Raw genomic sequence first — 55,565 nt, 5'->3', positions numbered from 1 at the left:
TCGCGAGACCGGCGCGGCCGTAGGGGCCGAGCTGGGCCGGACCCGGCCAGTCAGCGGTGACCAGCACCGCCAGGAGGGCGAAGGTCGGGATCGCGCGGCCGATGTTGGAGACGTTGACCGCGAGGAAGCCGCCGCGGCCGATGTGGCCGAGCCAGAGCGCGAGCGGCAGCCCGACGCCCATGCCGAGGAGCAGGGCGGTCACCGTGAGCAGCAGCTGCTCGACCAGCCGGTCCAGCAGGCCGCCGTTGCCGGTCCAGCTGCCCGCCGTCGTGAGGTAGTCCCAGGTGAGCTCGAGGAGCGTCATCGCGCCCCCGCCCTCGCCCAGGGCGTCAACAGCCGTTGCGCGACGACCAGGACGATGTCGAGCAGCAGCGCGAGCACCACGCACAGCACCGCGGCCGTGACCAGCTCGGCCCGGAAGTTGCGCTGCACCCCGTGCGCGATCAGGTCCCCGAGGCCGCCGTACGACACCAGGGTGCCGACCGTCGTCAACGCCACCGTGGAGACCGTGGCCACCCGCAGCGCCGCCACCAGCACCGGCAGGGCGAGCGGCAGCTGCACCTTGAAGAGCAGCCGGGTCGTGCCGTAGCCGAGGCCGACCGCGGACTCCACGACGTCGTCGGGCACCGACCGGAAGCCGTCGAGGAAGCCGCGCACCAGGATCGTGAGCGCGTAGACGCCGAGGCCGATGACGACCGTCGTCGCGGTGAGGCCGGTGAACGGGACGAGCAGCGGGAACAGTGCGAGCGACGGGACCGTGTAGAGGCCGGTGCTCACGCCGAGGATCGTCGTCTCCAGCCGCGGCAGCCGGCGGGCGAGGAGGGCCAGCGGGAACGCGATCAGCAGCCCGAGGAGGACAGCGGCGACGGTGATCTGCAGGTGCTCGGTGGTCGCGGCGACGATGTCGTCGCGACGGTCCTCGACGTACTGGGCGCACCACCACTCGTTGACCAGCGCGCTGTAGCAGCTCGGCTCCGCTGCAGCCGGCGCCGCTCCCAGTAGGGTCACGGCATGGAAGGTACCGCGGCGCCGGTGGTCGACCCGCGCAACGGCGAGTCGATGATCCGGCTGACCGGGGTCAGCAAGACGTACGACGACGGCACGGTCGCGGTGCGCGAGCTCGACCTCGAGGTCCGGCGCGGTGAGCTGGTCTGCCTGGTCGGTCCGTCCGGCTGCGGCAAGTCGACGACGCTGAAGATGATCAACCGGCTGGTCGAGCCGACCACCGGCCTGATCGAGATCGACGGCCGCGACGTCACCCACGGGGACCCGGTGGAGCTGCGCCGCGGCATCGGTTACGTGATCCAGCAGGTCGGACTGTTCCCGCACCAACGGATCACCGCCAACGTGATGACGGTGCCGCTGCTCTACGGCGAGTCGAAGGCGACCGCCCGCGCCCGCGCCCACGAGCTGATGTCACTGGTCGGCCTCGACCCCGAGCAGTACGGCGACCGCTATCCCCACCAGCTCTCCGGCGGCCAGCGGCAGCGGGTCGGCGTCGCCCGGGCGCTGGCGGCGAACCCGCCGGTGCTGCTGATGGACGAGCCGTTCGGCGCGGTGGACCCGGTGATCCGCGGCCGGCTGCAGGAGGAGTTCCGCCGGCTGCAGCGGGAGCTGGAGAAGACCGTGGTGCTGGTGACCCACGACATCGACGAGGCGGTGCTGCTCGGCGACCGGGTGGCGGTGTTCGCCGAGGGCGGCCGGCTGTTGCAGTACGACACCCCCGCCGCCCTGCTCGCCCACCCGGTCGACGAGGAGGTCGCGACCTTCGTCGGCGCCGAGCGCGGCCTGCGCCGGCTCGCCGTCACTCGCATCGACACCGCCCATCTCGAGCCGGTCGACCAGGTCCTGGCCTCCGAGCTCGCCTCGACCGTCCCCGTCAGCGCCACCCTGGAGGAGGCCCTGGCGGCGATGCTGCGCGACGACCGGGCGATGGTCGGCGTCACCGACGGCCCGCAGTTCGTCGGCGTGCTCACCCCTGCCGGGGTGCATCGGGCGCTGCGGGCGTCGCTGCGGGAGTAGTGCTGGCCGGGGAGACCGCGGAATACCCGGTCGGCCGGGTGTTCCGCGGGTTGTCGGCCTCTGCAATGGCTGACAACCCGTGGAATCCCCGGTCAACCGGGGATTCCTGGGACAGGTGGGACGAACCCAGCCTCAGGCGGTCTTGACCTGCTGGGCCGCGAGGGCGGCCTCGGCGGCCTCCCACTGGGCGGTCAGCAGGTCGACCTCGGCCTCGAGCTCGGCGACGCGGACGACGGCCTGGGTGGCGCGCTCGTCGGCGTCGGCGGCGCGGGCGGTGAGGTCGGCGGTGGCGCGCTCGGCGTAGGTCAGCTGCTCCTCGACGTCGACGAGGTGGCGGCGGGCCTCGGCCAGCTCCTCGGCGGTCTCGTGGAGGCGGCGCTCGAGGCGGGAGACGGTGGCGTCGCGCTTGGCGAGGCTGCCCTGCATGGTGGCGGCGAACTCGACGCCCTCGGCGGAGCGACGGCTGTCGACGTCGCGGAACGCCCGAGCCTGCTCGGCGCGGTCCCGCGCGGCGTCGACGCGGGAGGTCATCAGCTCGGTGTGGGTGATCTTGGTGGCGGCGGCGCCGAGCAGTACGGCGAGCCCGCCCGCGACGGTCACGGCCGGCCAGGAGCCGGTGACCGCAGTGCCGGCGACCGTGACGGCGGCGACCAGCAGCAGGAGCACGGCGACCACGACTCGGGTCGACCGCTGACGACGGCGGGAGCTGCCCGCGGGGGAAGTCATGTGGCTGACGTTACGCTTTGTTATCAGTGTTTCTGATGCGACACGCTCGCTCGAGGAGTAGTGCGGCCGCCACGCCGAGGGCTCCCGCGACCGCAGCCGCGAACGACGGCCACATCCGTCCGTTGTCGGTGTCGGCCCGGACCCAGCTGAGCGCGTAGCCCAGGTAGCCGCCCGCGACCAGCGCGGCGACCAGGGCACTGGCCCGCGCGAGCACCAGCCGGTTGACAGCCTGGTGCGGTTGGAGCCGCTCGCGTCGTACGTGCACGGTCCGCCAGGTGGCCCAGGCGACGTAGCCCAGGATCACCGCCAGCAGGACCAGCGCCAGCGGCTGGCCCCAGGTGACCAGGGGCGGCACGTTGCCCATCCGGTCGCTCGCGTAGTGCAGGACCCAGCCGAGCACGAGGCCCGCGAGCGCCCAGCCGGCGACCACCGTGGGCGGGGTCGGCTCCAGGGAGCCGTGCGGCTCGCCGTCCCCGGGACCCGGTTCAGGACCGTCGCCGAGTGGATCCGGCTCCGGTGAGTCCCTCACTCGTCGGACTCGAGCACCAGGTCGTCGCGGCGGTCGAGGCCGTCGGTGCCGACCTTCTCGAGCAGCACGGAGATCGGCCCCTGGTCGGGGATCTCCGCATCGGGCTCGAGGTCGAGCCACGGTCGGAGCACGAACGACCGCTCGTGGGCCAGCGGGTGCGGGAGCTTCAGCGCCTCGGTGTCGCTGCGCCGGTCGCCGACGACGATGAGGTCGACGTCGAGGGTGCGGGGCGAGTTGACCCCGTGGCTCCGGTCGCGGTCGTAGGCGTCCTCGATGGCGAGCGCGCGGTCGAGCAGGCGGTGCGCGGAGAGCGTGGTGTCCATCAGCACGACCGCGTTGAGGAACTTCGGCGAGTCGGGCGGGCACCCGACCGGCTCGGACTCGTAGACCGGCGAGATGCCGGTGATCCACACGTCCGGGGTGTCGGCGAGGGCGTCGACCGCGCCCTGCAGGTTGTCGAGGCGCTCCCCCAGGTTCGAGCCCAGACCGACGACGACCCGGCGGATCGGCCGCATCTCCCCGGTCAGGGTGTCCGCGTCGATGATGTTCGGGTTGGGCGCTTCGCTCATCGTTCGGCCTCTCCCTTTCCCTGGGCTGCTGTCGGGGGTCGGTGTCGGGTGATGGTCAGCTGCACGTCGGCGAACGTCGCCGTGATCGGCGCGTCCGGCTTGTGCACCGTCACCCTCGACCATTCAACACGAGGGTCCAAGAGGCACACGTCGGCGATCCGCTGGGCGAGAGTCTCGATCAGGTCGATCGGTTCCCCTTCGACCACCGCCGCAACCTCGTCGACGAGGCTCCCGTAGTCGACGGTGTCACGCAAGTCGTCCGAGGCCGCCGCGGGCGCGGTGTCGATGCCCAGGGTGAGGTCGACCACGAACGTCTGGCCGTCGCGTCGCTCGTGGTCGAACACGCCGTGGTGGCCCCAGCACTCGATGCCCCGCACGGTCAGCTCGTCGGGAGCGCGTCCGCTCGTCATCCTTCGGCCTCCAGCCGCTCGATCGTCGTCAGCACGTCGCGCGCTGCCCGCACGTCGTGCACCCGCACCCCCCACACGCCGGCCCGCGCCAGCGCAGCCAGCACCGCGGCGTGGGCGAGCTCGCGCTCCTCCACGGGCCGCAGCGCGCCGTCGGGCCCGGCCAGGAGCTGGCCGAGGAACCGCTTCCGGCTGGCGCCCACCAGAACGGGGAAGCCGATCTCCTGGATCTCCCCGATGCGGGCCAGCAGCGCCCAGTTCTGCGCCCCGTTCTTCGCGAACCCCAGGCCGGGGTCGAGCACGATCCGCTCGTCGGCGATGCCGGCCGCGCGGATCGCGACCACCCGCGCGCGCAGCTCCTCGGCCACGACGGCGGCCACGGGTCCGTCGTACGTCGTGAACTCCTGCATCCGGTCGCTGTGCGCGCGCCAGTGCATCGCGACGTAGGTGGTCGCGGGGCTGCCGGCGACCACGTCGAGGATGCCGGGGTCGGCGAGGCCGCCGGAGACGTCGTTGACGACCCGGGCTCCGGCCTCCAGCGCCGCCGCCGCGACCTCGGCGCGCATGGTGTCGACCGAGACGGTCGCGCCGTCGGCGGCCAGCGCCTCGATGACGGGTACGACGCGGTCGAGCTCCTCCTCGAGCAGCGGCCGGGTCGCGCCCGGCCGGGTCGACTCGCCACCGATGTCGAGGATGTCGGCACCCTCTCCGAGCAGCCGGCGGCCGTGCGCGATCGCCTGCTCGGCGTCGAGGTAGCGGCCGCCGTCGGAGAACGAGTCCGGCGTGACGTTGACGACGCCCATGACGAGCGGGCTCGCGGCCATGGGCCTCAGCGGGTCCCGTGCATGATCAGGCTCATGGCCTCGTTGCGGGTGGCGGCGTTGTGCATGCTGCCGCGGATCGCGGAGGTGATGGTGCGGGCGCCGGCCTTGCGGACCCCGCGCATCGTCATGCAGAGGTGCTCGGCCTCGATCACCACGATCACGCCGCGAGCCTCGAGGATCCGCATCAGGGCGTCGGCGACCTGCGTGGTCAGCCGCTCCTGGACCTGCGGGCGCTTGGCGTAGACGTCGACCAGCCGGGCCAGCTTGGACAGGCCGGTGATCTTGCCGCTCTCGGCCGGGATGTAGCCGACGTGCGCGACGCCCGTGAACGGGACCAGGTGGTGCTCGCACATCGACCACAGCTCGATGTCGCGGACCAGCACCATCTCGTCGTGGCCGAGGTCGAAGGTCGTCGTGAGCACGTCCTCCGGCCGTTGCCGGAGCCCGGCGGTGACCTCGGCGTAGGCACGGGCGACCCGGGCGGGGGTGTCGAGCAGTCCCTCGCGGTCGGGGTCCTCCCCGAGCGCGATCAACAGCTCTCGGACGGCCGCCTCGGCGCGTGCTTGATCGAACGGGGGTACGTCGGCGGGGTCGCGGTCCGGCGCGGAGATCGGGTCAGCCACGGACTGGAGCCTAGGACCCGGGGCTGCTGGGGGGCACCGGGCCGTCGGTGCTCGGGGCGATCGGCGGCCCGCCGTAGACGTCGCCGCCCGGTCCGGGCGGGGTGAGGACGGCGCCCGCACCCTCCTGCTCGTCCTCCTGCGGCGTGCTGCCGTTGAGGCCGCCGTTGGACTCCGCACGCTTGCGGATCTCCTCCGGGATCTCGACGGGCGGGATCTCCGAGGGGATCCGGGTCGGCGAGCCGGTCCAGGCCGGCCGCTCCGGGCGCTTCCGCAGCGGCTCGAAGATCTCGGCGACCTCGGCCTTGTCGAGCGTCTCCTTGTCGAGCAGCGCGAGGACCAGGGCGTCGAGCACGTCGCGGTTCTCGACCAGGATGTCGAAGGCCTCCTGGTGCGCGGCGGCGAGGAGCAGCTTGGTCTCCTCGTCGACGATCGCGGCGACGTCCTCGGAGTAGTTGCGCTGGTGCCCGAGGTCGCGGCCGAGGAACGGCTCGGAGTTGGACTCGCCGAGCTTGATCGCGCCGAGGCGCTCGGTCATGCCGTACTGGGTGACCATCGCCCGGGCCACGCTGGTGGCCTTCTCGATGTCGTTGCCGGCGCCGGTGGTCGGGTCGTGGAAGACCATCTCCTCCGCCGCGCGACCGCCCAGCATGTAGGCCAGCTTGTCGAGCATCTCGCTGCGGGTCTGGGAGTACTTGTCCTCGTCCGGCAGCACCATCGTGTAGCCGAGCGCGCGACCCCGCGGCAGGATCGTGATCTTGTGGACCGGGTCGGTCCCGGGGAGCGCCGCGGCGACGAGGGCGTGGCCGCCCTCGTGGTAGGCCGTGATCAGCTTCTCCTTCTCCGTCATCAACCGCGTGCGGCGTTGCGGACCGGCGATCACGCGGTCGATGGCCTCGTCCAGCGCGGTCGCGACGATCTGCTTCTGGTTGTTGCGCGCGGTCAGGAGCGCCGCCTCGTTGAGCACGTTGGCGAGGTCGGCACCGCTGAAGCCCGGCGTACGGCGGGCGACGGCCATCAGGTCCACGTCGGGAGCCAGCGGCTTGCCCCTCGCGTGCACCTCGAGGATCCGCTTGCGGCCGGACAGGTCGGGCGCGTCGACGCCGATCTGCCGGTCGAACCGGCCCGGGCGCAGCAGCGCGGGGTCGAGGACGTCGGGGCGGTTGGTCGCGGCGATGAGGATGACCCCGCCGCGGACGTCGAAGCCGTCCATCTCGACCAGCAGCTGGTTGAGGGTCTGCTCGCGCTCGTCGTGACCGCCGCCCATGCCGGCGCCGCGGTGGCGGCCGACGGCGTCGATCTCGTCGATGAAGACGATCGCCGGGGCGTTCTCCTTGGCCTGCTCGAAGAGGTCGCGCACGCGGGAGGCACCGACACCGACGAACATCTCGACGAAGTCGGAGCCGGAGATCGAGTAGAACGGCACGCCAGCCTCGCCGGCGACCGCGCGGGCGAGCAGCGTCTTGCCGGTGCCCGGAGGGCCGTAGAGCAGCACGCCCTTGGGGATCTTGGCGCCGACGGCCTGGAACTTCGCCGGCTCCTGGAGGAACTCCTTGATCTCGCCGAGCTCCTCGATCGCCTCGTCGCAGCCGGCGACGTCGGCGAAGGTCGACTTCGGCATGTCCTTGCTGATCATCTTCGCCTTGGACTTGCCGAACTGCATGACGCCGCGGCCGCCGCCCTGCACGTTGTTCATCAGGAAGATGAACAGCAGGATGATCAGCGCGAACGGGAGGAGCGTGGCGAGCAGCGATCCGAGGAGACTGGGCTGCGGGTTCTCGGAGTTGGACTTGTCGATGTCACCGGAGGCGACCTGCTCGTCCACCGCCTCGAGGATGCCCTCCTGCTGACCCTGGATGTAGTGGGTCATGACCTTGTCGCCCTCGTCGCGGGTGCCCTTGTCGAGGGTGGCCTCGATGGTCTGGTCACCGTCGATGAAGGTGATCTCCTTGACCTGGCCCTCGTCGATGTACTTGCTCATCGTCGAGGTGGAGACCTCGTCGTACCCGCCGCCGGGCGCGAGGAACTCCAGCGCGAGCAAGACGGCCAGGACCGCAACCACGATCCACAGCCAGGGACCCCTGAAAACGCGCTTCACAGACTTCTTCCGCTCCTACCGGCACGAGTTGAACTGACGACGGTACCTGTCGCCGTACCGGTTCATTGTCGCAGCCCGGTGGTAGGACGGAAGGGCCAACCGGGGCAGCCCGGGTCGACCGGCTCCCCGCGTAGTCAGAAGTGGCTACGAATAGACGTGAGGAGCGAGGGTGCCGATGTCGCGGAGGTTGCGGTAGCGCTCGCGGTAGTCGAGGCCGTAGCCGACGACGAACTCGTTGGGGATGTCCCAGCCGACGTACTTGACGTCGACCGGCATCTGCAGCGCCTCCGGCTTGCGGAGCAGCGTGAGGATCTCGACGCTGGCAGGACCGCGGGAGCTGAGGTTGGAGGTCAGCCACGACAGCGTAAGGCCGGTGTCGATGATCTCGTCGACGATGAGCACGTGCCGGCCGGAGATGTCGGAGTCGAGGTCCTTGAGGATCCGCACGACGCCGGAGGACTTGGTCCCCGAGCCGTACGACGACACCGCCATCCAGTCCATCTCGACGTGCCGGTCGAGCGCCCGGGCGAGGTCGGCCATGACCATGACCGCGCCACGGAGGACCCCGACGATCACCAGGTCCTTGCCCTCGTAGTCGCGGTCGACCTCGGCCGCGAGCTCGGCGAGCCGGTCGACGATCTGCTTCTCGGTGAACAGCACCTCGACGAGGTCGCCCTCGACTGCCCCAGCGTCCATGTCGTCAGGATGGCACAGGAGTGCGCCGGAACCGCAGGTGCCCGTCGTCCCGGTAGGCGGTGACGTGGCCGGGCAGCTGGATCTCGCCGTCGATCGCCCGGGTGGCCAGGCTGTGGAGCTGCTCGACGTGGACGTGGAACAGCTCGCTGTCGGTGGCCCCGGCCGCGACCGCGGCGAGTCGGAGGACCCGGGTGGCGATGGCGCGCGGGGTCTCGACGAGCTCGGCCACCGAAAGAGCTGTGCTGGTCGAGCCTGTCGAGAACTTCAGCCGGGCGTACGCCTCCTCCGCCAGCGCGTCGAGGGCCTCGACGTCCTGCCGCACCAGGTCGGCGGTGCGGGCCAGGGCGGCGGCGACGCCGGGGCCGAGGTTCTCCTCCAACGTCGGCAGGACCGTACGGCGCACGCGCACCCGTGCGTAGCCGGGGTCGTCGTTGTGCGGGTCCTCCCACGGCTCGAGTCCCTCGACCTGGCAGGCGGTCACGGTGTCGTCGCGGGTCACGTCGAGGAGCGGTCGGGCGTAGTGGTCGAACCCGCGCCGCATCCCGGCCAGGGAGCGGCCGCCGGAGCCGCGGGCCAGCCCGAGCAGCACCGTCTCGGCCTGGTCGTCGCGGGTGTGCCCGAGCAGCACGAGCGCGGCGTCGGTGTGCTCGCGCAGCTGCTCGAGGACGTCGTACCGGGCTCGGCGGGCGGCAGCCTCCGGCCCCTCGCTCCCGCCGACGACCTCCACGCGGACGGTGGCGGTCTCGTCGACCCCGATCGCGGCCAGCTGGGCCACCACCCGCTCGGCCTGCCCGGCGGAGCCGGGCTGCAGGCCGTGGTCGACGGTCGCGCCGACGACACGCAGTCCGAGCTTGTGGCCCTCGAAGACGGTGGCCGCGGCGAGTGCGAGCGAGTCGGCACCGCCGGAGCAGGCGACGAGCACGGTGTCGCCGGGCTCCAGCCGCGCGAGCACGCCCCGGACGCCACGCCGGCAGGCCGCGACAGAAGGGTGGAGTGCCATGCAGCTGCCCGCCCGGGCTATCCCAGCACGCGCCGGATCCACCCGTCGTGGTCGCTCAGCTCGGCCTTCGACGGCAGGTGGGCGGGCTCGGCCCAGACGGCGTTGAACTCGTCCATGCCGACCTTGTCGACGACCGCGCGGACGAAGCGGGCGCCGTCGCGGTACTGCGCCATCTTGGCCTCCAGCCCGAGCAGCCGGCGCAGCAGCCGGTCGAGGGTGCCGACGCCCTGGCGGCGCTTGGTGAACTTGGCGCGGATCTCCTTGACCGACCCGATCACCTGCGGCCCCACGTCGTCCATGACGACGTCGGCGTGGCCCTCGAGGAGCGACATCATCCCGGTGACCCGGTCGAGGATCTCGCGCTGCTCCGGCGTGCTGAACATGTCGACGAGGCTGCCCTTGCGGCTGTTGCGGACCGCCTCGGTGATCCGCTCGAGGCCACCCTCGAGGAACGAGCTCGGCTCGAGGGTGTCGCTGATCGCCTCGATCTCGGAGAACAGGTGATCGCGCATCCAGGGGACGGCGGTGAACTGCACCCGGTGGGTCTCCTCGTGGAGGCAGACCCACAGCCGGAAGTCGGTCGGGTCGACGTCGAGCTCGCGCTCGACGTGCACGATGTTGGGCGCCACGAGGAGCAGCCGGCCGGACGGCTCGTAGAACGGGTCGAACTGGCCGAGCACCTTGCCGGCGAGGAAGCCGAGCAGGCCGCCCACCTCGGCGCCGGTGACCTTGGAGCCCACGGCGTGGGCGATCCCCTTCGGCACCCGCTTGTCCGACAGCTTGCGCATCATCGGGCCGGTCGCGACCTGGAAGCCCTCGGCGTTGGCCCGCACCCAGCCCGGCCGGTCGACGACCAGCACCGGCGCGGTGTGGTCGGGTGCGGAGAGGCCGGTGAAGTCACGCACGAGCCCGGTGCTGTGGTCGGCGTCGGCGCGCAGCTCGGCAACGACCTCGTCGGCCTCGGCGCGGGTGACGACCGGGCCCTCGCCGGCCAGCTTCGACCCGATCGAGATCGCGAGCTCCCAGTCCACCATCGACGGCACGTCGCCCGGCACGTCGTTCCCGGGGTGCTCGCTCGTCATGCCGTGAAGCGTACGGGTGGGGCGGCTGGCGTCACCCTCAGCGCGCGCAGGTGCAGGCGCCGAGGGTGGAGGCCGCGTCGTCCATCGCCACCTGGGCGAGCCCGCTCCGGCTGGGCCGCACCCGGTCGGCCATCAGCGCGAAGACCAGCAGGGAGCCGTCGAGGTCGACGGCGATGCCGGCGAGCGAGGTGACTCCGGTGAGGGTGCCGGTCTTGGCCCGCACCCGGCCCGGTCCCTCGGCCGCACCGTGGTCGAACCGGTCGGCGAGCGAGCCGGTGAACCCCGCGACGGGCAGGCCGCTGAGCACCGCGCGGAGCTCCGGGTGTTCGTCGGAGGCGGCCCACCGGATCACGTCGACGAGCAGCTGTGGCGACATCAGGTTCTCGCGGGAGAGGCCGCTGCCGTCGTACAGGACCGAGCCGCGCATCTTGATGCCGTTGGCCTGGAGCACCCGCTGGACCGCGGCCTGGCCGCCGACGAACGAGCCGTCGCCCCCGTCGGCGAGGCCGATGTGGCGCAGGAGCACCTCGGACGCCTCGTTGTCGCTCACCTCGAGCACCCGTTGCACGATCTGTGCCAGCGGCGCCGAGTCGACCGCCGCGACGTCGTCGCCGCCGCGCGCGCTCGCCGGCTGCGGGGAGCCGACGACGGAGATGCCGGCGGCGACGAGCGCCTTCTCGAAGAGGACGGTCGCGGTCAGCGACGGGTCGGCCACCCGGCCGTAGCCGATCGGGTCGCGGCCCTCGTCCACCCAGAGCGCGGTGATCGGCGAGACCACGCCGTCGGGGATGTAGTCCGCCCGCCAGGCGGGATTCTCGGAAGGACCGCTGAAGAGCGAGTCGTCGTAGCCCAGGCGCACCTTGCGGACTCCGTCCGCGACCAGCGCCCGCGCCGTCCGCCGGGCCAGGGTGACCACGTCGGCCTTGGGCGGGGAGACGGTCGCCGGCGTCGAGGTGCCCCACTGCGCCTGCGGGCTGCTGAGCAGGAACGGGTCGCCGCCGCCGACCAGCACCAGCCGCGGGGCGCCCCCACCCCCGGTCAGGACGGTGCGGGTCGTGAAGACGTGGTCGGGACCGAGCAGCGACAGCGCCGCCGCGGAGGTGACCACCTTGGTGGTCGACGCGGGGATCGCGAGGTCGGCGCCGGAGCTGACGTAGTCGTAGGCGGTGCCGCCCTCGAGGGGCGCGACCGCGGCCAGCACGTGCCGCCCGAGGTCGCGGTCGGTGAGGTTCGCGGTCAGCGCGGACTCGACGGCCGCCAGGTCGAGCCGGACCCGGGTGTCGGCGGCCGGAGCGACCGGGCGCGGCTTCGCGACCGGAGGTACGTCGACGTCGGGCGGCGGCGCCACCGTGGCCGGGTCCTCGGGGCCCGGCGGAGCCGGGTCGTCGTCGAGGAAGCGGTCGAACCAACCCAACTGCCAGCCGGCGACGCCAGCGACGAGGAGCAGCGCCAGCGCGGCGGACACCCACCCGACGACGGCACCGCCGGATCCGCCGGATCCATCGGATCCACCGGAGCCACGGCCGCGTGCGTGGTCTCTGTCACGTCCGGCCACGCTCACACCCCTCTCGACTGCGCGTTCGGGCACATTGTGCGGGAGGATGGCCCCGGCAGTGGAAACGGGCCTCGCGCAGGTCCCGCGGAGCGGAGGAACAAGTGCTGGAGTTCGACGTCCTCGTTGAGATCCCCAAGGGGAGCCGGAACAAGTACGAGGTCGACCACGAGTCCGGTCGGATGCGGCTCGACCGCTTCCTCTTCACCTCGACCATGTACCCGGCCGACTACGGCTACATCGAGGACACCCTCGGCCAGGACGGTGACCCGCTGGACGCCCTCGTCCTGCTGCAGGAGCCGACCTTCCCGGGCTGCCTCATCAAGTGCCGCGCCATCGGCATGTTCCGCATGACCGACGAGAGGGGCGGGGACGACAAGGTCCTCTGCGTCCCGACCAGCGACCCGCGGATGGAGCACATCCGCGACATCAACCACGTGCCGAAGTTCGACCGCCTCGAGATCCAGCACTTCTTCGAGGTCTACAAGGACCTCGAGCCCGGCAAGTCCGTCGAGGGTGCCGACTGGGTCGGCCGCACCGAGGCCGAGCTCGAGATCGAGGCGTCGTTCAAGCGGTTCGTTCCTGGTTCGCACTGAGTACGACGGCGCGAGCGCGTCGTCGCTCCGCTCACCCGCGCTTCACCGCGCGGAAGTAGCCGATCGCCCCGCTGCGGTCCAGGACGACGTCCGCCATCCGCTGCGACTCCAGCCAGCGCACCAACTCCTCGCCGGTGCAGCCCGGCCCGAGCAGCCCGGCCGCGCGGCCGATCCGCCGCAGCGGCTCGTGGTGCAGGCCGGAGTCGTTGAGCAGCGCACTGCCCGTCAGCACCCCGCCCGGCTCGAGCACCCGCACCATCTCGACCACGGCGCGCTGCGGGTCGGGGAAGCAGTGCAGCCCGGTGAAGGAGACGACGAGGTCGAACGTGCCGTCGTCGATCGGCAGGTCGCCCACGTCCGCGATCCGCGGCTCCACCTGGTCGGCGACACCCCGTCGCTCGGCTGCGCGCACCGTGCGGTCGAGCATGGTCTGCGCGATGTCCGCGGCAACGTACTCCACCCCCTGGCCGGGCTTGAGCCCCCGCAGCGCGACGCCGCCCCCGCAGGGGATGTCGAGGACCCGCGATCCGGCCGGCTGGCGCCCGATCTCGGCCGCGGCGGCGTACAGCTTCCCCAGGTCGCTCTGGATGCCGAGCCGCCAGGCCAGGCCGCCGAGCCGGCGGTGCTCCACCGACCAGTCGTAGAAGTGCGCCCAGAGCGGGTCGTCGTCCCACCCGCCGAGGCCTGGGATCCGGCTCAGCTGCACCGTCACTCCTCGCCCCACTCCAGGAGTGCCTCCGACCGCAGCATCTCCCGGGGCACGCCGAAGGCCCGCACCAGGTCGCCGGCGACCGGGCGGAGCCGCCGGCACAGCTCGTTGACCTCGCGGGTGATCGCCTTCGAGCGCTGCGTGGTGAGGCGACCGTGCTCCATGAACCAGGCGCGGTCCGCCTCGATCACCGAGAGCGCGTGCAGGTCGCAGAGCAGGTTCAGCACCGTCTTGAGGTCACCGTCGGGCTGCGCGGCGACCGCGTCGAGGAAGGCGTCGAGGACGAGCCGCTCGACGTGGGCCCGGGCGGCCGCGACGACGTGGTCCTGGGCGCGGGAGAAGACCTCGCCCGGGTTCATGCCTGCGTCGATGCCGCGCTTGAGCCGCCGGGCGACGCTGCCGATCATGTGCTCCTCGCGGAACTCCAGCATCGCGCGGTGGTAGTCGGGGTCGAGCAGCCCGGCGTCCTGGTCCCACTTGTCGCCGCCGAAGACGTCGCGGATCCCCTCGAGCAGCTTGTGGGCGCGGGTGCGCTCGAGGACCGTCTCGACCGCGAGCCCGGCGACGAACCGGACCATCCCGAACTGGTCGAGGTCCTCGAAGTCGCTCGCGTAGTCGGTCAGCAGGCCCTTGGCGACCAGCTGGAGGAGGACGTGGTTGTCGCCCTCGAAGGTGGTGAACACGTCGGTGTCGGCCTTGAGCGCGGCGAACCGGTTCTCGGACAGGTAGCCCGCGCCGCCGCACGCCTCGCGGCACTCCTGGATGGTGCGGGTGGCGTGCCAGGTCGCCAGCGCCTTGGTGCCCGCCGCGCGGGACTCGAGCTGCCGTCGGGCGACCTCGTCGGTGGTGAGGCCGGAGAAGATGTCGTGCAGCTCACCGGTCAACACCTGCTGGCCGAAGTGCAGGGCATAGGTGCGGGCCAGCAGCGGGAACAGCCGCCGCTGGTGCAGGCCGTAGTCGAGCAGCAGCTCCTCGCGCTCCTCCTCGGTCGCCTCGAACTGCCGCCGGCGCAGGCCGTACTCGACCGCGATCGTGATCGCGACCTTGGCCGCGCTGAGACCGGCCGCGCCGACGCAGACCCGGCCCTGGACCAGGGTGCCGAGCATCGTGAAGAACCGGCGGTTCGGGTTCTCGATCTCGCTGACGTAGGTGCCGTCCTCGGTGACCTGCGCGAACTGGTCGAGCAGCGCCTCGCGCGGCACCCGCACCCCGTCGAACCGGATCCGGCCGTTGTCGACGCCGTTGAGGCCCATCTTCGGTCCGTCGTCGGTGATGGTGACGCCGGGCAGGACGGTGTCGCCGTCGCGGAGCGGTACGACGAGCGCGTGCACGCCGTGGCTCTCCCCGCCGACGACGAGCTGGGCGAACACGACGGCGAGCTGGGCGTGCCTCGCCGCGTTGCCGATGTAGTCCTTGGTGGCCGCCGGGGTCTGGGTCTGGATCACGAACTCCTGGTTCCCCGGGTCGTAGGTCGCCGTGGTGCCCAGCGCCTGCACGTTGCTGCCGTGGCCGGTCTCGGTCATCGCGAAGCAGCCGAGGATCTCGCCCTTCACCAGGCCGGCGAGGTAGGCGTCGTGGTGGCGCTTCGTGCCGAGCTGGAGGATCGCGCCGCCGAACAGCCCGAACTGCACCCCGACCTTCACCAGCACCGACAGGTCGCCGAATCCCAGCGTCTCGAACGCGGCGATCGAGGCGCCGATGTCGCCTCCGCCGCCGTACTCCTCCGGGAAGCCCATCGCCGTCTGGCCGGTGGCCGCCAGCTCGACGACGACGTCCTTGACCCGCTCGCGGAACTCGTCGCGGGTCATCGTCTCCGCGTCCTCGAGCACCGTGGCGTAGCGCACCAGCCCCTCGCGCACGGTGTCGCGGATCTCGCCGTACCGGCCGTCGAGGAGCGCGGTCAGCGCGGGGAGGTCGACGTTCAGCTCGCCGTACGGCGAACGCTCCTCCTCCTGCTGCGACTCCTCGGGCGCGGTGGGCTGCTGCGTGTCGCTGGCCATGCCCGCAACCTACTGGCTACGGCCTGGCGTAGTGCGTAGGAGGGATCCAGTAGTACATGGACTCCTCCGTCACCGGCCGGCCGGTGCGCGGGGCGTGGATGATCCGGCCGTCCCCGACGTAGAGCGCGACGTGGTAGATCGAGCTCGCGCTGCTCGAGGAGCCCCAGAAGACCAGGTCCCCGGGCTTCAGCTCGGCCGCCGAGATCGGGGTCGACTGCTCGTACTGGGCCACGGAGTAGTGCGGGAGCGACTTCCCGCCGGCCGCCCAGGCAGCCATCGTCAGGCCCGAGCAGTCCCACGAGCCCGGGCCGGCGGCGGCCCACACGTAGGGCTCGCCGAGCTGGGCGCGGGCGAACGCGATCGCCGCCGACGCACCGCCCAGGTCGCTGGGCGGGGGCGTGGGGTCGGGGTCTGCGTCGGTGTCCGGCTGCTGCTCGGGCTGCTGCTCCGGCTGCTCCTGCTGCTCCTGCTGCTCCTGCTGCTCCTGCTCGGCCTGCTCCTCGGCCTGCTGCTGTGCCTCCAGCTCGGCCTGTTCCTCGGCGAGCTGTTGGGCCTCGAGCTCGGCCTGCTGCTGGGCCTGCAGCTCCAGCGCGGCCTGGCGCTCCTCGGCGAGCGCGACGCTGACGCCCTCGAGCCGGGCCAGCCGGCGCAGCAGACGGGTCTTCTCCGCCCGGACGCTCTCCACGGCCGAAGCCGCGGCCGCGACGGCGTCCTCGGCGTCCTGCTTGGCCAGCTCGGCGTCGGCTGCTGCGTCCGCGGCGTCGGCCGCGGCGTCCTCGGCCGCTTCCTCGGCGTCGGCGGCCTCCTCCGCAGCGGCCTCGTAGGCGGTGCGCTTCTCCTCGAACTCGGCCTGGACGATCTCGGAGGTCGCGTCGCGGTCGAGCAGCGACGGCAGCCCGTCGGCGTCGAGCATCGCGTTGAACGCGGCGAGGTCGGGGTTGCTGCCGACGAAGGTGGTCAGGACGGCGCCGCGGTAGTCGCGCTTCACGACCGCGAGGGCGCGTGCCGCACGGCGGGCCTCCTGGGCGGCCTGCCGCTCGGCCCTGCGCGCCTCGGCGAGCCGGTAGCGCGCGCCGTTGTAGGCCTCGGAAGCCTGTTGCGCGGCGACGGCCGCCGCCTCGAGGCTCGCGTTGGCCTCGTCGATCCGGGCCTGGATCGCGCCGACGTCGTCGGCGGCGGCATCGGCCCGGCGCTCCGCCTCACGGACGTCGCTGCGCGAGGGGACCGACGGGTCCGAGGGGTCGGCGCTCGCGGGAGCGGTGATCAGCACGAGCGCGAGCAGGGCGGTCCCGACGACGGGGCGGCGCACAGGAGTCTCCTCCGGTCAGCGGACAGGCAACTCGGAGCACGCTAGTGCGCATTCGTCACAAAAGAAACAAAAACCTCAAGAAACTCAGAAGTCACCGGCGTGTCGGCTTGCGAACTACACCGGTGTAGTTCTCGGGCCGCTCCGCTCAGTGCTTCTCGACGGGCACCTTGGAGGTGGTCGTGGTGGGGTGCGATCCCGTCCCGCGGTCGAACTTCTGCCCGCTCGCGAGGCCACCGACGTAGAAGGAGAAGACCGCGATCGCGATGCCGGCGATGTCGTCGGCGACGTAGTGCCAGCCGAAGTAGAGGGTGGCGATCACGGTGAGACCGGCGTTGACCCAGAAGACCCACTTCAGGATCGTCGAGCGCACGGTGTACTGCACCATCAGCGCCCACAGCACGGTGATCGTGACGTGCAGGCTGGCGAAGCCCGCGACCGAGTTCAGCGCACCCTCGACCAGCGGGTCGTAGAGCACGCCCGCCCGGCCGTTGGTGATCGACTCCATCAGGTCGGTGGTGGGTGTCTTGGTGAGGACCTCGTACTCCGCCTGGTACTCGATCCCGGGACCCAGGGTCGGCAGCAGGTAGTAGGAGATGGTGCCGAGCGTCCAGGCGACCACCTGCGAGGTCACGAACCAGTAGCCGAAGGAGACGTTGCGCGACCACACCAGCCAGACGACGACGAGCAGGATCACCAGCGGCAGGTAGGTCAGGTAGACCTGGCTGAGGACGTGCGCACTGATCGTCGTGCCGAAGACGGCGTGCAGGACGTCGGAGGGGTCGTGCCCGAAGAACAGCACCCGGTCCATCACGTGCAGCTCGCGGTCGTAGGACAGCGCCTTCACGTGGCCCGGCTCCCGGTCGGGGTCGGGACGCACGAACGGCAGGTCGGACTTGAGGTTCCGGTAGCAGACGTAGGTCAGGTAGAAGAACAGCGTGCCCAGCACGACCAGCCGGGTGCGCTCACCGGTCCAGTGGGTTCGCCGCCGGTCGCCGGCGAGCGTCCGGAACAGCGCGAACCGCGAGGTGCCGTCGTCGGTGTCCGGGTCGCGGCGCGCGAACAGCTCGCGGCGACGCGTGATCAGGGTGCCGACGGCCAGGTCGACCGCGAACGCGGCCCCGAGCACGGTCAGCGCCCGGAGGCAGACGTCGACGACCATCACGACGTTGAGCAGCGCGATGCTGCTCGGCACCGCGCCGAGCATCTCCAGCAGCCAGGTCAGCGACGGACCGAGCAGCTTGCCCTCGGGCTCGATCGGGACCCGGTCGTACTTGAAGGTGACGAAGACCATCCACGCCCAGGTCGCCACCGCCGTGCCGATCAGGAGCGTATAGGCGCGGCGGTACACCCGAGGGATTCTAGGCAGTCGCCGTCGGAGGGAGTACAGCGAGGCGGGCGGGATCGACCCGCAGCACCACGCGGTCGCCCGGCGCAGGGAGCCAGCCGGGTGCGCCGACGGCGTCCACCTCGCCCACGCCGTCGGCGTCGACGACGAGCCGCACCTCGTCGGGAGTGGCGCGTACGGCGCGCACCGTCGCGGTCAGGCCGCGAGGGTCGGCCTCGAGCGGGTCGGCGCGCCGCGCGGCCAGCGCGGACCGCCGGACGGCGATCGCGGGGGCGGGCGGCCGGTCGGCCGCGGCCAGCACCGCCCGGGCGGCATCGCCCTCGAGGATCCGGGCGTAGCCGAGGAACAAGGCGGTCGCGGCGTCGGCGGGGCGGGCCCACACCTCCTCGGTCGTGCCGTGCTGGACGACCGATCCCTCCCGCATCACCGCCAGCCGGTCCGCGACGGCGAACGCCTCCTCCTGGTCGTGCGTCACCAGCAGCGCCGTCGTGCCCGCCTCCGTGAGGATCCGCCGCAGGTCGGCGCCCAGCCGCACCCGCAGCTCGGCGTCGAGGGCCGAGAGCGGCTCGTCGAGCAGCAGCAGCCGCGGCTCGGCCGCCAGCGAGCGGGCGAGCGCGACCCGCTGACGCTCCCCACCCGACAGCGTGCGGGGCAGGCGCTCGCCGTACCCCGCCAGGCCGACCAGGTCGAGCAGCTCGTCGACCCGGCGGCGCGATGCAGCGCGCCCCTGTCGGTCGAGCCTGTCGAGACCCAGCCGGAGCGCGTAGCCGACGTTGCGGGCGACGGTCAGGTGGTCGAAGAGCTGGCCGTCCTGGAACATCAGCGCGAATCCGCGGCGGTGGGTCGGGACGCCGGCGAGGTCGTGGTCGTCCCACCGGACCCTGCCACCGGCCAGCGGCTCGAGGCCGGCGACCGCGCGCAGCAGCGACGACTTGCCGCTGCCCGAGGGTCCGAGCACGGCGAGCACGTGGCCGTCGTCGACGCGCAGGTCGACCCGGTCGACGGCCGGGTGCGGGCCGAAGCGGACGGTGAGCCGTTCGACGGAGAGCATCAGAACACTCCTACTCCGGGGACGCGCAGTCGCTCGACCACCAGGATCACCAGCGCGGTGGCGGCGGCGAGCACGACGGACGCGGCCATGGCGGTGCCGTAGTTCAGCGCGCCGGGGCTGCCGATCAGCCGGTAGATCACGACCGGCAGCGTCGGCACCTGGGCGCGGACGATGAAGGACGTCGCGCCGAACTCGCCGAGGGAGACGGCGAACGCGAAGCCGGCGGCGGCGAGCAGCGGCCGCCACAGCACGGGTACGTCGACGGTCAGCGCCGCACGCAGCGGGCCCGCGCCCAGCGACGCCGCGGCCTGCCGCTGCCGGTCGTCGATGCCCTGCAGCACCGGCACCAGCACCCGCACCACCAGCGGGAGGGCCACCAGGGCCTGGGCGACCGGCACCAGCACCGGGCTCGAGCGCAGGTCGAGCGGCGGGTCGTCGAGGGTGATGAGGAAGCCGAAGCCGAGCGTCACCGCGGAGACCCCGAGCGGCAGCATGAAGAGGCCGTCGAAGGCGCTGCGGACCCGTGCCTCGGTGCGGCCGCGGGTCCGACGGGTCACCACGACCGCGACGAGCAGGCCGAGCAGCAGCGCCATCCAGGTGGCGTCGACGGCGATGCGCAGGGAGTTGGTGAGCGCCTCGGCCACCGAGACCCGGAGCAGGCCGCCGTCCATCCCGGACGCGCCCGCGTCCTCGCCGCTGCCCTGCAGGGCCCGGTAGTGCGCCAGCGTCCACGCACCGTCCTGCCTCAGCGAGCCGACGACCAGGGTGACCACCGGAGCGGCTACGGCGAGCAGCACCAGCCCGGTCGCGACCAGGGCAGGAACGTCCTGGCGTCGCGGCCGGGCGGGGGCGGACCGCGCGCGTCGTACGGTCGGGTCCGGGACGGCGCGCAACCGCGCCGCGACCGCCAGCAGCGCCACGACCGCGGCCAGCTGGACCAGCGACAGCGCCGCCGCTGCCTGGTACTCCACAGTGCCGGTGATGGCGCCGGTGGTGAGCAGGTAGATCTCGGTCTCGACCGAGGAGTAGCGGGTGCCGCCGAGCAGGAGCACGACGCCGAAGCCGGTCGCGCAGAAGAGGAACACCACCGCGGCGGCGGACACGATCGCCGGGCGGAGGGCCGGGAAGGTCACCGTGCGCAGCACGTGGAAGGGCGAGGCGCCCAGGCCCGCCGCCGCCTCTGCCGGGCGCCGGTCGAGGCTCTCCCACGCGGTGCCGACGGTGCGGATGACCACGGCGACGTTGAAGAAGACCAGCCCGACCAGGATCGCGACCGGTGAGCCGTCGATGCCGAGGAACCCCAGCGGTCCGGACTCGGCCACCAGCTCGCGGATGGCGATGCCGACGACGACCGTCGGCAGCACGAACGGGACGAGCAGCGCGGCCCGGACCGCACTGCGGAGCGGGAGGTCGAGACGGTGCAGGACGTAGGCGGCCGGCAGCCCGAGCACGACGGCGACGACCGTGGACACGGTGCTCGTCCAGAGCGTGAACCAGACGACCCGCAGGGTCCGCTCGCGACCGATGACCTCGACCATCGCGCCCGGGTCGAAGCTGCCGTCGGGCCACAGCCCGCGCTCGACCATGCCCCACACCGGGAGCAGGAAGAAGACCGCCAGGACCGCGGTGGGCACCGCGGCCAGGGCGAGCAGGCCGGCGGTGCGCCTCACCCGGAGGCGAGTTCCGTCCACGCGCCCAGCCAGTCACGGCGGTTCTCGGAGATCTCCTCGGGCGCGACCTCGATCGGCGCGGTCGGCTGCTGGGCGAAGTCCGCCCACTCCGGCGGCAGCGGGGCCTCGGCGTCGACCGGGAAGACGTACATGCTGGTCGGCAGCGCCTGCTGCACCTCCCGGCTGAGCAGGAAGTCGACGACCTGCTCGGCGCCCGCGGGGTTGGCGGCGCCCTCGAGCACGCCGGCGTACTCGACCTGACGGAAGCAGGTGTCGAGCAACGCGGTCGTCGAGCTCTCGCCGCCCTTGACGGTGTAGGCCGGCGAGGTGTCGTAGGACAGCACGATCGGCCGGTCGCCACCGGAGTAGGAGAAGTCGACGTAGTAGGCGTCCTCCCAGCCCTTGACGACCTTCGCCCCGTTGGCGAGCAGGTCGCGCCAGTAGTCCTGCCACGCGTCGCCGTACCGGCCGATGGTCGCGAGCAGGAACGCGAGGCCGGGCGTGCTCGTCGTCGCCGACGGCGTCACGAACAGGTCGCGGTAGGCGGGGTCGGTCAGGTCGTCGAGGGTGGCGGGCGGCTCGAGTCCCTCCTTCTCGAACCAGACGGTGTCGACGTTGACGCAGACGCTGGCGTTGTCCACCGGCGTCAGCACGCCGTCGTCGTCCCCGGGCAGGAGGTACTGCTCGGCGCCCTCGGGGAGGTCGGCGTCGTACGGCGCGAAGACGTCCTCCTCGAGCGCGGCGCCCGCGAAGGTGTTGTCGACGCCGAACGCGACGTCCCCGATCGGGTCGCCCTGGGTGACGGTGAGCTTGCTGGTGAGCTCGCCGCCGTCACCGGCGGGCGCGTGGGTGAGCGTGCAGCCGGACTCCTCCTCGAACGCCCGGACCACCTTCCCGGGGAGGTCGAAGGAGTCGTGGGTGACGAGGACGACCTCGCCGCACTCGCCGGGTGCGGCGTCGCTCGTGTCGTCGTCCTCGGAGGCGAGCGAGCAGCCCGCCAGGGCGGTGGTGGTCAGTGCGGTCGCCGTCAGTGCGGCCGCTGCGCGGGAACGCATCGGTTCGGACTCCCTTCGCCGGTGCTAACCGGAGCAGGTTCGGAGGGTCTGCGGGCCTGCCCGCACTCTCAGCACGCAACTCGTGCTCCCCTGTCTTTCGCCTCCCAATGTAGGCCCTACGGTGAGCGCATGGAGATCCGGGTCGCCCCGTTCGCCGGCCTCACGGCCGCCGAGGTGCACGACCTGGCCCGGCTGCGCCAGGACGTCTTCGTCGTGGAGCAGGCCTGCCCCTACCCCGACCTCGACGGCCGGGACACCGAGCCGGGCACCGCCCACGTGCTGCTGACGGACGGGGCCGCACTGGTCGGCTGCGCCCGCGTGCTCGACGACTCGACGGCGTGGCGGGTCGGCCGGGTCGCGCTGGCGCCGGCAGCGCGCGGACGGGGTCTCGCCGACGGGCTGATGGAGGCCGCGCTCGACCACTGCCGGCACGCCGGGCCCGGCCGCGACGTCGTGCTCGACGCGCAGACGCCGCTGACCGGTTGGTACGGCGGCTTCGGCTTCGCCACCGACGGCGAGGAGTTCCTCGAGGACGGCATCCCGCACACGCCGATGCGGCTCAGCTCGACACGCTGAGCGTCTGCCCGATCGTCGCCGGGTCGGGGACGGCAGCGGCGAAGACCCGCGCCACCTGACCGCGAGCGACGTGCATGCCGAGCCGACGGTCGTCGGTGTCGACGTGCGCCGGCGCGCTCGTCTCCTCGTCGGTCAGCGCGACCGGCCGCACCAGCGTCCAGTCGAGGCCGCTCTCGCGGACCAGCTGCTCCTGGACGGCGGTGTCCCGGATCTGCGGGCGCAGGAGCAGGGCGAAGACCAGCTTCCACTGCAGGTTCAGGGAGCGCCGGCCACCGCCGAGGCCGTACGTCGACTGCACGGCCAGCCGCCGGATGCCCGCCTCGCGCATCGCCTCCACGACGCGGCGGGTGCCCTGCGACCGGATGTCGAGCGCGGTGCTCGCGCGCCGCAGGTACTGCACCCGCACCGGGTTGTCGCTGATGCCGAGGGTCACCACCACGGCGTCCTGTCCGACCATCGCCTTGCCGAGGTCGTCGCGGTCCAGCACGTCGCCGTCGACGGTGACCACCTCCTCGCCGTACCCGGCGCTGCTCGCCGTCCGCGCGAACGCCGTGACCCGGTGCCCCTCGGCCACCAGCGCCTCGACGACGGCGGCGCCGCTGCCCCTGCTCGCACCTACCACCAGAATGTTCATGTCGGTTCCTCTCGTCGAGTCGGTTGCTTCTCTGCCACCACCCTCCGCCGTGCGCTCTGGACGAACAATGCCCATGAGGCGTAATTTCTTGCTCATTCGTCCACGACGGAGGTGCACATGAGCGACGACGTCCTCACCGAGGCGCTGGGGCAGTTCGGCATGACCGGCGTCTTCTACTGCGTCTCCGACCTGGCCGCGCCCTGGGGCATCGACATGCCGCCGATGCCCGGCACCGTGCTGTTCCACCTGGTGGCGACGGGCAGCGCCGTGCTCGAGGTCGACGCCGAGCAGGTGACGATGGGTCCCGGCGACGTCGTCCTCGTGCCCCGCGGCACCGGGCACGTCGGCTACTCCGACGCCGACGCACCCCGCACCCCGCTGTTCGACGTCCCGCGGCTGGAGCAGACCGACCGCTTCGAGCGGATCAGGATCGACGGGGGCGGGACGCCGACCACCCTGGTGTGCGGCGCGCTGGAGTTCACCGACCTCGCCGTCGGCCGGCTGATGGCCAGCCTCCCGCCGGTCCTCCACGCCGGCTCCGGAGGACGCGGCACCTGGCTGCGCTCGACGATCGAGCTGATGGCGGAGGAGGCCCGGTCACCGCTGGCCGGGAGCTCGGTGGTCACCACCCGGCTGGCCGACGTCCTCGTCGTGCACGCGGTGCGCGAGTGGCTGCGGGCCAGTGCACCCGAGCGCGGCTGGGTCGCGGCCGTCCGGGACCCGCACCTCGGGCGGGCGATCGGCGCCTTCCACGCCGATCCCGGCCGGGCATGGGACCTCCCGGCGCTGGCGGCTGCGGCAGGGATGTCGCGCTCCGCGTTCGCCGCGCACTTCGTCGCGGTGCTGGGCGAGACCCCGATGGCCTACGTCGCCTCCTGGCGGATGGACCTCGCGGCGCAGCTCGTCGAGGCCGGCGGCCTGAGCCTGGCCGCGGTCGCGGAGCGGGTGGGTTACCGGTCGGAGGCGGCGTTCAACCGCGCGTTCCGGCGCGCGCACGGCTGCACGCCCGGGGCGTGGCGGCGACGCTCCCCGCTCGCCGCGGTTCAGTCGGCGACGGCGTAGCGGACACCCTCGTCGGTCTCGGAGCAGGTGGCCTGACCGCGGGCGACGAGGAGGTCGAGGTGGGCCTTGGTCTCCATCGCCGCCATCCCCTTGTTGAAGAGGTCGAGCTCGTCGTAGCTGCGCTCGTGACGAGTCCAGCCGAGGTCGGTCGCCACGACCGCGGCGACCGTCGCGCCGCGCGAGCGCAACGAGGCCACGCACTGGTCGAGCCGCTCCTCGTGGTGGGCGAGGAGCTCGTCGACCCGGGCGTGGGAGGAGGGCGCGACCGGCCCGTGCGCCGGGAGGATGCGGAGGTCGGGGAGGCTGCGGACCTTGGTCAGCGAGGCCATGAAGTGGCCGAGCGGGTCGGGCTCGGGCGGGACCGTGAAGCCGATCGACGGCGTGATCGTCGGCAGCACGTGGTCACCGGCGAACAGCAGGCCGTCGGCGCGGTCGGCGTAGACGTAGTGGCCCGGAGTGTGGCCGGGGGTGTGGACCGCGTCGATGGTGCGCCGGCCGACGTCGATCGCGACGTCGCCGTCGAGCCAGGTGTCGGGGTATGCCCAGTCGACCGGGTCGGGGAGGTCCTCCACGCGCCGGCCGAGCTCCCACGCCGCGGCGACTTCGAGCGCGCCGGCCGAGCGGAGCACGCCGGCGAACGGGTTGCTGCCGGCGTAGTCACCGCGGCCGGCCGCGTGCAGCAGGTCGAGCCCGGGCCGCTCCGGGAGCCCGAGCGTCACGTCGGCGCCGTACTCGTGGCCGAGGACGGTGGCCAGCGTGTAGTGGTCGCGGTGGATGTGGGTGACGAGGAACCGCTGGATGTCCTCGAAGCCGTAGCCGATCGAGCGCAGGCACTTGTCGAGCAGCTCGCGGGCGACCGGGATCGCCCAGCCGCCGTCGATCAGCGTCGGGCCGTCCTCGCCGGCCACGACGTAGACGTTGACGGCCTTGAGCCCGTCCATCGGCAGGGGCAGCGGGATCCGGTGGATGCCGGGGGCCACCTCCCAGGCTCCCTCGGCCGCCCAGTGCTCACCGGAGTCGGGCGAGACGGCGACACCGGTGCTGACTCCTCCGCTCATCCGCGCACCCTACTGAGACGGGTGGTCGCCGCTCGTCGCCTGCCCCGGTTCCAGGTCGGGCAGCCCGAGATCGAGGTTGGGCGCCAGCAGGCCGCCGTCGACCTCGAGCATCTTGCCGGTGACGTACTGGCCCGCCCGCGACGACAGGTACACGACCGCGGCGGCGATGTCCTCGGCCTCGCCGATCCGGCCGAGCGGCGTCGCCTCCTCCATCTGGTGCTTGGTCTCCGGCACGCCGGCCACGAACTCGAGCGCGCTCGTCATCACCGACCCGACGTAGACGCCGTTGACACGGATCCGCGGCGCCAGGTCGGAGGCGGCCAACCGGGACCAGTGGGCCAGTGCCGCCTTCGCCGTGCCGTAGGCGAGGTAGCCGCGGCCCGACGAGCGGCCCATCATCGAGCTGATGGTGACGACCGACTTCTGGCGGTGCTCCTCCGGGTCGCCGACCGAGGCCAGCATCAGCGGCACGGCGGCACGGGTGAGCGCGTGCGCCGTGCTGACGTTGAAGTGGAACGCCTCGTCCAGGTAGGCCACGTCGGTGTCGAGGAACGCGTTGGGGATGGTGCCGCCGACGTTGTTGACGACGACGTCGAGCCGGCCGAACTCGTCGTACGCCGCTCGAGCGAGGCCGGCGGCGGCGTCGGTGTGCGCGAGGTTGGCGGGTACGACGAGCGCGCGCCGCCCGGTCGCCCGGACCTGCTCGGCGACGCCCTCGAGCTGGGCCTCGGTGCGCGAGGAGATCAGCACGTCCGCGCCGGCCTCCGCCAGCGCGACGGCCGTCGCCGCGCCGATGCCGCGCCCCGCGCCGGTGACGATCGCGACGTGGTCGGCGAGGCGGAACCGGTCGAGGATGCTCATGCGCCAGCCTCGGCGGCCGAGCCTGTCGAGACCAGGCCCCGGCCGGTGACCAGCGGCAGGTCGAGCGCGGTGACCAGGCCCGGCTCGGCGGCGACGACCGCCGGGACGGAGTTCACCAGCCGCTGCGCGGTGATGATCATGCCGGAGACGTTGTGGTCGCCGTGCTCGCCGTGGTGGGTGTACTCCAGCTTCATGCACGGCTCACCAGTGATCTCGACGCGGTAGCAGCCGTCGCCCTCGTTGGGGGTCGGCCAGTCCGGCTCGGCGGAGGCGTCGGTGCGGGTGACGTGCTCGAGGGTGACCCGCGGGACGCCGTCGACGGTGCCGACGACCCGGAAGCGCACCGAGCCCATCGTGCCCGCCGCGATGTCGCCCGAGACGCTCGCGACGTCGCGCGGGGCGGGGCGGCGCTCGACCTCCTCGACCAGCGGCTCGTCGAGGGTGACGCCGAGGCCGTCGGCGATCAGCCGCACGACCGGGCCCCAGGCGGTGGTGAGGATGCCCGGCTCCCACAGCAACGCCTTGAAGTCCATCGGCTGGCCGAAGCCGAACAGGTCGTTCATCACGACCGGCTGGTAGTAGGTGGAGTAGTCCGCGATCTCGCTGACCTTCACGTGGTCGATCCGCTGGCTGAGGCTGGTCAGCACCAGCGGCAGCACGTCGTTGGCGAAGCCCGGGTCGATGCCGTTGACGTAGAGCGAGGCGCCGCCGTACCGGCCCGCCTCGTCGATGCCGGCCATCATCTCGTCGGGAAGGGTGCCGCGCTTGTGCAGCAGGATCACCGGTCCGCTCGACACCACGTTGACACCGTCGCGGATGAAGCCGGTCAGGTCGTCGATCGACTCGAACACCCGGTCGTCGGTCATGGCGCCGTGCAGGATGCAGTCGGGGCCGAGCGCGACCAGCTCGTCCCGGTCGGTCGTGGCCGTGACGCCGAGCTCGCGCCCCAGCCCGGCCAGCTCGCCCGCGTCGACGCCGGCCTTGGCCTCGGTCGACGTCCAGACGCCGACCAGCTCGAGGTCGGGGTGCCGGTCGACGCCGGCGATCAGGTACCTGCCAATCGTCCCGGTGGACCAGACGACGACACGAAGGGGCTTCTCGGGGATCACCTGCGACATGCGGGCAACAGTAGAACAGGTTCTAGTTTCTGGGTAGCGGTTCGGCTACTGGATGCGGATCGCCTCTTCCGGCGCCCACTCCACGCACCGGGTGCCGGAGTAGATGGTCGGCATGCAGCGGTTGCAGTGGATGCAGATGCCCTGCGTCGCCGTGCCGGCCTGAAGCTTGTTGACCAGGTCGGGCTCCCGGAGGACGGCCCGGCCCATCGCGACCAGGTCGAAGCCGTCGGCCATCGCCTGCTCCATGGTCTCCAGCCGGTTGATACCGCCGAGCAGCATCAGGGGCATCGCGAGCTCCTTGCGGAACTGCAGCGCCTTCTCCTTGAAGTAGGCCTCCTCGAAGGCGTAGCGCTTCATGAACCCGCGCCCGACCGGGGTCTTCATCCCCCACCGCACGATCGCCGGCATCGCGGCGGCGAACTCCTCGACCGGGGTGTCGCCGCGGAACAGGTACATCGGGTTCATCAGCGACGAGCCGCCCGAGAGCTGGAGCGCGTCGAGGTGGCCGTCGGCCTCCAGCAGCTGCGCGAACGCGACACCCTCCTCGGTGGTCACCCCGCCGCGGAACCCGTCGGAGACCGAGACCTTCGCGGTCAGGGCGACGGCGTCACCGACCTCCTCGCGGACGGCGCGCGCGACCTGCCGGGCGAGCTTCGCCCGTCGCTCGAGCGGTCCGCCCCAGCGGTCCTTGCGGCGGTTGAGGCCGGGGGCGAGGAAGGAGGAGATCAGGTAGCTGTGCGCCATGTGCAGCTCGAGCACGTCGAAGCCGGCGCGCACCAGCACCCGGGCCGCGTCGACGTACGCCCTGGTCACGCGCGTCAGGTCCTGCTCGGTCGCGGCCCTGATCATCTGCATCGACAGCGGGCTCGGCATCGAGCTGGCCGCGATCGCGTGGACGCCGTTGGAACGGCCGTTGGCGACCGGGCCGGCGTGACCGACCTGACCGGCGACCGCGGCACCCTCCTCGTGGACCGCCGCCGTGAGCCGCGCGAGGCCGGCCAGGGAGTGCTCCCCGACGACGATCTGCTCGGCGTGGGTGCGACCCTCCGGCGCGACTGCCAGGTAGGCCACCGTCGTCAGGCCGATGCCGCCGCGGGCCGGCGCGAGGTGGTAGTCGATGAGCGCGTCGGTGACCTGGCCGTCCGGCGCCCGGCCCTCGAACGTCGCCGCCTTGACGGTCCGGTTGCGCAGGCGGACGGGGCCGAGGTCGACGGGCGTGAAGACGGTAGGTTCCACCACCGAACTGTAACCTGTTCTAGTTGTCGACCGTGGTTGGATGCAGCCGTGACTCGTGCCTCCGCCCCCGTCGCCGCGCTCGTCCTCGTCGTGCTCACCGTCGCGGCGGGATGCACTGACACCGATTCCGACGCGGAGGACACCGACGAGCCGGTCGGCGCACTGACCTCCGAGCAGATCGCGACGGCGGTGCTCCAGCCCGAGAACCTCGGCGACGGCTGGGAGTCCGCGCCGGCCGCCGAGGACGAGGACGGCACCGCCCCGGGCTGCCTGGCCGATCTCGAGGCGCTCACCGACCAGCTCGAAGCCGAGGAGCAGGGTGGCACCGAGTTCACCTTCGGCGAGGTCCTCACCGTCGAGAGCACCGTCTCCGCCTACGCCGACGAGACCCAGATCAAGGCGATCTTCGACCAGGTGCAGACCGTCGCCGCCGCCTGCACCGGCGTCACCGGCACCGACGACGACGGCAACGAGTGGAACCTCACGCTGGCCACCAGCGACGACGCGGTCCACGACGACGTCGACGACCAGTACAGCGTGACCGGCAGCGGCACGCTGACCACGCCGAGCGGCGCGGACGTGCAGGTGCACCTCGAGACGACCCAGGTCAGGCTCGGCCCGAACGTCGCCTCGGTCAGCACCTTCGACTTCGAGGAGCGCACCACCGAGCACCAGGCGTGGAGCGAGATCGCGATCGAGCGGTTCGTCGACGTCGCCGAGGGCGAGGAGCCCGAGACCGAGACGGCGCCCGCTCCGGGCGCGGCGGCCTGACCCGTCAGGAGAACTTCGGCGGGCGCTTCTCCAGGAAGGCGGCGATGCCTTCCTGGCCGTTCGGCGAGCCCCCGAGCGCGCTGATCGACTGCGACTCCCGGCGCAGCGCCGCCTCGGGGCCGCTGTCGGCCGCGTCGCGCACCAGCCGCTTGGTCGCCGCGAACGCCTGGGGCGAGCCGGCGAGCAGCGTGGCGACGACCTCGTCGACGGCAGCGGACAGCTCGTCGGCGGCGACGACCCGGGCGACCAGGCCGGCGTCGGCGGCCTCCTGCGCGGTGAGCAGGTCGCCGAGCAGGGCGAGCCGCAGCACTCGGTGCAGCCCGAGGCTGTGCACGAGCAGGCTGCCGCCGCCGTCCGGGCTGAGCCCGACCCGGGCGTAGGCCAGGCTGAACTTCGCGGTGTCGGCGGCGAGGACGATGTCGGCGGCCGCGGCCAAGGGGAACCCGATGCCGGCGGCGGTGCCGTGGACGACGCTGACGACGATCGCCTCGCCGCGCACCAGCTCGGTGATCACCCGGTGCGCACCCTCGGCGAGCTCGAGCAGCAGGGCGCTGGTGTCGTCGGCGTCGGCGAACGCGCTGAGGTCGCCGCCCACCGAGAAGAAGCGGCCCTCGGCGGCCAGTACGACGACCCGCGCCCCGTCGGCCTTCGCGCGCAGGACGGCGGCCAGCAGCTGCTCGGCCATCGGCTGGTGCACGGGGTTGCCGCGGTCGCCCTCGACCAGCGTGATGCGAGCGGCGCCCTCGGCGAAGGAGTAGTCAACGTAGGTCGTCACGCCGCACAGTCTTCCGTGTCGACCTCCGACTCGCTGTCGCGGCCCTCGGCCGCGCTCTCGGCGACCTGCTCGGCGGTCAGCGCGTAGCCGGTGTCGGAGTCCTCGACCGATGCGGCGAACACGACCCCCGCGACGTCGCCGTCCGGGGTGATGATCGGACCGCCGGAGTTGCCCGGTCGCACCAGGCCGCGCAGCGAGAAGACCTCGCGCAGCACGGTGCCGGAACCGTAGATGTCGGGCGAGCGCAGGGTGGGGTCGTCGCGGACCCGCCCCGGCTGCACGTCGAACGGCCCGTCCTGCGGGTAGCCCACGATCGCGACCGGGTCCTCGGGGCCCACCGACTCGTCGAACTGCAGCACCGGGGCGTCGCCGGTGTCGACGGCCAGGACGGCGATGTCGAGATCAGGGTCGTAGAGCACCACCCGCGCCAGCTCGGTGCCGCCGTCGATCTCGACCTCGGGGTCGTCGACCCCGGCCACGACGTGGGCGTTGGTCATCACCTTGTCCTGCTCGAAGACGAAGCCGGTGCCCTCCACGCCGCGGCCGCAGTCGTTGGCGCCGCGGATCTTGAGGATGCTGGCCTCGGTCGCGAGGACCTGCGGGTCGTTCTTCAGCCGGTCGGGACCCGGGGCGACGTCGACGATCTGCTCGGGCGAGAACGGCTCGAGGTAGCGCGGGAAGAACCCCATCCCGACCACCTGGTTGAACGCCTGCAGCACCTGCGGCGCCGAGGCAGGCAGCGCGGCGTTGACCTTGCCGAGCACCCAGGACCCGCGGACCTGCTCGGTCACCGCGCCGATGCGGGTGCCGGAGATCGCGTAGCCCAGCGCCCAGGCGACGAGCAGCACCGCGGCCGCGGACAGCGCCGCGCCGCCGACGGCATCGACCGCGCGCACGGGTTGCCAGGTGATCTGCTCACGGACCCGCGCGCCGGCGTACTGCATCAGTGCCTGACCGAGGGACGCACCGAGGATCACGATGAAGAGGGCACCCAGCGAGACGCCGAGCGAGGGATCGGCGCCACCGAGGATCGTCGGCGCCAGCCAGATGCCGAGGAAGCCGCCGACCAGCAGCCCGACCGTGGCGAAGGCGCCGGTCACGAACCCCTGCCAGTAGCCGGAGAGCGCGTAGGCGACGACCAGGAAGACGAGCAGCCAGTCGAGCAGGTTGAGCCCGAGCATCAGGCGTCGCCTCCTCCGTCACGCGCGTCGTCCGGTTCGACCGGTTCGTCCGGTTCCAGGATGTCGAGACTGTCGGGTTCGTCGCCGTCGGACTCGTCGACGCGCCGTCGGTGCTCGGCCAGCATGTAGTCCGGCAGCTCGTGGACCGGCGGCTCGTCGACGGCCGGCAGCCAGCCCAGGAAGTGGAAGAACCGGGTGATGATGCCGCCGGTGAAGCCCCAGAGGATGACGTCGCGTTGCTCGCCGATGAGGAAGCCGGGTCCGGTCCAGCCGCTCGGGTGCCGCACCGCGATCCTCCGGTCGGGGGCGAACAGCTCCTCGAGCACGACGTGGTGGATCTCGTGCACCTCCTCCGGCGAGGCCACCTCGACCGGGTGCGGGTCGCGCCACCACCCGAGCACCGGGGTGACCGCGAAGTTCGACGGCGGCAGCCACAGCTCGGGCAGCGCACCGAAGACCGCGACGCCGGCCGGGTCGACGCCGATCTCCTCCTGCGCCTCGCGCAGCGCCGCCTCCACCGCGGTCTCGCCGGGGTCGATGGTCCCGCCGGGGAACGAGACCTGACCGGGGTGCGAGCGCATGTCGTGGGCGCGCTCGGTGAGCAGCAGGTCGCCGCGACCGTCCTCGGTCTCGCCGAAGAGCATCAGCACCGCGCCCCGGCGCGGGTCCGAGCCCGCCGGCGGGAGGAACGCGGTCAGGTCGCTGCCCTGGATGGCGTTGGCGGCCTCGGCCACCGGCCGCAGCCACTGCGGCAGGTCGTCGGGTACGACGTACGACGGCTGGTCGGTCACGAGGACGTCCGCTCGATCTCGACGTCGAGCCACTTCTCGGCCAGCTCCACGATCTCGGCGACCGAGTCGACCCCGCCTGCCTTCAGCTCCACTGCTCCGTCCTCCGTGACGAACGCGAAGACCGGGAGGCCGGCGACGGCCAGGCCCTCCTCCTGGAGCTCGCCGCACGGGTCGGCGTAGGACGGGTAGGTCGCGCCGGTGCGCTGCGCGAGGTCGAGCGCGGCGCCGGGGTAGGTGTCGAGGAAGTCGACGCCGATGACGGGCACCTGCTCGCCGTACTCCTCGGAGAAGGCCTGGAGTGCGGGCATCTCCTTGCGGCACGGGCCGCAGTTGGAAGCCCAGAAGTTCACGATCGCGGGGCCCTGGATCTCCGCGAGCGAGCCCGCCGTGCCGCCGCCGAGGCAGGGGATCTCGACGTCCGGCAGGTCTGCCTCGCCGCCGCCGTCGGGGCAGTCGGCCATCCCGGCCGCGGCCTTCAGGTCACGGAGCTCACCGGTGTCGACGTCGACGTCGCACGCCCCGGCTGCCTGGTCCTGGTCGCAGCCGGTGAGCAGCACCGCGATCGCGAGCAGCGCCGGCGCGGCGGTGCGGATCAATTGGGCCCCTCGGTGCGGACCAGCTTCTCGGCCTCGACGGGGTCGATGGGGCCGGTGCCGTAGGCCGGGCACCAGCGCGCGACCGGGCAGGCGCCGCAGGCCGGCTTCTTGGCGTGGCAGACCCGGCGGCCGTGCCAGATCACGTGATGGCTGAGCATCGTCCAGTCCCGCTTGGGGAAGAGCGCGCCGATGGCGTGCTCGGCCTTCACCGGGTCGGTCTCCTCGGTCCACCCGAACCGGCGGATCAGCCGGCCGAAGTGGGTGTCGACGGTGATCCCCGGGATCCCGAACGCGTTGCCGAGCACGACGTTGGCCGTCTTGCGCCCGACGCCGGGGAGCGTGACCAGCTCCTCGAGCTTGGGCGGCACCTCGCCGTCGTACCGCTCGACGAGCGCGGCGCTGAGCTTGAGCAGGGCCTCGGTCTTGGCCCGGAAGAAGCCGAGCGGGCCGACGATCTGCTCGAGATGGGCGCGGTCGGCCGCGGCCATCGCCTTCGGGTCGGGGTAGGCCGAGAACAAGGTCGGCCGCACCAGGTTGACCCGCTTGTCGGTGGTCTGCGCGCTGAGCACGGTGACGACGAGCAGCTCGAAGGGGTTGTCGAAGTCCAGCTCGCACTTGGCGTCCGGGTAGGTCTGCGCCAGCACCCGGTCGATCTTCCGCGCCCGACGGACGAGGCCGGTGGGAGTCTCGGCCTCCGTGGTGATCGCCCGCACGCGGTCAGCCTACGGGTTGGCGCCGACGACGAGCGGCGGAGCCGTGGCTAGGTGTGACATGGACCACTGGCTAGGATGCGGCTGACGCCGGCCTCCTCCTCGGGGACCGGTCCGCCGTACCGAAACCTTGGAGGAACCGTGGACAACGACGTGCTGCGTCAGGCCCCGCTGTTCAGCGCCCTCGACGACGAGGCCGCGTCCGCCCTCCGCTCGTCCATGTCCGAGACCCGGCTCCGCCGCGGCGAGGTCCTGTTCCACGAGGGCGACAGCGGCGACAAGCTCTACATCGTCCTCGACGGCAAGGTGAAGCTGGGCCGCACCTCCTCCGACGGCCGCGAGAACCTGCTCGCGATCCTCGGACCCGGCTCGATGTTCGGCGAGCTCTCGCTCTTCGACCCCGGCCCCCGCTCGGCGACCGTGACCGCCGTGACCGACGCCGAGTTCGTCTCGCTGTCCCACGAGGACCTGCTGCGCTGGCTCGAGGGCCGGCCCGCCGTGGCGCGCGGCCTGCTCACCCAGCTCGCCAGCCGACTGCGCAAGGCCAACGACGTCGTCGCCGACCTGGTGTTCTCCGACGTGCCCGGACGCGTCGCCAAGGCGCTGCTCGACCTCGCCGAGCGGTTCGGCCGCACCGCTGACGACGGCGTGCACGTCCACCACGACCTCACCCAGGAGGAGCTCGCCCAGCTGGTCGGCGCCTCCCGCGAGACCGTCAACAAGGCCCTCGCCGACTTCGCCTCGCGCGGCTGGCTCCGCCTCGAGCCGCGGTCCGTCGTGATCATGGACATGGAGCGGATGACCCGCCGCGCCCGCTGACCCGAAGAAATCCCGGGTTGCTCCACCCCCGCGCCACCCCTTCCGTGCGTCGTCACGGGTGAAAGGTGGTCGGCCATGGTCTCGGAGTCCGCGCGTCACGCGTTCGACGAGTTCGTGCGCGCACGCACGCCGGCCCTGGCCCGGACGGCGTACCTCCTCACCGGGGACGCCCACCTCGCGGAGGACCTCGTGCAGACCGCACTCTTCAAGGCCGCCCGCGCGTGGCACCGGATCGAGGGTGATCCGGAGCCGTACGTGCGGCGCATCCTCTACACGCAGAACGTCTCCTGGTGGCGGCGCCGCAGGTTTCGCGAGACCAGCCTGGCGTCGTACGACGACGCGGCGACCGCCGCACCCGACAGCGACCTGCGGCTAGACCTCGAGGCCGCGCTCGCCCGGCTGACCGAGCGGCAGCGCACCGTGCTGGTGCTGCGGTTCTTCGAGGACCTCACCGAGGTGCAGACCGCCCACGCCCTCGGGATCGGCGCCGGCACCGTGAAGTCCACGACCCGCGAGGCCCTCGCCCGCCTCCGCGCCGTCGCCCCGCACCTCGAGGAGCTCCTGGAGGTGGGGTCATGAGCGGCGAGCAGCTGAAGGAAGAGCTGGCCCGGGTCGCCGAGGGCGCCCCCGACGTGCACGTGCCCGACGACCTCTTCACGCGCGGCCGCCGGGCCACCGTTCGGGCGCGCGTGCTGGTCGGCGCTGCCGCCGTCGCCTGCCTCGCGGTCGTCGCCGCGGTCACCGCCCCGCTGCTCCGCGTCGACGAGTCCGGCGTCGCGGACAACGGCGACCTGGGCGGTGTCCCGGATTCGATCTACGCACCCGACGACGGCGACCTCGACCTTCCTATGACCGACCTCGCTGACGTCGGCCGGGCTGTCGCGACCTATCCGGTCACCAGCGAACAGCGGAATCAGGTGGTCGTGGTCACCCTGGACGGCGACTACCGCCTCACCGCGCTGCCGGGCTACGACGACATGGGCGCCTCCGACGTGCCTCCCCAGCTCTCCCCGGACGGCACCCTCCTCGCCTACCCGGCCGAAGACGATGCGACGAGCCACCTGGCGATCGTCGACCTGCGCCGTGGCAACCTCGCGAAGGTCGACCTCGCCGATGGTCTCGGAGCCCTCGCCACCTCAGCCCAATGGTCCCCCAACGGCGAGCACCTCGCCTGGTCCGGCCAGGTCGTCACGTTCCGCGAGCGATCTCATCGCAAGTACGGCCGGGCGCTGGCGGGCATCGTCGACGTCGGGGCCATGAAGAGCCGGCCCCTGCCTCGCGCTGGCCGCATCGCCTGGGACGGACTCGGAGTCTGCGACGACGGCGCGGCGCTGCGCTACCTCTGGCCGCGCTTCCTCGTCACGCCTGCAGGCGACAGCTCTGAGCGCGAACGGTCGTGGCGACGGTTGGTGGAGACGCACGGCTACTGCACGCCGCCCGCGGTCTACTCGCAAGCCGACCTCACGGACGACGAGCTGGTCGGCTGGATCCCGACTGACGACGAGGCACACGCCGTCCTCCTGACCGAGGGAGATCCGGTCAACTACCTCCTCCTCACCACCGACGGCGCCGTCGAGACGATCGGGGAGGTCGCTCCCTACTTCAACCGCCTCAGCGTTGCCACCGGCTTGATGACCCCCGAGCGCCCCACTGTCCCGGCGGGACCCGATCCGTGGGCGGATCCCTGGATCGTCGATCACTGGTGGATCCCTCTCCTCGCCCTGGTCTCCACCGGACTCCTGATCCTGATCTTCGTCCAGGCGCGGGCCGTGAGACGTTGATTCGTCCCTCGTGGCGGGTTGATTCGTCCCTCGTGGCGTGTTGATTCGTCCTTCGTGGCGTGTCGATTCCTAGCCCGTGGCTTGTTCGATCCTGCGCTGGCGCGAGCCGCGCTCGAGATCACGGACATTGGTGTACGACGGGCGCAGCGCGGCCCGGACCTCCTCGGTCCACCGATCGAGAGCGTCCCTCGTGAAGTCGCCACGCCGTACGACGATCACCGTCCACCCGTGCTCGCGCAGCCACTGCCGACGCACCCTGTCGCGCTCCCGCTGGTCGGGCGTCTGCTCATGGGCCTCCCACCCGTCGTACTCGATCGCGACCCGGTGCTTCGGGTAGGCGAGGTCGATGCGGTACCTCGGTTCGCCGTCCACGACCACCCAGTACTGCGGTTCCGGCGCCGGCAGCCCGGCGTCGTGGATCGCCAGCCGCATCCAGGACTCTCGTGCGGACTCGGCACGCGGCTCCACGAGCCCGACGAGCTCCCGCAGCTGGACCACGCCGCGCCGCCTGCGGTACCGCGCCACCTCGATCACCAGCTGCTCCTTGGTGATGCCGTGCCTCCGACAGATCGCGTCGAGTGCGGCCATGGCGTCGCGCCGGTGCAGGACGCAACCGAGATCAAGAGCCGTGCGCAGGGGTGTCGTGACCCGAAGCCCGTGGAGCAGCATGATGTCGCGCGGCACGAGGTCACGGGTGCGGCCGTCGACACCGTCGCGCTGGGACGGCTGATTGCCCCGCAGCGCGCAGGTCTCGACGGGCGGCGGCGCGTCGTGCTCGGAGTAGAGCAGCATGTCGACGCCGTGCAGCCACGCCGCAGTCCGGTCCCGGACGACGTGGCCCGGCGCCGAGACCAGTGCCACGGCCGCTGCCCGCACCTCGACGGTGTCCTCGAGCGTGGCCGCGGCGTACACGCCTCGGACGACGACGCGGACGTCGCCGTCGCGGACGAGTCGACGCAGCTCGTGGCGGGAGATGCCGAGGTCGCCGATCGCGTCGTACCGGAACGGTCCGGCGGGCAGCTTCTGGATCAGGTTCACGGAGGCAGGGTCCGACGGAAAGCCGGCCGCCGGCTTCGACGACGGGGGACCCTGGGGATGGGGACCGTCGGGTCGATGCCTGTGGACGACAAGTGGCGACCACGCGGGACGAATCAACAGGCCACGAGGGAGGAATCAACCCGCCACGAGGGAGGAATCAACCCGCCACGAGGGAGGAATCAACGTGGAAGAGTGGCGGCATGGTGCTGAGCGGGGTGGAAGTCATGGTGCCGGATCGGGCGGCGTTTCGGGGATGGCTGGAGGCGAACCACGAGAACGAGCCGGCGGCGTGGGTGGTGCTGACGAAGAAGGGCGGGACGGTCACGACGCTGACCTACGAGGAGGCGGTGCTCGAAGCGCTGTGCTTCGGGTGGATCGACGGCCAGGGTCGGAGCCGCGACGCGGAGACGACGTTCATCCGGTTCACGCCGCGCAGCAAGCGGAGCAAGTGGTCGATGTCCAACGTCCACCGCGTCGCCGCGCTCGAGAGCGAGGGCCTGATGACCGACGCCGGCCGGGCCCAGGTCGACGCCGCGAAGGCCGACGGGCGGTGGGAAGCGGCTATCGAGGCGGCCCGGTGAGCGCCTGCCGGGTCACCTCGTCCGCGGGGTAGAACGCCTCGATCGCGAGCTCGGACAGCGTCACCTCGCGGGGGGTGCCGAAGACCGTGGTCGTCGAGATGAACGACAGGACCGCGTCACCCGCCCGCAGCTGCAGGGGCACGACGAGCGCGGCCGAAGCCGGCAGCAGGTCGAGGTCGCCGGCGATCTCGTCGGCGAGCTCGCGCAACGCGCGGTCGCCGGTCGCGTCGTGCTCGCGCCGCAGCCGTACGGCGAGCTGCGCTCGCCACTCGTCGAGGTTGGCGATCCGCGGCGCCAGGCCGCGCGGGTGCACCGAGACCCGGAGGACGTTGACCGGCGGTTCGAGCAGGTCGGGGTCGACACCGTCGAGCAGCGCGAACGCCGCCTCGTTGGCGGCCACCAGCTCCCAGTGCCGGTCGACCACGAGTGCCGGGTAGGGATGGTGGGCCGCGAGGATCGCCTCGAGCGCGGCGTTCGCCTCGGCCATCGGGGGGTCGGACAAGGCGTGCTCCGGGTGGGCGGGGGCGAAGCCGGCGGCCAGCAGGATCTGGTTCTGCTCGCGCAGCGGCACGTCCAGGTGGGCGCAGAGGCGCAGGACCATCGCGCTGGTGGGCCGTGAGCGGCCGGTCTCGACGTAGCTCAGGTGGCGGGTCGACACGTCCGCGCGGTTCGCGAGGTCGAGCTGCGACAGGTTCCGGCGCAGCCGCCAGTCGCGGAGCAGCTCACCGACATGTCCCTGAGCCGCGGGCGAGGTCGTCATGGCGCCGACCGTAGCCGCCGGGCGGCGACGCGGACATGACCTCCGAGGTCATCGACGCCGCGCAGCGCCACGGGGTGTGATCGGCACACCGATCGACAACAGGAGGACCACCATGAACACCACCGCACCCAAGGCCTACGCCCTCGCCTACCTCCGCGAGGTCGACCTCGGCCCCGAGATCGTCGAGTACATCGAGCGGATCGACGAGACCCTGGCGCCGTACGGCGGGCGCTTCCTCGTCCACGGCGGCAGGATCACGCCGGCGGAGGGCGAGTGGGACGGCGACATCGTCATCATAGAGTTCCCCTCGGCGGCCGCCGCCGAGGAGTGGTACGCGTCGCCGGGCTACCAGGCGATCCTGCCGCTGCGCACCGAGCACTCGCAGTCGATCGCCGCCGTGGTCGAGGGCGTGCCGGAGGGCTACCGCGCCGTCGACAAGCTCGCCGTCCTGCTCGCGGGCTGAGGCGTCACCGGGTGGCGAGGTAGGCGAGCTGGGCGCGGACCGACCACTCGGCGGCACCCCAGAGCGACTCGTCGACGTCCTGGTAGACGACCTCGACCACCTGGCGCGGCAGGGTGTCGTCCTCGGCGACGTCGGGGGGCAGGTCGGCGGGCGAGCGGCCCAGCCGGGTGAGGGCCGACTCGACCTGGGCCAGCCGCTCCCGGCGGTGGACGACGTAGTAGTCGAGCACCCCGGCGGCGTCCGGCAGCACCGGGCCGTGGGCCGGCCAGAGGGTGTCCACCCGGCCCTCGCTCACGAGCGCCCTCATCCGTGCGATCGAGGCGAAGTAGGGACGGAGGTCGCCGTCGGGGTGGGCGATCACGGTCGTGCCGCGGCCGAGCACCATGTCGCCGGTCAACAACGCGCGGTCGTCGGCGACCAGCAGCGAGATCGAGTCCGCGGTGTGGCCGGGCGTCGTGAGCACCTCGGCGCGGAGCCCGGCCACGTCGACCACCTCACCGTCGGTCACCGGCTCGGCGCGCCAGCAGAGCTCGGGATCGAGGGCCCGGACCCCGCACCCCATCCGCTCGGCGAAGTCGCGCGCGGCCTCGGTGTGGTCGAGGTGGTGGTGGGTGAGGAGGACGTGGTCGACCTGCCCGGCCGCCTCGGCCACGCCGTCGAGGTGCGCGTCGTCGAGCGGGCCGGGGTCGACGACGATCGACCGCTCGGCGCCGGGCTCGCGGAGCACCCAGGTGTTGGTGCCGTCGAGCGTCATGATCCCGGGGTTGGGCGCGAGCACGCAGCGGCCGCGGTCGCCGTGCTCCCCTCCGGTCCAGGCCTCGGCCACGACGTCAGCCCCTCCGCGCCGCCACCAGCGGGCGCAGCTCGTCGGGCATCGACAGTGTCCAGCCCTCGCCGAGCGGCTCCACCGTCGGCATGAACATCTCCACGGTGCGGCCGTGGGCGGCGGCGAACACCGCCTCGACGCTGCCGTGCTCACCGATCTCCAGGCAGGTGAGGTACGTCGGCGGCAGCATCGCGAGCTCCCCCGCATCGGCCTGGTCGGCTGCGGCTGCTGCGGGCAGCCAGACGACCTCCGAGGACTCCGTCGAGACGTCGCGGGTGCGCTGGCCCTCGGGCAGCAGCGCGACGAAGAACCAGGTGCGGTAGCGCTTCGGCTCGAAGACCGGCGTCAGCCAGCCGGCCCAGGTGCCGAGCAGGTCGGTGCGCAGCACCAACCCGCGCCGGTTGAGGAAGTCGGTCATCGAGAGCTGCCGCGACTCCAGCGCCTCGCGGTCGGCCTCCCAGTCCGCACCGGTGGTGTCGGCGACCACCGTGTCCGCCGACTCACCCGCCAGCAGCACGCCGGACTCCTCGAACGTCTCGCGCACCGCGGCGCACACGAGCGCCCGCGCGACGTCCGGGTCCGTGCCGAGCCGCTGCGCCCACTCCTCCGGCGACGGCCCGGCCCAGGCGACCGTGGTGTCGTCGTCGCGCGGGTCGACCCCGCCGCCGGGAAAGACGCACATGCCGCCGGCGAAGTCCATCGTGACGTGCCGCCTCAGCAGGTAGACCTCCGGAGCCTCGTCGGCCCCCGGCCGCAGCAGGACGACGGTCGCGGCGTTGCGCGGCTCGGCCGCCTCGCGGGTGCCGTCGTCGTACTCGCGGAACGTCTGCACCAGGTTCTCGGGGAGCGGCACGGGAGGGAGGGGGATCCTCAACTGAGGATCTCCGCCACCACGTCGACCTCGACGGGGGCGTCGAGCGGCAGCACCGGCACACCGACCGCCGACCGGGCGTGCACGCCGTTGTCGCCGAACACCTTCCCGAACAGGTCCGAGGCGCCGTTGGCGACGCCCGGCTGACCGGTGAAGGAGGGGTCCGACGCGACGAACGCGCCCACCCGGACGATCCGCACCGCGGAGAGGTCGTCGACGACCGAGCGGATCGCGGCGATCGCGTTGAGCGCGCACTGCTCGGCGCACGCGGTCGCCTCCTCGGCGGTGACCCCGGCGCCGACCTTGCCGGTCGCCATCAACGCGCCGTCGCGCATCGGCAGCTGGCCGGCGGTGTAGACGTAGGTGCCGGACCGGACGGCCGGGAGGTACGCCGCGACCGGCGGCACGACCTCCGGGACGGTCAGCCCCAGCTCGGCGAGCCGCTCCTCCGGGGTGCTCATCAGCCCTCCACCGGACGCTTGAAGTAGGCGATGTCGTTGCCACCCGCACCCGGGATCAGCGTCACCAGCTCCCAGCCGTCCTGGCCGAAGTTGTTGAGGATCTGCGCCGCGACGTGGTTGAGGACGGGCGCCACCTGGTACTCCCACTTGGTCATGGGGTCGACCCTACTCAGCCCCTTGCCCGGTGTGTGCGGGTGCACAGTTGTGCCACGATGCGCGAGTGAATCTCGACAACGCCGTCTGGTTGCTGACGGGGCTCGCCGCTGTCGTCGTCCTGCTGACGCGGATGCGGCTCGCCAACGAGGAGAGCCAGTCGGGCCACGCCCTCGTGCCGCGGGCGGTCGTCAACGCGCACACCCTGGTCGGGGTCGTCGCCCTCGGCGTCTGGATCTACTACCTCACCTCGCCCGACGACCTCGTCGGCGTGGTCTCCCTCGCCCTCTGGTGGATCGAGGTCGGCCTCGGGCTGCTCATCCTGGCCCGCTGGATGACCCGGCCGAGCAAGCACGCCGCCGACACAACCGGCGACAGCTGGGGCCAGGGGCCGGGCCTGTCCGTCCTCGGCCACGTCGGGATGCTGCTCGGCATCTCCTTCTTCACCTGGGTCGTGCTGGCGGACAAGATCTCCGCCTGAGACCCCGGTCGGACCGGGTCGTCACGAGGTCCACCCACGGTCTGACGTGGCAGGGCCGCCCGCCGTCTACGGTGACCGGGTGGCACGTCACGACCGGCAACCGCTGCGGCTCGGACCCCGCGGCGAACGCTGGTTCGACGTCGCCCTGACCGCGTTCCTCCTCCTGCCGGTCCCGATCTTCCTCGTGTGGGGCAGCCGCACCGAGGGCGCGCTGATGACCGTCCAGGTGGTGCCGTTGCTGTGGCGCCGCCGGCACCCGGTCACGGTCTTCGGGGTCATCGCGGTCGCGTGCGGCGTCCAGGCGGCGCTCGTCGACGCTCCGCTGTGGAGCCAGTCCGCCTTCGCGATCGCGACCTACTCAATCGCCCGGTTCGCCACGACCGCGTGGACGCTCGTCGCCGTCGGGGTCGGGCTGGTCGGGGCCGGCATCGCGTCGTACGACTGGCTCCGGCCCTACCCGGCCACCACCGGGACCGCCCACGTCGCCTACGCCCTCACCACCGGCGCCGTCGTCATCGCGGCGGCGGCGCTCGGCGCGCTCGGCCGCACGCGGCAGGCGTACGTCGACACGCTGGTCGAGCGCGGCCACCGGCTCGAGCGCGAGGCCGCACAACAGGCCGCGCTGGCCGCGATCGACGAGCGGCACCGCATCGCCCGCGAGATGCACGACGTGGTCGCGCACGGCCTCACCACGATCGTGGTGCAGGCCGATGGCGCCCGGGCGGCCGCAATCCACGACCCGTCGGTGGCGGAACCGGCGTTCGCGACGATCTCCGCGACCGGGCGCGAGGCGATCGCGGAGATGCGGCGGATGCTCGGCGTGCTGCGGGCCGAGCGCGGCGAGACCGCTCCCCAGCCCCGGCTCGCCGACCTGCCCGACCTGGTCACCGAGGCGCGGGCGGCGGGCACCCCGATCGAGCTCGACCTGCCCGACCCGCTGCCAGCGGTCTCCGACGGCGTCGCGCTCACCGCCTACCGGGTCGTGCAGGAGGCGCTCAGCAACGTCCGCAAGCACGCCGGCCCGGACGCCGCCGCGACGGTGCGCATGCGGCTCGAGGAGGGCGGCGAGCACCGGCTGGTGCTGGAGATCGCCGACGACGGCAGGGGCGCCGCCGCGCCGTACGACGGACGCGGGCTCGGCCTCACCGGCATGCGCGAGCGCGTGACCGCCCACGACGGCACGCTCGAGGCGGGACCCGGGCCGGGCGGCGGCTTCGTCGTCTGCGCGAGGATCCCGCTGTGACCGACCAGCCGATCCGCGTCTTCCTCGTCGACGACCAGGAGCTGGTCCGGGCCGGCTTCCGGATGCTCATCGACAGCCAGCCCGACCTGACCGTCGTGGGCGAGGCGGGCGACGGCGGCGAAGCGCTCGAGCGGCTCGCGGTGACCGCGGCCGACGTGGTGCTGATGGACGTGCGGATGCCGCGGATGGACGGCGTGGAGGCCACCCGCCGGCTGCAGGACCGGCCCGACCCGCCGCAGGTCGTGGTGCTGACGACCTTCGACCTCGACGAGCACGCCTTCGCGGCGATCAAGGCCGGGGCGGCTGCGTTCCTCCTCAAGGACGCCACCCCGGAGAGCCTGCTCGGCGCGATCCGCACCGTGCACGGCGGCGACTCCGTGGTGGCGCCGACGACGACCCGGCGGCTGCTCTCCCACTTCGCCGCCGCGCTCCCCGACCCCGCCGCTCCGGCGCCGGACCGGCGGCTGGACGGGCTCACGGACCGGGAGCGCGAGGTGCTGGTGCTCGTCGGCCGCGGCCTGTCGAACTCCGAGATCGCCGGGACGTTCACCGTCTCGGAGGCGACCGTGAAGACCCATGTCGGCCGGCTGCTCGCCAAGACCGGCTCCCGCGACCGGGTGCAGCTCGTGGTGCTCGCGTACGAGACCGGTCTGGTCCCCTAGGACCCAGGTCCACCCCGCGTCGTACGACCGGATCCACCCGCGGCCCGACGATCGGGGGACGCGCGCCGACGAGTCTCGTCGGCATGACCACAACCAGCGCAACCAGCGCAACCAGCGTCACCACCACCAGCGCCGCCAGCGCCCGCGGCCTGACCCGGACCTACGGCCGCGGCGACCGCGGCGACCTCGTCGTCCACGCCCTGCGCGGCGTCGACCTCGACCTACCCGCCGGCCGGTTCACCGCGATCATGGGGCCCTCCGGGTCCGGCAAGTCGACGCTCATGCACTGCCTCGCGGGCCTGGACCAGCCGACGGCCGGGGAGGTCGTCGTCGCGGGACAACGCCTCGAGGGTCTCACCGACGACGAGCTGACCCGGTTCCGTCGGGACCGGGTCGGCTTCGTGTTCCAGGCGTTCAACCTGCTCCCGATGCTCACCGCCGAGCAGAACATCCGGCTGCCCGCCGAGCTGGCCGGGCGGTCCGGGCGCGACCTGCGCGAGCGGTTCGACCGAGTCGTCGACACCCTCGGCCTCCGCGACCGGCTGGCCCACCGCCCCGCCGAGCTCTCCGGAGGTCAGCAGCAGCGGGTCGCGGTCGCGCGGGCCCTGGTCGGCGACCCGGCGATCGTCTTCGCCGACGAGCCGACCGGCAACCTCGACAGCGCCGCGTCCGCAGAGGTCCTCGGCTTCCTGCGCCGGTCGGTCCGCGAGCTGGGCCAGACCGTCGTGATGGTGACCCACGAGCTGGAGGCGGCGTCGTACGCCGACGACGTGGTGATCCTCGGCGACGGCCGGATCACGGCCCGGCTGGCGGCGCCGACCCGCGACGCCCTGCTCGCCGCACTGAAGGGCCGGGCGGCCTGATGCGCTCGGTCGTCCTCGGCTCGCTGCGGTCCCACACCCGGCGGTACGTCGCCGCGCTGCTCGCCGTCGTCATCGGCGTCGGCTTCGTCGTGGTCACCGCGGCGCTGTCCTCCGCCGTCCGCGACGGCCTGCTCGCCGACCTCGACGTCCCCTATGCGGGTGCCGACGTCGTCGTGGAGAAGCCGGAGCCGGACCAGGCCGCCGCCCTCCTCGAGGCGGCCGCGGACGGCGCCGCCGACGCCTGGCTGGTCGCCTGGTCGATCCAGCCGGTCGCGCTCGACGGCGGCGACGGCGCGGTCGTCGACGACAGCGCCGACATCGGCCAGCTGCCCGCCGACGCCGACCGGCGCTGGCTGGACCTCGAGGCCGGGCGTTTCCCCGAGGGTCCCGGCGAGGCCGTCGCCGACCCGGACGCCGCCACGGGCGGAGGGTTCGGGGTCGGCGACACCGTGCTGGTCGGCAGCGGCCCCGACGCGCTCGAGGTCGAGGTGGTCGGGCTGGCCGACTCGCCCACGCCGTTCGCGGCCGCGACGCTCTACCTGCTGTGGGAGGACCTCCAGCGCTGGCAGGACGCGCTCTACGTCAGCAGCGTCGCCTGGGCCGACCCCGGCGACGAGGACGCTGCCGCCGAGGCGGTCGCGGCGGTCGTCCCGGACGCCGAGGTGCTGTCCGTCGACGCGTTCGTGCAGCAGGTGCAGAAGGAGGTCAACAACCAGGTCGACCTGGTCGCGGTCGTCGTGCTCCTGTTCGCGACCATCGCGCTGGTGGTGGCGGTGCTGGTCATCAACAACACCTTCGCGATCCTGTTCGCCCAGCGGGCGCGCGACTTCGCGCTGCTCCGGTGCGTGGGCGCGACCCGGCGCCAGGTGCTGCGGTCGGTGCGTCTCGAGTCGGCCGTGCTCGGCTGCCTCGCTGCCGTGCTCGGTGTCGCGGCGGGTGCGGCGGTCGGGCACGGCATCGTCGCGCTGGTCCGGTCGCAGTGGCCCCAGGCTCTGTTGGGCGAGGCGTCCATCGGGGCCGGTTGGCTGGTCGCCGCGGCTGCCGTCGGCGTGGGGGTCACGGTCGTGGCCGCGTGGCTGCCGACCCGCCGCGTGGTGCGGGTCAGCCCGCTGGTGGCGCTGCGTCCTGACGACAGCGCCAGCCCACGCACCGCGTCCGGCCGGCTCCGCGTCGCGGCGGGCGTGCTCGCCGTCGCCGTCGGTGTCGGGCTGCTCGCGGCGGCAGCACTGGCGACGGCGCTGCCGGTGCTCCTGGCCGGCGGCGTCCTCACCTTCGGCGGCGTGCTGCTGCTGGGACCGGTGCTGGTGCCCGCGCTGGTGCGCGCCGCCGGCCCCTTTGCCGGCCGGCTGCTCGGACCGGCCGGCCGGCTCGCGGCGGGCAACGCCGTACGCAACCCGCGGCGGGCCGCCACCACCACCGCCTCGCTCCTCATCGGTGTCACCCTGACCACGGCGGTCCTCACCGGCATGGCGAGCTCCCGCTCCGCGCTGGTCGAGGAGATGGCGCGGCAGCACCCCGTCGACGTGGCGCTCATCGGTGTCGACGGCCCGCTCCCCGCCGAGCTCGTCGACCGGGTGTCAGCCGTCGCCGGCGTGACCGGCGCCGCCCCTGTGGTCGGCACCAGCACCGAGGTCGGCGACCTCGGTCGGCTCCCGGTGCTCGAGGCCCCGGGAGCCGGTACGACGGCCGCCGGGCTGCTCCGCGACGACGACCGGCTGCCCCGCCACGGGACCATCGTCGTCCCGTGGGACGTGCTCGAGGACGGCGACGGCACTGCCGAAGCAGGCGATCGGGTCCTCGTCGGCGCCGGCGACCGCGCCGTCTCTCTGCGCGTCGTCGGTGGCGAGGGCTGGGGCGCCGCGGCCCTGGTCGCACCGGGTGTCCTCGACCGGATCGACCCTTCTTCCGATGTCCGCGCGATCTGGGCCCGGGTCGCCGACGACGCCGACCCCGATGAGCTGTCCGGCTCGCTGGAGGCGCTGGCCCGGCCCGTCGACGCGGAGGTCGAGAGCGGCGTGGACCGGCGCGACCACGTCTCCTTCCAGCTCGACGTGCTGACGGCCGGGGTCGTCGGGTTGCTGGCGATCGCGGTGGTCATCGCGCTGGTGGGCATCGCGAACACGCTCGGGCTCTCCGTCCTCGAGCGGGGGCGGGAGCACGCGCTGCTGCGGGCGCTGGGCCTCACCCGGGGCCGGCTCCGGACGATGCTGGCCGCCGAGGCGGTGCTGCTGTCGGTGGTCGCCACCCTGCTCGGGACCGCGCTCGGCGTCGGGTTCGCCTGGGCCGGCGTGCGCGCGCTGGTGCAGCCGGCGATCGACGGGGCCGGGTTGGTCCTCCCCTGGGGCCAGCTCGCGGCGGTCGTCGGGACGTCGGCGGTGGCGGCACTGCTCGCCGCCGTGCTGCCGGCCCGCCGGGCCTCGCGGACACCGCCTGCGGCGGGGCTGGCCCTGGACTAGCCGCACCGGACCGGTCGCCGCCCGGGCACGGAGCGGGCCCGCCGCGGAGCCTCGCTACGCTGCCCGGGTGAGCGATTGGTCGAAGGTTCGGCTGCACGTCGTCACCGGGAAGGGTGGCACGGGCAAGTCGACCGTCGCGTCCGCGCTCGCGCTCGCGCTCGCCCACCAGGGCAAGAACGTGCTCGTGTGCGAGGTCGAGGGCCGTCAGGGACTGGCGCGGATGTTCGACGTCGACCCGCTCCCCTACCAGGAGCGACGGTTGACCACGGGGCTCCCGGACGAGGACGGCGGCCGCGGCATCGTCCACGCGCTCCACATCGACGCCGAGTCGGCCCTGCTGGAGTACCTCTCGATGTACTACCGCCTCGGCCGCGCGGGCAAGGCGCTCGACCGGTTCGGCGTCATCGAGTTCGCCACCACCATCGCCCCCGGCGTGCGGGACGTGCTCCTCAGCGGCAAGGTCTACGAGGCCGTCGAGCGCAACAGCCGCAACAAGGGCGCCATCCGGTACGACGCCGTGGTGCTCGACGCCCCGCCGACCGGCCGGATCACGAACTTCCTCAACGTCGGCGGCGAGGTCGGCGGGCTTGCCAAGGTCGGGCCGATCAAGACCCAGTCCGACACGATGATGAAGCTCTTCCAGTCGCCGCGGACCGCGGTGCACCTGGTGACGCTGCTGGAGGAGATGCCGGTCCAGGAGACCATCGACGGCATCGCCGAGCTGGAGCGGGCCGGCCTTCCCGTCGGCGGCATCGTCGTCAACATGGTGCGGCCGCGCGACCTCTCCGACGACGACCTCGCTGCCGCCCGGGCCGGCACCCTGGACCGCAGCCGGATCGAGGCCGAGGTGAAGGCCGCCGGCATCGAGGTCACCGACGCCCTGCTCGACGGGCTCCTGCACGAGGCCCGCGAGCACGCCGAGCGCCGCGCGCTCGAGGACGCCCAGCGCGCGGTGATCGCCGGGATCGACGTACCGACCTACGAGCTGCCGCGCATGGCCGGCGGGGTCGACCTCGGCGCGCTCTACGAGCTCGCCGGCCTCCTCCGCGAACAGGGAATGGCCTGACCAACCCCACGAAAGGGACGTTGATGGCACGCAGCACGACCCAGCGACAGACCCGCGTCGGCCCGGCCTCCCCGGACGCCCGGCGCGCCGGGTCCCTCGACGTCGACGCGCTGATCGCCGACCGGCGGACCGGGATCATCGTCTGCTGCGGCTCCGGCGGCGTCGGCAAGACCACGACGTCGGCAGCGCTCGCGCTGCGTGCAGCGGAGCAGGGGCGGAAGGTCGTCGTGCTGACGATCGACCCCGCGCGCCGGCTGGCGCAGTCGATGGGCATCGAGGCCCTCGACAACACGCCCCGGCCGGTGACCGGGCTCGACGAAGCCGCGGGCGGACACCTCGACGCGATGATGCTCGACATGAAGCGCACCTTCGACGAGGTGGTCGAGTCGCAGGCCAGCCCCGAGAAGGCGCAGCAGATCCTCGCCAACCCGTTCTACATCGCGCTGTCGAGCTCGTTCGCGGGCACGCAGGAGTACATGGCGATGGAGAAGCTGGGCCAGATCCATCGCGATGCGCAGGCGGCGGGGACCTACGACCTGATCGTGGTGGACACGCCGCCGTCCCGGTCGGCGCTCGACTTCCTCGACGCCCCGGAGCGGCTGTCCAGCTTCCTCGACGGGCGATTCGTGCGGCTGCTCCTCGCGCCGGCGCGGGGTCCGGCGAAGCTGATGACCGCCGGGTTCAGCCTGATCACCAACGCGCTGACCAAGATCCTCGGCGCGCAGTTCCTCAAGGACCTGCAGACGTTCGTGTCCGCGCTCGACACCGTGTTCGGGGGATTCCGGCAGCGGGCCCAGAAGACCTACTCGCTGCTCCAGGCCGACGGTACGGCGTTCCTCGTGGTCGCCGCGCCCGAGCCGGACGCGCTGCGCGAGGCGGCGTACTTCGTCGAGCGGCTGAGCGAGGACGGCATGCCGCTCGCGGGCCTCATCGTCAACCGCGCCAGCCCGGCGCCCGACAGCCCGCTGCCCGCGGAGGACGCGCTGGCCGGGGTCGGCAAGCTGCGGCGGGACGGCAACGGCACCCTCGCCGCCGGGCTGCTCCGGCTGCACGCCGACCAGGTGCAGCTGGTCGAGCGCGAGCGCGCGCTGCGCGAGCGGTTCGCGACCGCGCACCCGCAGGTGCCGACCGTCGTCGTACCAGCGCTCGCCGGCGACGTGCACGACCTCGACGGCCTCCGCCGGATCGGCGAGCTCCTGGCCGCTTCCGGCGGGAGCTCGACCGACCGGTCCGACTGAGTCGGACCCGGTCAGGTCCGGTCAGGCCTCGACCGAGACCTGCTCGGTCTCGCGGTCGCGCGCCGTCTCGAGCACCTTGCGCCAGGAGGCAGCAGGCCGGCGACGGAGCAGCGCACGCCGCTCACGCTCGGTCATCCCACCCCAGACGCCCCACTCGATCTGGTTGTCGAGCGCCTCCGCGAGGCACTCCGTCCGCACCGGGCAACCGGTGCACACCATCTTGGCCTTGTTCTGCTCCGCGCCCCGCACGAACAGCTGGTCCGGCTGCTCGTTCTTGCAGGCTGCGCGCAGGGCCCAGTCCTCTACCCACATGTTGTTGTCCCCATCATGTGTAGGAGGGCGGCACCCCCACAGCGCCGCGAAGTCCTCCTCGTCGTGCCAAGGTAAAGTACAGGTCTGGACCAGCGCATCACCAGTTCTGTTCAACCTTCCTGGTCACATTTCACTAGGCCGAGGCGTGACGAGCGGGTTTTCAGGCGGCGACCACCCTGAAACGTGAGTTCCGGACCCATCGCCGGTCTCACGTACGCTGGGCGCCATGGCGCGCTCCAGGACCGATGGTCTGTCTGCTCCCAAGGTGGTGTCGCACCTCGCGGTGATGCTGGTCGTCAGCGCCGTGCTCGGTGTCGTGGTGTCCGGTCTCGCGATCCCGTTCGCCGGCGTGCTGGGCTTCGCGGCCCGCAACGTGTCCGAGTCGATCGACGAGCTGCCGCAGGAGCTGGAGACCGACCTGCTCCCCCAGCGCACCGAGATCCTCGACGCCAACGGCAAGCAGATCGCGACCATCTACGACCAGAACCGGGTGATCGTCCCGCTCCGGGCGATCTCGCGGACCATGGTCGAGGCGATCATCTCGATCGAGGACTACCGCTTCTACCAGCACGGCGCGCTCGACGTGAAGGGCACCATCCGGGCCCTGTTCACCAACCAGGCCGCCGACGGCGTGGTCCAGGGCGGCTCGTCCATCACCCAGCAGCTGGTCAAGCTGACCCTCGTCAACCAGGCCAAGTCCAAGGAGGAGCGCAAGGCGGCCACGGACGACACCTACGCCCGCAAGCTGCGCGAGCTCCGCTACGCCATCGCCCTGGAGAAGAAGTACTCCAAGGACTGGATCCTCGAGCGCTACCTCAACACCGCCTACTTCGGTGACGGCGCCTACGGCATCCAGGCCGCCGCCCAGCACTACTTCAACGTCAACGCCAACGAGCTGAACCTGCGCCAGTCGGCCATGCTCGCGGGCATCGTGCAGAGCCCGGGCGCGTTCGACCCGACCGAGAACCCCGACCGCTCGCGTGAGCGCCGCAACGTCGTCCTGGAGCGGATGGCCGAGCTGAGCGTCATCTCCCAGAAGAAGGCCGACAAGGCCAAGGCGCTGCCGCTCGGCCTCGACGTGCAGAAGAAGGAGCGCGGGTGCGTCAACTCACCCGCCCAGTTCTTCTGCGAGTACGTCATCGCCTGGCTCAAGAAGGACCCCGCGCTCGGCCGCACCCCGCGCGAGCGGTGGCGGCTGATCGAGAACGGCGGCCTCACCATCACCACCTCGATCGACATGCGCATGCAGGAGGCGGCGCAGACGTCGATGAACAGCCACGTGTACCCCCAGGAGAGCGTGATCGGCGCGATGGCGCTGGTCGAACCGGGCACCGGCTTGGTGAAGGCGCTCGCCCAGTCCCGCGAGCTCGGCAAGGGCCCGGGCCAGACGTTCCTCAACTACACGGTGCCGAAGGAGTACGGCAACGCCGCCGGCTTCCAGCCCGGCTCGACGTTCAAGACGTTCGTGCTCGCGTCCGCGATCGAGCAGGGCATCCCGCTCAACAAGACCTACAACGTCCCGGCCGAGGCGTTCATCCCGGAGAACACCTTCGAGACCTGCGACGGCCCCTACCAGAGCTCGAACGTGTGGAGCGTCTCGAACTTCGACTTCGCTCCGCACACGGTCAACCTCTACACGGGTCTCCAAGGCTCGGTGAACACGTTCTTCGCCGAGCTCGAGCAGGAGACCGGGATCTGCGAGCCCTACCGGCTCGCCAAGCGCCTCGGCGTCCGGCTCACCAACCCGAAGGACGAGATGCGACCGGCGTTCACGCTCGGCTTCGTCGACGTCAGCCCCCTGGAGATGGCCGAGGCCTACGCGACGTTCGCGGCGCGCGGCAAGCACTGCGACTCGCTGCCCGTCACCAAGATCGCCGACAACCAGGGCAACGTGCTCAAGGACTACAAGCCCAAGTGCACCCAGGAGCTCCCGAGCCCCGTCGCCGACGCCGTCAACGACGTGCTCGAGGGCGTGACCGCACCGGGTGGCTTCGGGCAGTACATCGCGCCGCCGCAGCCCTCGGCGGGCAAGACGGGCACCTCGTCGGCCAACCGCTCGGTGTGGTTCGCCGGCTACACACCGAACCTGGCCGGCGCCGCTGCCGTCGGGGGCGTCAACGAGGTCGGTGAGCCGGAGTCGCTCGACGGGAAGCTCATCGGTGGCGTCGTCGCGTCGACCTCGGGATCGTCGACCGCCGGACCGATCTGGGGCGATGCCTTCAAGGCGCTCGCGCCGTACCTCCCTGACGAGGACTTCGTCCAGCCGTCCGGCGAGGACGTCGCCGGAGTCCTGATCCCCGTGCCGTACGTCGGCGGCTACTCGATCGAGTCCGCGACGGCGCAGCTCGAGGGCGCCGGGTTCCAGGTCGCCAACGGCGGGTACGTCGACTCGGCCGCCGCTCGCGGCACCGTCGCCTACACCTCGCCGGCGGCGGGCTCGATGTTCGGCTCGGGCGACACGGTGACGATCTACATCTCCGACGGCACGCCGAGGAAACCCGACCGGAACAACGGCCGCGGCAACAACAACGGCAACGGCAACGACAACAACGGCAACAACGGCCGAGGTCGCGGGCGCGGTTAGCCGAGCTGGCGCCGTACCTCCGCCGCGACGGCGGCGCCGTCGGCGCGGCCCTTGACCTGGGGCTGCACCAGGCCCATCACCTGGCCCATCGCCTTGGGACCGGCGCCGGCCGCGCCGAGCTTCTCGACGGCGGCCGTGACGATCTCGGCGATCTCCTCGGGGCTGAGCTGCGCCGGGAGGTAGTCGGCGATCACCGCCGCCTCCGCGCGCTCCTTGGCCGCCATCTCGGGCCGGTTGCCCTCCTCGAAGGCGACCGCAGCCTCCCGCCGCTTCTTGGCCTCGGTCGAGAGGACCGTGAGCATCTCGTCGTCGGACAGCTCCTTGGCGGTGCTGCCGGCCACCTCGGCGTTGGTGACCGCGGTGAGGATCATCCGGATCGTGGAGGAGCGCACCTCGTCCCGCGCCTTCATGGCGGCGGTGAGGTCGGTGCGCAGGCGGTCCTTCAGCGAGTTCATGCGAACGATTCTGGCAGGCTGGTGCAGTGCGCCCCTCACGGATTGTCGGTCTGCTCGGCACCGGCGTCGCTTCCGGAGTGCTGGCGACGGCGTACGCCGCCTGGGAGGCGCGCCAGTACACGCTGCGGAAGGTGGACGTCCCGGTCCTCCCGGCGGGCATGCGGCCGCTGCGCGTGCTGCATCTCAGCGACATCCACATGACGCCGGGCCAGACCCGCAAGCAGGAGTGGCTGCGCGGGCTGGCGACCCTCGAGCCGGACCTGGTGATCGACACCGGCGACAACCTGGCCCACCGCGACTCGGTGCCGGTCGTGCTCGACAGCCTCGGCGGGCTGCTCGACCGGCCGGGCGTGTTCGTGCACGGCTCCAACGACTACTTCGAGCCCGGCTTCCGCAACCCGATCAGCTACCTGCTGCCCGACAGCGGCAAGCGGCACGTCAACGTGCCGGCGCTGCCCTGGGGTGGCCTCACGGCCGGCCTGGCCGGTGCCGGCTGGCTCGACCTCACCAACCGCCGCGCCGCGCTGGTGGTCGGCGAGGCCCGGATCGCGTTCGCCGGCGTCGACGACCCGCACCTGCGGTACGACGACCTCGAGGCCGTGTCCGGGCCGGCCGACCCGGCGGCCGACCTCCGGCTCGGGATCGCGCACGCGCCGTACCTCCGGGTGCTGGACCAGTACGCCGCCGACGGGTACGACGCGATCGTGGCCGGTCACACCCACGGCGGCCAGGTCTGCCTGCCCCGGCTCGGCAACCTGCGCGCCCCCGGCCGCGCGCTGACGACCAACTGCGACCTCGAACCGGAACGGGCTCGCGGCCTGCACCGCCACCCGGCGGACTCGAAGCCTGGTGAGGCCGGGTCGGCCTGGCTGCACGTGTCTGCGGGTCTCGGCACCAGCCCGTACTCACGGATCCGGGTGGCGTGCCGCCCCGAGGCCACGCTGCTCACCCTGCGCGCTCGCGACTGACCGGTCCCGGCCGCCCCGGGGTGGGTCCGATTGTGGGAGCGCGGATCCCCTCGGCTATGCTCCCGTGCTTGTGCGGGCTGTGGCGCAGCTTGGTAGCGCGCCTCGTTCGGGACGAGGAGGCCGCAGGTTCAAATCCTGTCAGCCCGACCGCATGATGTCCCCGGACATCACCGCCAGCGGACCTACGAGATCGTAGGTCCGCTGGCGTTTTCCACCCCCTCGGTCGTCGAGGAGGCCGCCATCGGTCGTCGAGGATGCCGAGCGCTCTGCGCGAGACCGTATCGAGACGTCGTCCGGTCGTCGAGCAGGCCGAGCGCCCTAGCGCGAGGCCGTATCGAGACGCCGTGCGATCACTGCGACCTTTCGGCTGTGGGTGGTGGCGACCGAAAGGGCTTTCGGCGGGAGCGAGGAGCGCGCGGCTGCGCGCCGCCGCCGACTGACGGGCCGCGCCCCTCGGTCGTCGAGAAGGCCGCTATCGGTCATCGGGGAGGAACCGAGCCACTCTCGGTCGTCGAGTAGGCCGAGCGCCCTGGCGCGAGGCCGTATCGAGACGCCTACCGCTGCCCGCGGCCTCGCCGCTGTGGGTGGTGGCGACCGCCATCGGTCGTCGAGTAGGCCGAGCGCCCTGGCGCGAGGCCGTATCGAGACGCGGTGCGATCACTGCGGCCTTCCGGCTGTGGGTGGTTGCGACCACCGTCATCGGTCGTCGAGTAGGCCGAGCGCTCTGGCGCGAGGCCGTATCGAGACGCGGTGCGATCACCGCGGCCTTGCGGCTGTGAATCGTTCGATCGAAAGGGCTTTGGACGGAGCAAGGAGGACAATGGTCGCCGCCATCTCCCGGCCGGCGGGCCCCAGATTTCCTCAGATGAATCGCGTTCACCGTTGCTGTTCGAACACTTGTTCGATAGACTGAGCGCATGACTTCACCCGGCGCGCTCGAAACGGCAACCGCCGTCCTCGACCACGCCCGGGAACTTGCCGAGGTCCCATGGGACCAGCTCACCGGCGCCGAGGCGGTACAGGCCGCCGCTGCCCTCGCCCAGGTCAAGGCCCTGGTCGACGGCGCGCTGGTCGGCCTGGCCGAGCAGCTGGAGTCCACCGGTGCACCCGAGGCGATCGGGTGGGCCTCGACCAAGGACTTCCTCACCCACCTCCTCGGCGGCCGCAAAGGCACCGGCGGCACCCTGACCCGGGTGGCGAAGAAGACCAGCCGCCTCCCCGCCGTCCGTGCTGCTCTTGCTGCCGGCCAGATCTCGCTCGCGCAGGCCGCGGTCATCGGCGGCCGAGTGTCGACCTTGCCGCAGGCACCCGAGCTGCGCGAGGACGCAGCATCCAAGATGCTGGGGCTGGTCGCCGAGCACGGCTACGACGCCACCGACCTCGACCACGCCTTCCCCACCGTGGTCCGCGAGCTCGACCCCGACGGCACCCTGCTCTCAGCCGACCTGGACAAGGACCGTGCCGAACGCGGCGCCCACCACGCCCGCTACCTCTCCTTCACCCCCGACACCCTCGGCGGGGTGCGGATCAAGGGCTACGCCACCATCGAGGAAACAGAGCTCGTCAAAGCCGTCCTCCTGCCGCTCTCAGCACCCGTGACCACCGAACCCGGCGCCTGCGGCGGGGAACCCCGCAAACCCGAGCAGGGCTTCGAGCTCGACGACAACGGCCACCTCCTCGGCAAACGCTGCCCCGACCCCGAATGCGCGCACACCGGTGCCGACCCCAGGGAGCACGGCACCCGGATGTGGGACGCCCTCCTCGAGGCCTGCCGCCGCCTCCAGCACACCGACAGCGTTCCCCACGCCCACAGCACCACCGCCCGGATCACCATCACCATCCCCCTCGCCAACCTGCTCGAGCAGACCGACGGACACCTGGCCGACGGCGGCATCCTCCCCACCGGCGATCGCTTGTCGGCCGCTGCCGTGCGCCGGCTCGCCTGCGATGCCGAGATCATCCCCGCCGTCCTCGGCAGTCAGGGTCAGGTCCTCGACGTGGACCGCACCCAACGCCTGGTCACCACCGGCATCTGGAACGCCCTGGTCCTGCGCGACCACCACTGCGCCTTCCCCGGCTGCACCCGCCTCCCCCTCGCCTGCGACGCCCACCACATCACCCACTGGGCTGAACCGTTACGGGTTTGATGCCGCTCCTGTTTGAGTCCAGGAGGATGAGCACATGCCCAAGAAGATCGATGCCGCGGTCAAGGAACGCGCGCTGAGGATGTTCGCCGACCATCGGCGGGACTATCC

At 72.4% G+C, this 55,565-nt stretch carries 58 protein-coding genes, 1 tRNA gene and 1 riboswitch (1 of these 60 running past the window's edge); of the genes, 21 read left to right on the top strand and 38 right to left on the bottom strand.

Annotated features, from left to right (window positions below):
• On the bottom strand, positions 1-304 hold the beginning of the coding sequence (locus DJ010_RS15235; RefSeq protein ID WP_109695279.1) for an ABC transporter permease. The gene continues 401 nt to the left of window position 1, outside the view; only the first 304 of its 705 coding nucleotides appear in the window; the start codon lies at positions 302-304; its stop codon lies beyond the left edge, outside the window.
• On the bottom strand, positions 301-1,008 hold the full coding sequence (locus DJ010_RS15230) for an ABC transporter permease (RefSeq protein WP_109695277.1): 708 nt from the start codon (positions 1,006-1,008) through the stop codon (positions 301-303). Before DJ010_RS15230 ends, DJ010_RS15235 begins: the two co-directional genes overlap by 4 nt.
• A 3-nt stretch (positions 1,009-1,011) precedes the next feature.
• Here DJ010_RS15230 and DJ010_RS15225 point away from each other — a divergent pair, with 3 nt between their 5' ends.
• Positions 1,012-2,022 carry an ABC transporter ATP-binding protein gene (locus DJ010_RS15225; RefSeq protein WP_439331695.1) on the top strand — a complete coding sequence of 337 codons (1,011 nt, stop codon included), beginning with the start codon at positions 1,012-1,014 and terminating at the stop codon, positions 2,020-2,022.
• Between the two features lie 132 nt (positions 2,023-2,154).
• On the opposite strand, the gene DJ010_RS15220 is transcribed toward DJ010_RS15225, so the two are convergent.
• The 11 genes from DJ010_RS15220 to dacB form a co-directional block, all read right to left on the bottom strand.
• Positions 2,155-2,748, bottom strand: coding sequence for a hypothetical protein (locus DJ010_RS15220; RefSeq protein WP_146207367.1), 594 nt, complete (start codon positions 2,746-2,748; stop codon positions 2,155-2,157).
• A 10-nt stretch (positions 2,749-2,758) separates the two neighbouring features.
• Positions 2,759-3,277 (bottom strand): DUF3180 family protein, encoded by a 519-nt coding sequence (locus tag DJ010_RS15215; protein ID WP_245927599.1) that lies wholly within the window; start codon positions 3,275-3,277, stop codon positions 2,759-2,761.
• Positions 3,274-3,846 carry a 2-amino-4-hydroxy-6-hydroxymethyldihydropteridine diphosphokinase gene (gene folK / locus DJ010_RS15210; protein WP_109695273.1) on the bottom strand — a complete coding sequence of 191 codons (573 nt, stop codon included), beginning with the start codon at positions 3,844-3,846 and terminating at the stop codon, positions 3,274-3,276. Before folK ends, DJ010_RS15215 begins: the two co-directional genes overlap by 4 nt.
• Positions 3,843-4,256 (bottom strand): dihydroneopterin aldolase, encoded by a 414-nt coding sequence (folB, locus tag DJ010_RS15205; RefSeq protein WP_109695271.1) that lies wholly within the window; start codon positions 4,254-4,256, stop codon positions 3,843-3,845. The genes folK and folB overlap by 4 nt, the downstream gene beginning before the upstream one ends.
• Positions 4,253-5,077, bottom strand: a complete 825-nt coding sequence (gene folP / locus DJ010_RS15200; RefSeq protein WP_109695269.1) for a dihydropteroate synthase — start codon at positions 5,075-5,077, stop codon at positions 4,253-4,255. The genes folB and folP overlap by 4 nt, the downstream gene beginning before the upstream one ends.
• A gap of 5 nt (positions 5,078-5,082) precedes the next feature.
• Positions 5,083-5,700, bottom strand: a complete 618-nt coding sequence (gene folE / locus DJ010_RS15195; RefSeq protein WP_245927597.1) for a GTP cyclohydrolase I FolE — start codon at positions 5,698-5,700, stop codon at positions 5,083-5,085.
• 10 nt (positions 5,701-5,710) lie between these two features.
• Entirely contained in the window at positions 5,711-7,795 is a 2,085-nt protein-coding gene (gene ftsH, locus DJ010_RS15190; protein WP_109695267.1) for an ATP-dependent zinc metalloprotease FtsH, read from the bottom strand.
• Positions 7,796-7,939: 144 nt separating this feature from the next.
• Positions 7,940-8,491: a hypoxanthine phosphoribosyltransferase gene (gene hpt, locus DJ010_RS15185; protein ID WP_109695265.1), complete on the bottom strand. Its 552-nt coding sequence runs from the start codon at positions 8,489-8,491 to the stop codon at positions 7,940-7,942.
• Between the two features lie 4 nt (positions 8,492-8,495).
• Positions 8,496-9,443, bottom strand: coding sequence for a tRNA lysidine(34) synthetase TilS (gene tilS, locus DJ010_RS15180; protein WP_245927595.1), 948 nt, complete (start codon positions 9,441-9,443; stop codon positions 8,496-8,498).
• Positions 9,444-9,508: 65 nt separating this feature from the next.
• The gene (locus DJ010_RS15175; RefSeq protein ID WP_245927594.1) at positions 9,509-10,573 is read right to left on the bottom strand and encodes a zinc-dependent metalloprotease; all 1,065 of its coding nucleotides are present in this window, start codon (positions 10,571-10,573) and stop codon (positions 9,509-9,511) included.
• A 37-nt stretch (positions 10,574-10,610) separates the two neighbouring features.
• Complete coding sequence (gene dacB / locus DJ010_RS15170; RefSeq protein ID WP_146207366.1) at positions 10,611-12,038, bottom strand: D-alanyl-D-alanine carboxypeptidase/D-alanyl-D-alanine endopeptidase; 1,428 nt, start codon at positions 12,036-12,038, stop codon at positions 10,611-10,613.
• A gap of 194 nt (positions 12,039-12,232) precedes the next feature.
• On the opposite strand from dacB, the gene DJ010_RS15165 reads away from it, so the two are divergent.
• Positions 12,233-12,721: an inorganic diphosphatase gene (locus tag DJ010_RS15165; RefSeq protein WP_109695651.1), complete on the top strand. Its 489-nt coding sequence runs from the start codon at positions 12,233-12,235 to the stop codon at positions 12,719-12,721.
• A gap of 31 nt (positions 12,722-12,752) precedes the next feature.
• Here DJ010_RS15165 and DJ010_RS15160 read toward each other — a convergent pair whose 3' ends face one another.
• From DJ010_RS15160 to DJ010_RS15130, 7 genes are all read right to left on the bottom strand, one after another.
• Positions 12,753-13,433, bottom strand: a complete 681-nt coding sequence (locus tag DJ010_RS15160) for a class I SAM-dependent methyltransferase (RefSeq protein ID WP_158283026.1) — start codon at positions 13,431-13,433, stop codon at positions 12,753-12,755.
• The gene (locus tag DJ010_RS15155; RefSeq protein ID WP_109695256.1) at positions 13,430-15,430 is read right to left on the bottom strand and encodes an acyl-CoA dehydrogenase family protein; all 2,001 of its coding nucleotides are present in this window, start codon (positions 15,428-15,430) and stop codon (positions 13,430-13,432) included. Before DJ010_RS15155 ends, DJ010_RS15160 begins: the two co-directional genes overlap by 4 nt.
• Positions 15,431-15,446: 16 nt before the next feature.
• A complete protein-coding gene (locus DJ010_RS15150) occupies positions 15,447-16,739 on the bottom strand; it encodes a C40 family peptidase (protein WP_109695254.1) in 1,293 nt (430 codons plus the stop codon).
• A 145-nt stretch (positions 16,740-16,884) separates the two neighbouring features.
• A complete protein-coding gene (locus tag DJ010_RS15145) occupies positions 16,885-18,087 on the bottom strand; it encodes a phosphatase PAP2 family protein (RefSeq protein WP_245927592.1) in 1,203 nt (400 codons plus the stop codon).
• Between the two features lie 10 nt (positions 18,088-18,097).
• The gene (locus DJ010_RS15140; RefSeq protein WP_109695250.1) at positions 18,098-19,135 is read right to left on the bottom strand and encodes an ABC transporter ATP-binding protein; all 1,038 of its coding nucleotides are present in this window, start codon (positions 19,133-19,135) and stop codon (positions 18,098-18,100) included.
• Positions 19,135-20,805, bottom strand: coding sequence for an ABC transporter permease (locus DJ010_RS15135; RefSeq protein ID WP_245927590.1), 1,671 nt, complete (start codon positions 20,803-20,805; stop codon positions 19,135-19,137). The genes DJ010_RS15140 and DJ010_RS15135 overlap by 1 nt, the downstream gene beginning before the upstream one ends.
• Complete coding sequence (locus DJ010_RS15130) at positions 20,802-21,860, bottom strand: thiamine ABC transporter substrate-binding protein (protein WP_109695248.1); 1,059 nt, start codon at positions 21,858-21,860, stop codon at positions 20,802-20,804. The genes DJ010_RS15135 and DJ010_RS15130 overlap by 4 nt, the downstream gene beginning before the upstream one ends.
• A riboswitch (TPP riboswitch) is annotated at positions 21,854-21,962 on the bottom strand. (Overlaps the previous gene by 7 nt.)
• Positions 21,963-21,989: 27 nt before the next feature.
• Between DJ010_RS15130 and DJ010_RS15125 the strand changes: the two genes are divergently transcribed.
• Complete coding sequence (locus tag DJ010_RS15125) at positions 21,990-22,436, top strand: GNAT family N-acetyltransferase (RefSeq protein WP_109695246.1); 447 nt, start codon at positions 21,990-21,992, stop codon at positions 22,434-22,436.
• On the opposite strand, the gene DJ010_RS15120 is transcribed toward DJ010_RS15125, so the two are convergent.
• On the bottom strand, positions 22,420-23,070 hold the full coding sequence (locus DJ010_RS15120; protein WP_109695244.1) for an NAD(P)-dependent oxidoreductase: 651 nt from the start codon (positions 23,068-23,070) through the stop codon (positions 22,420-22,422). The two genes, DJ010_RS15125 and DJ010_RS15120, sit on opposite strands and share 17 nt — an antisense overlap.
• Before the next feature lie 117 nt (positions 23,071-23,187).
• Between DJ010_RS15120 and DJ010_RS15115 the strand changes: the two genes are divergently transcribed.
• Positions 23,188-24,132, top strand: a complete 945-nt coding sequence (locus DJ010_RS15115; RefSeq protein WP_109695242.1) for an AraC family transcriptional regulator — start codon at positions 23,188-23,190, stop codon at positions 24,130-24,132.
• Here the strand turns inward: DJ010_RS15115 and DJ010_RS15110 are convergent.
• The 4 genes from DJ010_RS15110 to DJ010_RS15095 are packed head-to-tail and all read right to left on the bottom strand — an operon-like array spanning position 24,114 to position 28,405.
• Positions 24,114-25,190 (bottom strand): MBL fold metallo-hydrolase, encoded by a 1,077-nt coding sequence (locus DJ010_RS15110; protein WP_109695240.1) that lies wholly within the window; start codon positions 25,188-25,190, stop codon positions 24,114-24,116. The genes DJ010_RS15115 and DJ010_RS15110 overlap by 19 nt on opposite strands.
• A gap of 9 nt (positions 25,191-25,199) precedes the next feature.
• Complete coding sequence (locus DJ010_RS15105) at positions 25,200-26,051, bottom strand: SDR family oxidoreductase (protein ID WP_109695238.1); 852 nt, start codon at positions 26,049-26,051, stop codon at positions 25,200-25,202.
• Complete coding sequence (locus DJ010_RS15100) at positions 26,048-27,169, bottom strand: NAD(P)H-dependent amine dehydrogenase family protein (protein WP_109695236.1); 1,122 nt, start codon at positions 27,167-27,169, stop codon at positions 26,048-26,050. Before DJ010_RS15100 ends, DJ010_RS15105 begins: the two co-directional genes overlap by 4 nt.
• A gap of 45 nt (positions 27,170-27,214) precedes the next feature.
• The gene (locus DJ010_RS15095; protein ID WP_109695234.1) at positions 27,215-28,405 is read right to left on the bottom strand and encodes an oxidoreductase; all 1,191 of its coding nucleotides are present in this window, start codon (positions 28,403-28,405) and stop codon (positions 27,215-27,217) included.
• A 48-nt stretch (positions 28,406-28,453) separates the two neighbouring features.
• Between DJ010_RS15095 and DJ010_RS15090 the strand changes: the two genes are divergently transcribed.
• The gene (locus DJ010_RS15090) at positions 28,454-29,176 is read left to right on the top strand and encodes a hypothetical protein (RefSeq protein ID WP_109695232.1); all 723 of its coding nucleotides are present in this window, start codon (positions 28,454-28,456) and stop codon (positions 29,174-29,176) included.
• Between the two features lie 4 nt (positions 29,177-29,180).
• Here DJ010_RS15090 and DJ010_RS15085 read toward each other — a convergent pair whose 3' ends face one another.
• From DJ010_RS15085 to nth, 5 genes are read right to left on the bottom strand one after another with little or no spacing between them, the layout of a single operon-like run.
• The gene (locus DJ010_RS15085) at positions 29,181-29,951 is read right to left on the bottom strand and encodes an enoyl-CoA hydratase/isomerase family protein (RefSeq protein ID WP_109695230.1); all 771 of its coding nucleotides are present in this window, start codon (positions 29,949-29,951) and stop codon (positions 29,181-29,183) included.
• Entirely contained in the window at positions 29,948-31,132 is a 1,185-nt protein-coding gene (locus tag DJ010_RS15080; protein WP_109695228.1) for a MarP family serine protease, read from the bottom strand. The genes DJ010_RS15085 and DJ010_RS15080 overlap by 4 nt, the downstream gene beginning before the upstream one ends.
• Positions 31,132-31,923 carry an NUDIX hydrolase gene (locus DJ010_RS15075; protein WP_109695226.1) on the bottom strand — a complete coding sequence of 264 codons (792 nt, stop codon included), beginning with the start codon at positions 31,921-31,923 and terminating at the stop codon, positions 31,132-31,134. The genes DJ010_RS15080 and DJ010_RS15075 overlap by 1 nt, the downstream gene beginning before the upstream one ends.
• Complete coding sequence (locus DJ010_RS15070) at positions 31,920-32,519, bottom strand: TlpA family protein disulfide reductase (RefSeq protein WP_109695224.1); 600 nt, start codon at positions 32,517-32,519, stop codon at positions 31,920-31,922. The genes DJ010_RS15075 and DJ010_RS15070 overlap by 4 nt, the downstream gene beginning before the upstream one ends.
• Positions 32,516-33,232 (bottom strand): endonuclease III, encoded by a 717-nt coding sequence (gene nth, locus DJ010_RS15065; protein WP_109695222.1) that lies wholly within the window; start codon positions 33,230-33,232, stop codon positions 32,516-32,518. The genes DJ010_RS15070 and nth overlap by 4 nt, the downstream gene beginning before the upstream one ends.
• 138 nt (positions 33,233-33,370) lie before the next feature.
• Between nth and DJ010_RS15060 the strand changes: the two genes are divergently transcribed.
• The 3 genes from DJ010_RS15060 to DJ010_RS15050 all read left to right on the top strand — a co-directional run bounded on the left by DJ010_RS15060 (position 33,371) and on the right by DJ010_RS15050 (position 35,829).
• Positions 33,371-34,048, top strand: coding sequence for a Crp/Fnr family transcriptional regulator (locus DJ010_RS15060; RefSeq protein ID WP_109695220.1), 678 nt, complete (start codon positions 33,371-33,373; stop codon positions 34,046-34,048).
• 75 nt (positions 34,049-34,123) lie between these two features.
• Positions 34,124-34,627, top strand: coding sequence for a SigE family RNA polymerase sigma factor (locus DJ010_RS15055; RefSeq protein WP_109695218.1), 504 nt, complete (start codon positions 34,124-34,126; stop codon positions 34,625-34,627).
• Positions 34,624-35,829: a TolB family protein gene (locus DJ010_RS15050; RefSeq protein ID WP_109695216.1), complete on the top strand. Its 1,206-nt coding sequence runs from the start codon at positions 34,624-34,626 to the stop codon at positions 35,827-35,829. Before DJ010_RS15055 ends, DJ010_RS15050 begins: the two co-directional genes overlap by 4 nt.
• A 69-nt stretch (positions 35,830-35,898) precedes the next feature.
• Here DJ010_RS15050 and DJ010_RS15045 read toward each other — a convergent pair whose 3' ends face one another.
• Complete coding sequence (locus tag DJ010_RS15045; RefSeq protein WP_245927588.1) at positions 35,899-36,867, bottom strand: endonuclease domain-containing protein; 969 nt, start codon at positions 36,865-36,867, stop codon at positions 35,899-35,901.
• Between the two features lie 200 nt (positions 36,868-37,067).
• On the opposite strand from DJ010_RS15045, the gene DJ010_RS15040 reads away from it, so the two are divergent.
• The gene (locus DJ010_RS15040) at positions 37,068-37,448 is read left to right on the top strand and encodes a YdeI/OmpD-associated family protein (protein ID WP_109695214.1); all 381 of its coding nucleotides are present in this window, start codon (positions 37,068-37,070) and stop codon (positions 37,446-37,448) included.
• Here DJ010_RS15040 and DJ010_RS15035 read toward each other — a convergent pair.
• Positions 37,429-38,208, bottom strand: coding sequence for a helix-turn-helix domain-containing protein (locus tag DJ010_RS15035; RefSeq protein WP_109695212.1), 780 nt, complete (start codon positions 38,206-38,208; stop codon positions 37,429-37,431). The two genes, DJ010_RS15040 and DJ010_RS15035, sit on opposite strands and share 20 nt — an antisense overlap.
• Before the next feature lie 112 nt (positions 38,209-38,320).
• Between DJ010_RS15035 and DJ010_RS15030 the strand changes: the two genes are divergently transcribed.
• Positions 38,321-38,671 carry a DUF1330 domain-containing protein gene (locus DJ010_RS15030; RefSeq protein ID WP_109695644.1) on the top strand — a complete coding sequence of 117 codons (351 nt, stop codon included), beginning with the start codon at positions 38,321-38,323 and terminating at the stop codon, positions 38,669-38,671.
• Between the two features lie 4 nt (positions 38,672-38,675).
• On the opposite strand, the gene DJ010_RS15025 is transcribed toward DJ010_RS15030, so the two are convergent.
• From DJ010_RS15025 to sp36, 4 genes are read right to left on the bottom strand one after another with little or no spacing between them, the layout of a single operon-like run.
• Positions 38,676-39,497, bottom strand: coding sequence for an MBL fold metallo-hydrolase (locus DJ010_RS15025; protein ID WP_245927587.1), 822 nt, complete (start codon positions 39,495-39,497; stop codon positions 38,676-38,678).
• 4 nt (positions 39,498-39,501) lie between these two features.
• A complete protein-coding gene (locus DJ010_RS15020) occupies positions 39,502-40,350 on the bottom strand; it encodes an NUDIX hydrolase (RefSeq protein WP_245927585.1) in 849 nt (282 codons plus the stop codon).
• A 17-nt stretch (positions 40,351-40,367) separates the two neighbouring features.
• Positions 40,368-40,829, bottom strand: coding sequence for a RidA family protein (locus DJ010_RS15015; RefSeq protein WP_109695208.1), 462 nt, complete (start codon positions 40,827-40,829; stop codon positions 40,368-40,370).
• Positions 40,829-40,984: a Sp36 family protein gene (gene sp36, locus DJ010_RS22305; RefSeq protein ID WP_170124653.1), complete on the bottom strand. Its 156-nt coding sequence runs from the start codon at positions 40,982-40,984 to the stop codon at positions 40,829-40,831. The genes DJ010_RS15015 and sp36 overlap by 1 nt, the downstream gene beginning before the upstream one ends.
• A 65-nt stretch (positions 40,985-41,049) precedes the next feature.
• Here sp36 and DJ010_RS15010 point away from each other — a divergent pair, with 65 nt between their 5' ends.
• From DJ010_RS15010 to bagB, 7 genes are all read left to right on the top strand, one after another.
• Entirely contained in the window at positions 41,050-41,463 is a 414-nt protein-coding gene (locus DJ010_RS15010; protein ID WP_109695206.1) for a hypothetical protein, read from the top strand.
• Positions 41,464-41,542: 79 nt separating this feature from the next.
• Positions 41,543-42,706: a sensor histidine kinase gene (locus DJ010_RS15005; protein ID WP_146207365.1), complete on the top strand. Its 1,164-nt coding sequence runs from the start codon at positions 41,543-41,545 to the stop codon at positions 42,704-42,706.
• Entirely contained in the window at positions 42,703-43,368 is a 666-nt protein-coding gene (locus tag DJ010_RS15000) for a response regulator transcription factor (RefSeq protein WP_281271142.1), read from the top strand. Before DJ010_RS15005 ends, DJ010_RS15000 begins: the two co-directional genes overlap by 4 nt.
• Before the next feature lie 83 nt (positions 43,369-43,451).
• Entirely contained in the window at positions 43,452-44,231 is a 780-nt protein-coding gene (locus DJ010_RS14995; protein WP_109695202.1) for an ABC transporter ATP-binding protein, read from the top strand.
• The gene (locus tag DJ010_RS14990) at positions 44,231-46,687 is read left to right on the top strand and encodes an ABC transporter permease (RefSeq protein WP_109695200.1); all 2,457 of its coding nucleotides are present in this window, start codon (positions 44,231-44,233) and stop codon (positions 46,685-46,687) included. Before DJ010_RS14995 ends, DJ010_RS14990 begins: the two co-directional genes overlap by 1 nt.
• Before the next feature lie 67 nt (positions 46,688-46,754).
• A complete protein-coding gene (bagA, locus tag DJ010_RS14985; RefSeq protein WP_109695198.1) occupies positions 46,755-47,753 on the top strand; it encodes an ATPase BagA in 999 nt (332 codons plus the stop codon).
• A gap of 23 nt (positions 47,754-47,776) precedes the next feature.
• Complete coding sequence (gene bagB / locus DJ010_RS14980) at positions 47,777-48,991, top strand: ArsA family ATPase (RefSeq protein ID WP_109695196.1); 1,215 nt, start codon at positions 47,777-47,779, stop codon at positions 48,989-48,991.
• Between the two features lie 21 nt (positions 48,992-49,012).
• On the opposite strand, the gene DJ010_RS14975 is transcribed toward bagB, so the two are convergent.
• Positions 49,013-49,303 carry a WhiB family transcriptional regulator gene (locus DJ010_RS14975; RefSeq protein ID WP_109695194.1) on the bottom strand — a complete coding sequence of 97 codons (291 nt, stop codon included), beginning with the start codon at positions 49,301-49,303 and terminating at the stop codon, positions 49,013-49,015.
• A 226-nt stretch (positions 49,304-49,529) separates the two neighbouring features.
• On the opposite strand from DJ010_RS14975, the gene DJ010_RS14970 reads away from it, so the two are divergent.
• Positions 49,530-51,887: a penicillin-binding protein gene (locus DJ010_RS14970; RefSeq protein ID WP_109695192.1), complete on the top strand. Its 2,358-nt coding sequence runs from the start codon at positions 49,530-49,532 to the stop codon at positions 51,885-51,887.
• On the opposite strand, the gene DJ010_RS14965 is transcribed toward DJ010_RS14970, so the two are convergent.
• Positions 51,884-52,342 carry a GatB/YqeY domain-containing protein gene (locus DJ010_RS14965; RefSeq protein ID WP_109695190.1) on the bottom strand — a complete coding sequence of 153 codons (459 nt, stop codon included), beginning with the start codon at positions 52,340-52,342 and terminating at the stop codon, positions 51,884-51,886. The two genes, DJ010_RS14970 and DJ010_RS14965, sit on opposite strands and share 4 nt — an antisense overlap.
• A gap of 26 nt (positions 52,343-52,368) precedes the next feature.
• On the opposite strand from DJ010_RS14965, the gene DJ010_RS14960 reads away from it, so the two are divergent.
• From DJ010_RS14960 to DJ010_RS14950, 3 genes are all read left to right on the top strand, one after another.
• Positions 52,369-53,310 carry a metallophosphoesterase gene (locus DJ010_RS14960; protein WP_109695188.1) on the top strand — a complete coding sequence of 314 codons (942 nt, stop codon included), beginning with the start codon at positions 52,369-52,371 and terminating at the stop codon, positions 53,308-53,310.
• A gap of 73 nt (positions 53,311-53,383) precedes the next feature.
• A tRNA-Pro gene (locus DJ010_RS14955) sits at positions 53,384-53,457 on the top strand.
• Between the two features lie 770 nt (positions 53,458-54,227).
• Positions 54,228-55,457, top strand: coding sequence for a DUF222 domain-containing protein (locus DJ010_RS14950; RefSeq protein WP_109695186.1), 1,230 nt, complete (start codon positions 54,228-54,230; stop codon positions 55,455-55,457).
• Positions 55,458-55,565: the final 108 nt, after the last annotated feature.

Origin of the sequence: Nocardioides silvaticus (assembly GCF_003160695.1) — a bacterium.
Lineage (GTDB): Bacteria > Actinomycetota > Actinomycetes > Propionibacteriales > Nocardioidaceae > Nocardioides > Nocardioides silvaticus.
The sequence above is the reverse complement of the archived record's forward strand: the minus strand, read 5'-3'. Positions and strand labels throughout refer to the sequence as shown.

Bases quoted from the DNA above. Each gene is read 5' to 3' on its own strand.
- DJ010_RS15225 (WP_439331695.1), top strand. From the start codon at position 1,012: ATGGAAGGTACCGCGGCGCCGGTGGTCGACCCGCGCAACGGCGAGTCG.
- DJ010_RS15220 (WP_146207367.1), bottom strand. From the start codon at position 2,748: ATGACTTCCCCCGCGGGCAGCTCCCGCCGTCGTCAGCGGTCGACCCGA.
- folK (WP_109695273.1), bottom strand. From the start codon at position 3,846: ATGAGCGAAGCGCCCAACCCGAACATCATCGACGCGGACACCCTGACC.
- folB (WP_109695271.1), bottom strand. From the start codon at position 4,256: ATGACGAGCGGACGCGCTCCCGACGAGCTGACCGTGCGGGGCATCGAG.
- folP (WP_109695269.1), bottom strand. From the start codon at position 5,077: ATGGCCGCGAGCCCGCTCGTCATGGGCGTCGTCAACGTCACGCCGGAC.
- hpt (WP_109695265.1), bottom strand. From the start codon at position 8,491: ATGGACGCTGGGGCAGTCGAGGGCGACCTCGTCGAGGTGCTGTTCACC.
- DJ010_RS15175 (WP_245927594.1), bottom strand. From the start codon at position 10,573: ATGACGAGCGAGCACCCCGGGAACGACGTGCCGGGCGACGTGCCGTCG.
- DJ010_RS15155 (WP_109695256.1), bottom strand. From the start codon at position 15,430: ATGGCCAGCGACACGCAGCAGCCCACCGCGCCCGAGGAGTCGCAGCAG.
- DJ010_RS15140 (WP_109695250.1), bottom strand. From the start codon at position 19,135: ATGCTCTCCGTCGAACGGCTCACCGTCCGCTTCGGCCCGCACCCGGCC.
- DJ010_RS15130 (WP_109695248.1), bottom strand. From the start codon at position 21,860: ATGCGTTCCCGCGCAGCGGCCGCACTGACGGCGACCGCACTGACCACC.
- DJ010_RS15125 (WP_109695246.1), top strand. From the start codon at position 21,990: ATGGAGATCCGGGTCGCCCCGTTCGCCGGCCTCACGGCCGCCGAGGTG.
- DJ010_RS15120 (WP_109695244.1), bottom strand. From the start codon at position 23,070: ATGAACATTCTGGTGGTAGGTGCGAGCAGGGGCAGCGGCGCCGCCGTC.
- DJ010_RS15115 (WP_109695242.1), top strand. From the start codon at position 23,188: ATGAGCGACGACGTCCTCACCGAGGCGCTGGGGCAGTTCGGCATGACC.
- DJ010_RS15110 (WP_109695240.1), bottom strand. From the start codon at position 25,190: ATGAGCGGAGGAGTCAGCACCGGTGTCGCCGTCTCGCCCGACTCCGGT.
- DJ010_RS15105 (WP_109695238.1), bottom strand. From the start codon at position 26,051: ATGAGCATCCTCGACCGGTTCCGCCTCGCCGACCACGTCGCGATCGTC.
- DJ010_RS15100 (WP_109695236.1), bottom strand. From the start codon at position 27,169: ATGTCGCAGGTGATCCCCGAGAAGCCCCTTCGTGTCGTCGTCTGGTCC.
- DJ010_RS15080 (WP_109695228.1), bottom strand. From the start codon at position 31,132: ATGCTCGGGCTCAACCTGCTCGACTGGCTGCTCGTCTTCCTGGTCGTC.
- DJ010_RS15055 (WP_109695218.1), top strand. From the start codon at position 34,124: ATGGTCTCGGAGTCCGCGCGTCACGCGTTCGACGAGTTCGTGCGCGCA.
- DJ010_RS15050 (WP_109695216.1), top strand. From the start codon at position 34,624: ATGAGCGGCGAGCAGCTGAAGGAAGAGCTGGCCCGGGTCGCCGAGGGC.
- DJ010_RS15040 (WP_109695214.1), top strand. From the start codon at position 37,068: ATGGTGCTGAGCGGGGTGGAAGTCATGGTGCCGGATCGGGCGGCGTTT.
- DJ010_RS15035 (WP_109695212.1), bottom strand. From the start codon at position 38,208: ATGACGACCTCGCCCGCGGCTCAGGGACATGTCGGTGAGCTGCTCCGC.
- DJ010_RS15030 (WP_109695644.1), top strand. From the start codon at position 38,321: ATGAACACCACCGCACCCAAGGCCTACGCCCTCGCCTACCTCCGCGAG.
- DJ010_RS15015 (WP_109695208.1), bottom strand. From the start codon at position 40,829: ATGAGCACCCCGGAGGAGCGGCTCGCCGAGCTGGGGCTGACCGTCCCG.
- sp36 (WP_170124653.1), bottom strand. From the start codon at position 40,984: ATGACCAAGTGGGAGTACCAGGTGGCGCCCGTCCTCAACCACGTCGCG.
- DJ010_RS14995 (WP_109695202.1), top strand. From the start codon at position 43,452: ATGACCACAACCAGCGCAACCAGCGCAACCAGCGTCACCACCACCAGC.
- DJ010_RS14990 (WP_109695200.1), top strand. From the start codon at position 44,231: ATGCGCTCGGTCGTCCTCGGCTCGCTGCGGTCCCACACCCGGCGGTAC.
- bagB (WP_109695196.1), top strand. From the start codon at position 47,777: ATGGCACGCAGCACGACCCAGCGACAGACCCGCGTCGGCCCGGCCTCC.
- DJ010_RS14975 (WP_109695194.1), bottom strand. From the start codon at position 49,303: ATGTGGGTAGAGGACTGGGCCCTGCGCGCAGCCTGCAAGAACGAGCAG.
- DJ010_RS14970 (WP_109695192.1), top strand. From the start codon at position 49,530: ATGGCGCGCTCCAGGACCGATGGTCTGTCTGCTCCCAAGGTGGTGTCG.
- DJ010_RS14965 (WP_109695190.1), bottom strand. From the start codon at position 52,342: ATGAACTCGCTGAAGGACCGCCTGCGCACCGACCTCACCGCCGCCATG.
- DJ010_RS14950 (WP_109695186.1), top strand. From the start codon at position 54,228: ATGACTTCACCCGGCGCGCTCGAAACGGCAACCGCCGTCCTCGACCAC.